The sequence below is a fragment of the Stenotrophomonas sp. G106K1 genome (assembly GCF_037969685.1).
Taxonomy (GTDB): Bacteria; Pseudomonadota; Gammaproteobacteria; order Xanthomonadales; family Xanthomonadaceae; genus Stenotrophomonas; species Stenotrophomonas lactitubi.
This window is the reverse complement of the sequence record NZ_JBBPFR010000001.1, coordinates 172,170-229,472: the sequence shown is the minus strand read 5'-3', so window position 1 is coordinate 229,472 and position 57,303 is coordinate 172,170. Positions and strand designations below refer to the sequence as shown.

General features: G+C 66.4%; 53 protein-coding genes (2 of these 53 running past the window's edge). 30 read left to right on the top strand and 23 right to left on the bottom strand.

Annotated elements, in window-relative coordinates; translation table 11 throughout:
- The 5 genes from WKB25_RS01040 to WKB25_RS01020 all read right to left on the bottom strand — a co-directional run.
- On the bottom strand, positions 1-251 hold the 5' end (the start) of the coding sequence (locus tag WKB25_RS01040; protein ID WP_099820023.1) for a cytochrome c1. It extends 499 nt beyond the left edge of the window; only the first 251 of its 750 coding nucleotides appear in the window; it begins with the start codon at positions 249-251; the stop codon falls past the left edge of the window.
- Entirely contained in the window at positions 244-1,503 is a 1,260-nt protein-coding gene (locus WKB25_RS01035) for a cytochrome bc complex cytochrome b subunit (RefSeq protein ID WP_025875284.1), read from the bottom strand. Before WKB25_RS01035 ends, WKB25_RS01040 begins: the two co-directional genes overlap by 8 nt.
- Entirely contained in the window at positions 1,503-2,123 is a 621-nt protein-coding gene (gene petA, locus WKB25_RS01030) for a ubiquinol-cytochrome c reductase iron-sulfur subunit (protein WP_340568206.1), read from the bottom strand. Before petA ends, WKB25_RS01035 begins: the two co-directional genes overlap by 1 nt.
- Before the next feature lie 159 nt (positions 2,124-2,282).
- Positions 2,283-3,206 (bottom strand): lytic transglycosylase domain-containing protein, encoded by a 924-nt coding sequence (locus WKB25_RS01025; protein WP_340568205.1) that lies wholly within the window; start codon positions 3,204-3,206, stop codon positions 2,283-2,285.
- Between the two features lie 46 nt (positions 3,207-3,252).
- Complete coding sequence (locus WKB25_RS01020) at positions 3,253-4,221, bottom strand: WYL domain-containing protein (protein WP_340568204.1); 969 nt, start codon at positions 4,219-4,221, stop codon at positions 3,253-3,255.
- Between the two features lie 81 nt (positions 4,222-4,302).
- Here WKB25_RS01020 and WKB25_RS01015 point away from each other — a divergent pair, with 81 nt between their 5' ends.
- Together WKB25_RS01015 and miaB are read left to right on the top strand one after the other, a co-directional pair.
- Positions 4,303-4,923 carry a glutathione S-transferase family protein gene (locus WKB25_RS01015; RefSeq protein ID WP_340568203.1) on the top strand — a complete coding sequence of 207 codons (621 nt, stop codon included), beginning with the start codon at positions 4,303-4,305 and terminating at the stop codon, positions 4,921-4,923.
- Positions 4,924-5,056: 133 nt separating this feature from the next.
- On the top strand, positions 5,057-6,475 hold the full coding sequence (gene miaB, locus WKB25_RS01010; RefSeq protein ID WP_340568202.1) for a tRNA (N6-isopentenyl adenosine(37)-C2)-methylthiotransferase MiaB: 1,419 nt from the start codon (positions 5,057-5,059) through the stop codon (positions 6,473-6,475).
- A 60-nt stretch (positions 6,476-6,535) separates the two neighbouring features.
- Here the strand turns inward: miaB and WKB25_RS01005 are convergent, their stop codons facing one another.
- Genes WKB25_RS01005 through WKB25_RS00995 form a run of 3 tightly spaced genes read right to left on the bottom strand, consistent with a single transcriptional unit; the run spans position 6,536 to position 9,545 of the window.
- Complete coding sequence (locus WKB25_RS01005) at positions 6,536-7,648, bottom strand: ABC transporter permease (protein ID WP_340568200.1); 1,113 nt, start codon at positions 7,646-7,648, stop codon at positions 6,536-6,538.
- The gene (locus tag WKB25_RS01000; protein ID WP_340568197.1) at positions 7,645-8,568 is read right to left on the bottom strand and encodes an ABC transporter ATP-binding protein; all 924 of its coding nucleotides are present in this window, start codon (positions 8,566-8,568) and stop codon (positions 7,645-7,647) included. The genes WKB25_RS01005 and WKB25_RS01000 overlap by 4 nt, the downstream gene beginning before the upstream one ends.
- Positions 8,569-8,588: 20 nt before the next feature.
- Positions 8,589-9,545, bottom strand: coding sequence for an HlyD family efflux transporter periplasmic adaptor subunit (locus WKB25_RS00995; RefSeq protein ID WP_340568196.1), 957 nt, complete (start codon positions 9,543-9,545; stop codon positions 8,589-8,591).
- Between the two features lie 364 nt (positions 9,546-9,909).
- On the opposite strand from WKB25_RS00995, the gene WKB25_RS00990 reads away from it, so the two are divergent.
- The 6 genes from WKB25_RS00990 (at position 9,910) to WKB25_RS00965 (ending at position 15,266) form a co-directional block, all read left to right on the top strand.
- Complete coding sequence (locus tag WKB25_RS00990; RefSeq protein WP_180164269.1) at positions 9,910-10,896, top strand: PhoH family protein; 987 nt, start codon at positions 9,910-9,912, stop codon at positions 10,894-10,896.
- A complete protein-coding gene (gene ybeY, locus WKB25_RS00985; RefSeq protein WP_100552066.1) occupies positions 10,893-11,378 on the top strand; it encodes an rRNA maturation RNase YbeY in 486 nt (161 codons plus the stop codon). Before WKB25_RS00990 ends, ybeY begins: the two co-directional genes overlap by 4 nt.
- A gap of 120 nt (positions 11,379-11,498) precedes the next feature.
- On the top strand, positions 11,499-12,047 hold the full coding sequence (locus WKB25_RS00980; protein WP_340568493.1) for a hypothetical protein: 549 nt from the start codon (positions 11,499-11,501) through the stop codon (positions 12,045-12,047).
- Positions 12,048-12,111: 64 nt separating this feature from the next.
- Entirely contained in the window at positions 12,112-12,993 is an 882-nt protein-coding gene (locus WKB25_RS00975) for a transporter associated domain-containing protein (protein ID WP_265952102.1), read from the top strand.
- Positions 12,990-14,225, top strand: coding sequence for a DUF4105 domain-containing protein (locus tag WKB25_RS00970; RefSeq protein WP_340568191.1), 1,236 nt, complete (start codon positions 12,990-12,992; stop codon positions 14,223-14,225). Before WKB25_RS00975 ends, WKB25_RS00970 begins: the two co-directional genes overlap by 4 nt.
- Positions 14,226-14,231: 6 nt before the next feature.
- Entirely contained in the window at positions 14,232-15,266 is a 1,035-nt protein-coding gene (locus tag WKB25_RS00965) for a magnesium and cobalt transport protein CorA (protein WP_340568190.1), read from the top strand.
- An 88-nt stretch (positions 15,267-15,354) separates the two neighbouring features.
- On the opposite strand, the gene WKB25_RS00960 is transcribed toward WKB25_RS00965, so the two are convergent.
- From WKB25_RS00960 to potA, 4 genes are all read right to left on the bottom strand, one after another.
- Entirely contained in the window at positions 15,355-16,719 is a 1,365-nt protein-coding gene (locus WKB25_RS00960) for an NAD-dependent succinate-semialdehyde dehydrogenase (RefSeq protein ID WP_340568188.1), read from the bottom strand.
- A 63-nt stretch (positions 16,720-16,782) separates the two neighbouring features.
- Positions 16,783-17,625 carry an ABC transporter permease subunit gene (locus tag WKB25_RS00955; protein ID WP_100464457.1) on the bottom strand — a complete coding sequence of 281 codons (843 nt, stop codon included), beginning with the start codon at positions 17,623-17,625 and terminating at the stop codon, positions 16,783-16,785.
- A complete protein-coding gene (locus WKB25_RS00950; RefSeq protein ID WP_340568185.1) occupies positions 17,622-18,554 on the bottom strand; it encodes an ABC transporter permease subunit in 933 nt (310 codons plus the stop codon). The genes WKB25_RS00955 and WKB25_RS00950 overlap by 4 nt, the downstream gene beginning before the upstream one ends.
- Entirely contained in the window at positions 18,551-19,687 is a 1,137-nt protein-coding gene (potA, locus tag WKB25_RS00945) for a polyamine ABC transporter ATP-binding protein (RefSeq protein WP_340568183.1), read from the bottom strand. Before potA ends, WKB25_RS00950 begins: the two co-directional genes overlap by 4 nt.
- A gap of 271 nt (positions 19,688-19,958) precedes the next feature.
- Here potA and WKB25_RS00940 point away from each other — a divergent pair, with 271 nt between their 5' ends.
- Positions 19,959-21,362 carry an NAD(P)-binding domain-containing protein gene (locus WKB25_RS00940; protein WP_340568492.1) on the top strand — a complete coding sequence of 468 codons (1,404 nt, stop codon included), beginning with the start codon at positions 19,959-19,961 and terminating at the stop codon, positions 21,360-21,362.
- 38 nt (positions 21,363-21,400) lie between these two features.
- Here WKB25_RS00940 and WKB25_RS00935 read toward each other — a convergent pair whose 3' ends face one another.
- The 3 genes from WKB25_RS00935 to WKB25_RS00925 form a co-directional block, all read right to left on the bottom strand.
- On the bottom strand, positions 21,401-22,510 hold the full coding sequence (locus tag WKB25_RS00935; protein WP_049466929.1) for a polyamine ABC transporter substrate-binding protein: 1,110 nt from the start codon (positions 22,508-22,510) through the stop codon (positions 21,401-21,403).
- A gap of 92 nt (positions 22,511-22,602) precedes the next feature.
- Positions 22,603-23,997 carry a glutamine synthetase family protein gene (locus WKB25_RS00930; RefSeq protein ID WP_089239973.1) on the bottom strand — a complete coding sequence of 465 codons (1,395 nt, stop codon included), beginning with the start codon at positions 23,995-23,997 and terminating at the stop codon, positions 22,603-22,605.
- On the bottom strand, positions 23,994-24,755 hold the full coding sequence (locus WKB25_RS00925) for a gamma-glutamyl-gamma-aminobutyrate hydrolase family protein (protein ID WP_340568181.1): 762 nt from the start codon (positions 24,753-24,755) through the stop codon (positions 23,994-23,996). Before WKB25_RS00925 ends, WKB25_RS00930 begins: the two co-directional genes overlap by 4 nt.
- 200 nt (positions 24,756-24,955) lie before the next feature.
- Between WKB25_RS00925 and WKB25_RS00920 the strand changes: the two genes are divergently transcribed.
- From WKB25_RS00920 to WKB25_RS00910, 3 genes are all read left to right on the top strand, one after another.
- Positions 24,956-26,194 (top strand): FAD-binding oxidoreductase, encoded by a 1,239-nt coding sequence (locus WKB25_RS00920; protein WP_340568491.1) that lies wholly within the window; start codon positions 24,956-24,958, stop codon positions 26,192-26,194.
- 81 nt (positions 26,195-26,275) lie between these two features.
- Complete coding sequence (locus tag WKB25_RS00915) at positions 26,276-27,895, top strand: MASE1 domain-containing protein (RefSeq protein ID WP_340568180.1); 1,620 nt, start codon at positions 26,276-26,278, stop codon at positions 27,893-27,895.
- 192 nt (positions 27,896-28,087) lie between these two features.
- Positions 28,088-29,677 carry an MASE1 domain-containing protein gene (locus WKB25_RS00910; protein WP_340568179.1) on the top strand — a complete coding sequence of 530 codons (1,590 nt, stop codon included), beginning with the start codon at positions 28,088-28,090 and terminating at the stop codon, positions 29,675-29,677.
- Between the two features lie 74 nt (positions 29,678-29,751).
- Here the strand turns inward: WKB25_RS00910 and WKB25_RS00905 are convergent, their stop codons facing one another.
- On the bottom strand, positions 29,752-30,276 hold the full coding sequence (locus WKB25_RS00905) for a hypothetical protein (RefSeq protein WP_340568178.1): 525 nt from the start codon (positions 30,274-30,276) through the stop codon (positions 29,752-29,754).
- A gap of 271 nt (positions 30,277-30,547) precedes the next feature.
- Between WKB25_RS00905 and WKB25_RS00900 the strand changes: the two genes are divergently transcribed.
- Positions 30,548-31,891, top strand: coding sequence for a diguanylate cyclase (locus WKB25_RS00900; protein ID WP_340568489.1), 1,344 nt, complete (start codon positions 30,548-30,550; stop codon positions 31,889-31,891).
- A gap of 85 nt (positions 31,892-31,976) precedes the next feature.
- Positions 31,977-32,438, top strand: coding sequence for a bacteriohemerythrin (locus WKB25_RS00895; RefSeq protein ID WP_340568177.1), 462 nt, complete (start codon positions 31,977-31,979; stop codon positions 32,436-32,438).
- Here WKB25_RS00895 and WKB25_RS00890 read toward each other — a convergent pair whose 3' ends face one another.
- Positions 32,439-33,719, bottom strand: coding sequence for an MFS transporter (locus WKB25_RS00890; RefSeq protein ID WP_080149309.1), 1,281 nt, complete (start codon positions 33,717-33,719; stop codon positions 32,439-32,441). It abuts the gene before it with no gap.
- Between WKB25_RS00890 and WKB25_RS00885 the strand changes: the two genes are divergently transcribed.
- Positions 33,706-33,828 (top strand): hypothetical protein, encoded by a 123-nt coding sequence (locus tag WKB25_RS00885; RefSeq protein ID WP_340568505.1) that lies wholly within the window; start codon positions 33,706-33,708, stop codon positions 33,826-33,828. The two genes, WKB25_RS00890 and WKB25_RS00885, sit on opposite strands and share 14 nt — an antisense overlap.
- A 106-nt stretch (positions 33,829-33,934) precedes the next feature.
- Here WKB25_RS00885 and WKB25_RS00880 read toward each other — a convergent pair whose 3' ends face one another.
- On the bottom strand, positions 33,935-35,431 hold the full coding sequence (locus WKB25_RS00880; RefSeq protein ID WP_340568176.1) for an aldehyde dehydrogenase: 1,497 nt from the start codon (positions 35,429-35,431) through the stop codon (positions 33,935-33,937).
- A 160-nt stretch (positions 35,432-35,591) separates the two neighbouring features.
- Between WKB25_RS00880 and WKB25_RS00875 the strand changes: the two genes are divergently transcribed.
- The 7 genes from WKB25_RS00875 (at position 35,592) to WKB25_RS00845 (ending at position 44,215) form a co-directional block, all read left to right on the top strand.
- Entirely contained in the window at positions 35,592-36,944 is a 1,353-nt protein-coding gene (locus WKB25_RS00875; RefSeq protein ID WP_340568173.1) for an aspartate aminotransferase family protein, read from the top strand.
- A gap of 63 nt (positions 36,945-37,007) precedes the next feature.
- Positions 37,008-37,892 (top strand): plasmid replication/partition related protein, encoded by an 885-nt coding sequence (locus tag WKB25_RS00870; RefSeq protein WP_340568171.1) that lies wholly within the window; start codon positions 37,008-37,010, stop codon positions 37,890-37,892.
- Positions 37,893-38,016: 124 nt separating this feature from the next.
- On the top strand, positions 38,017-39,303 hold the full coding sequence (locus tag WKB25_RS00865; RefSeq protein WP_340568170.1) for a DUF445 family protein: 1,287 nt from the start codon (positions 38,017-38,019) through the stop codon (positions 39,301-39,303).
- A 305-nt stretch (positions 39,304-39,608) separates the two neighbouring features.
- Positions 39,609-41,837 (top strand): TonB-dependent siderophore receptor, encoded by a 2,229-nt coding sequence (locus tag WKB25_RS00860; protein WP_340568169.1) that lies wholly within the window; start codon positions 39,609-39,611, stop codon positions 41,835-41,837.
- A 106-nt stretch (positions 41,838-41,943) separates the two neighbouring features.
- Entirely contained in the window at positions 41,944-42,264 is a 321-nt protein-coding gene (locus WKB25_RS00855) for a DUF3649 domain-containing protein (protein WP_025875358.1), read from the top strand.
- Complete coding sequence (locus WKB25_RS00850; protein WP_340568168.1) at positions 42,261-43,889, top strand: PepSY-associated TM helix domain-containing protein; 1,629 nt, start codon at positions 42,261-42,263, stop codon at positions 43,887-43,889. The genes WKB25_RS00855 and WKB25_RS00850 overlap by 4 nt, the downstream gene beginning before the upstream one ends.
- On the top strand, positions 43,886-44,215 hold the full coding sequence (locus WKB25_RS00845; protein WP_340568167.1) for a DUF3325 domain-containing protein: 330 nt from the start codon (positions 43,886-43,888) through the stop codon (positions 44,213-44,215). Before WKB25_RS00850 ends, WKB25_RS00845 begins: the two co-directional genes overlap by 4 nt.
- A gap of 121 nt (positions 44,216-44,336) precedes the next feature.
- Here WKB25_RS00845 and rlmKL read toward each other — a convergent pair whose 3' ends face one another.
- Entirely contained in the window at positions 44,337-46,475 is a 2,139-nt protein-coding gene (gene rlmKL / locus WKB25_RS00840) for a bifunctional 23S rRNA (guanine(2069)-N(7))-methyltransferase RlmK/23S rRNA (guanine(2445)-N(2))-methyltransferase RlmL (protein ID WP_340568166.1), read from the bottom strand.
- A gap of 144 nt (positions 46,476-46,619) precedes the next feature.
- Positions 46,620-47,147, bottom strand: a complete 528-nt coding sequence (locus tag WKB25_RS00835; protein WP_340568165.1) for a hypothetical protein — start codon at positions 47,145-47,147, stop codon at positions 46,620-46,622.
- Positions 47,148-47,219: 72 nt separating this feature from the next.
- Here WKB25_RS00835 and WKB25_RS00830 point away from each other — a divergent pair, with 72 nt between their 5' ends.
- Positions 47,220-47,786 (top strand): N-acetylmuramoyl-L-alanine amidase, encoded by a 567-nt coding sequence (locus WKB25_RS00830; protein WP_340568164.1) that lies wholly within the window; start codon positions 47,220-47,222, stop codon positions 47,784-47,786.
- A 171-nt stretch (positions 47,787-47,957) separates the two neighbouring features.
- Here WKB25_RS00830 and WKB25_RS00825 read toward each other — a convergent pair whose 3' ends face one another.
- The 3 genes from WKB25_RS00825 to WKB25_RS00815 form a co-directional block, all read right to left on the bottom strand.
- Entirely contained in the window at positions 47,958-48,860 is a 903-nt protein-coding gene (locus WKB25_RS00825; protein ID WP_340568162.1) for a sulfurtransferase, read from the bottom strand.
- Entirely contained in the window at positions 48,857-49,660 is an 804-nt protein-coding gene (locus WKB25_RS00820) for a CoA pyrophosphatase (protein WP_340568161.1), read from the bottom strand. The genes WKB25_RS00825 and WKB25_RS00820 overlap by 4 nt, the downstream gene beginning before the upstream one ends.
- Positions 49,661-49,788: 128 nt before the next feature.
- A complete protein-coding gene (locus WKB25_RS00815) occupies positions 49,789-50,490 on the bottom strand; it encodes an FKBP-type peptidyl-prolyl cis-trans isomerase N-terminal domain-containing protein (protein WP_025875366.1) in 702 nt (233 codons plus the stop codon).
- Between the two features lie 166 nt (positions 50,491-50,656).
- Between WKB25_RS00815 and WKB25_RS00810 the strand changes: the two genes are divergently transcribed.
- From WKB25_RS00810 to pstS (WKB25_RS00780), 7 genes are all read left to right on the top strand, one after another.
- On the top strand, positions 50,657-51,451 hold the full coding sequence (locus WKB25_RS00810; protein ID WP_340568160.1) for an enoyl-CoA hydratase-related protein: 795 nt from the start codon (positions 50,657-50,659) through the stop codon (positions 51,449-51,451).
- A gap of 5 nt (positions 51,452-51,456) precedes the next feature.
- A complete protein-coding gene (locus tag WKB25_RS00805; protein ID WP_049466535.1) occupies positions 51,457-51,810 on the top strand; it encodes a hypothetical protein in 354 nt (117 codons plus the stop codon).
- Positions 51,810-52,499, top strand: coding sequence for an endonuclease III (nth, locus tag WKB25_RS00800; protein ID WP_340568159.1), 690 nt, complete (start codon positions 51,810-51,812; stop codon positions 52,497-52,499). Before WKB25_RS00805 ends, nth begins: the two co-directional genes overlap by 1 nt.
- A 227-nt stretch (positions 52,500-52,726) precedes the next feature.
- Positions 52,727-53,938 carry an OprO/OprP family phosphate-selective porin gene (locus WKB25_RS00795; RefSeq protein ID WP_340568158.1) on the top strand — a complete coding sequence of 404 codons (1,212 nt, stop codon included), beginning with the start codon at positions 52,727-52,729 and terminating at the stop codon, positions 53,936-53,938.
- 123 nt (positions 53,939-54,061) lie between these two features.
- Positions 54,062-54,841, top strand: a complete 780-nt coding sequence (locus WKB25_RS00790; RefSeq protein WP_340568157.1) for a hypothetical protein — start codon at positions 54,062-54,064, stop codon at positions 54,839-54,841.
- A 136-nt stretch (positions 54,842-54,977) separates the two neighbouring features.
- Complete coding sequence (gene pstS, locus WKB25_RS00785; protein WP_180164222.1) at positions 54,978-55,997, top strand: phosphate ABC transporter substrate-binding protein PstS; 1,020 nt, start codon at positions 54,978-54,980, stop codon at positions 55,995-55,997.
- 352 nt (positions 55,998-56,349) lie between these two features.
- On the top strand, positions 56,350-57,303 hold the 5' portion of the coding sequence (pstS, locus tag WKB25_RS00780) for a phosphate ABC transporter substrate-binding protein PstS (RefSeq protein WP_025875376.1). Its footprint extends 135 nt past the window's final position; only the first 954 of its 1,089 coding nucleotides appear in the window; its start codon is at positions 56,350-56,352; the stop codon falls past the right edge of the window.

Below are 57,303 nucleotides of genomic sequence, written 5' to 3'. Positions count from 1 at the left end.
AGGTTGTTCATCACCTCTTCCTCGCTCAGCCCCAGGTCTTCGCCCATCCGCGAATAGCGCAGGTACTTCAATGCGTGGCAGCCGCTGCAGTAGTTCATGTACAGCTGGGCGCCGCGCTGCAGCGACGCCCGGTCACCCAGGTCGTTGCCGGCCTGCAGCAGCTTGGTGCCGCCCTCGGCGGCCATGGCCAGGGTACTGCCCAGCATCAGGGCGGCCGCCAGGGCCAGCCGGACCATCCAGCGCTCAGTCATGCGTGGTCACCCTTTCCGGTACCGGCTTGGTCTTGTCCAGCCTTGTCCATATCGGCATGGTGATGAAGAAGGCGAAGTACAGGAAGGTCAGCACCCGCCCGACATAGGTCTCGTGTGCATCGGTACCAGGACCGGAACCGATCACCATCAGCCACGCGAAGCACACCACGAACATGCCCAGCAGGCCGCGCGACAGCCAGCCGCGGTAGCGGTAGGACTTGACCTTGGCGCGGTCGAGCCAGGGCACCAGGAACAGGATGGCGATGGCCGAGAACATCACGATCACGCCACCCAGCTTGTTCGGCACCACCCGCAACATCGCGTAGTACGGCGTGTAGTACCAGACCGGCTTGATGTGCTCGGGGGTGACCAGGCGATTGGCTTCGGTGAAGTTGTCGTGTTCCAGGAACAGGCCACCGAAGGCCGGTGCGAAGAAGATGATGAAGGCCGCGATGATCAGCAGGAAGCCCGCGCCTACGCCATCCTTGAGCGTGTAATAGGGATGGAACGGAATGCCGTCGGTCGGCGCGTTCGGTGACCAGCGGTTGCCCTTCGGCCCCTTCTTGATCTCCACGCCATCGGGGTTGTTCGATCCCACTTCATGCAGCGCACCCAGGTGCAGCACCACCAGCAGCAGCAGCACCAGCGGCAGCGCGATCACGTGCAGTGCGAAGAAGCGGTTGAGCGTGGCGTCGCTGGGCAGGTAATCGCCCATGATCCATTCGGTCAGGCCGTTGCCGATCACTGGAATGGCGCCGAACAGCGAGATGATCACCTTGGCACCCCAGAACGACATCTGGCCCCACGGCAGCACGTAGCCCATGAAGGCTTCGGCCATCAATACCAGGTAGATCAGCATGCCCAGGATCCACACCAGTTCGCGCGGCTTCTGGTAGCTGCCATACAGCAGCCCGCGGAACATGTGCAGGTAGACCACGATGAAGAACAGCGAGGCACCGGTGGAGTGCATGTAGCGGATCAGCCAGCCCCACTCCACGTCACGCATGATGTATTCGATGGAGGCGAATGCTTCGGCGGCATTCGTCTTGTAGTGCATGGTCAGGAAGATGCCGGTGACGATCTGGTTGACCAGCACCAGCAGCGCCAGCGAGCCGAAGTAGTACCAGATGTTGAAGTTCTTCGGCGCGTAGTACTCGCTGACATGCTTGCGGTAGATCGGCATCAACCCCGGCGCGCGGGCATTGACCCAGTCGGCCACGCCGGTGGCGGTACGGCTGAGGATGTTGGACATCAGGCAGCCCCCTGCGGATCGACACCGATGATGATGGTGTTGTCGTCCTGGTAATGGTGCGCGGGCACCTTCAGGTTGATGGGTGCGGGCACGTCCTTGAAGACGCGGCCGGACATGTCGAAGCGCGACTTGTGGCAGGGGCAGAAATAGCCGCCCTTCCATTGTGGGTCGTAGGGCTCGGGGCGGATTTCACCCACCATTTCCGGCGAGCAGCCCAGGTGCGTGCAGAGACCGACCAGCACCGAGATTTCGGGCTTGATCGAGCGCAGCTCCGGGTTCTGCTTGAGCACGTACTCCGGCTGCTGGTCCTTCTCGCCGGACTCGGGGTCCTTCAGACGGCCATCCAGCCCATGCAGCGCATCGAGGATCGCCTTGGACCGTTTGACGATCCAGATCGGCTGGCCACGCCATTCCACGATCAGGCGTTGACCTTCCTGCAGGGCGCTGATGTCGGCCACCACCGGTGCGCCGGCAAGTTTGGCGCGGGCACTGGGGTTCCAGGATTTGATGAAAGGAACTGCGGTAAATCCGACGCCGACGGCGCCCACCACGGCTGTGGTGGCAGTAAGAAAACGCCGACGTCCGGTGTTGACTGGATCGAATACCCCATCGTTGGCCATCCGGCACTCCGATATTGATTAGGTAGCTTTAAGGCTGCCAGCGGTTCCGGTGGGGGCCAGAGCCGCATTGAATCTCGGTCGAGTGTAGCGGAACCGTCGCGCGCCACACAACGCATTGCAACAACATTGGTTTGAGGGGTTGCCGGGCATGGCCCGGCACTACTGTTTGCTCAGCACCGTGCGATATCGCTCGGCCAGCTGGCCGACCCGGCGCACGTAATACTGGGTCTCGCTGTAGGGAGGCACGCCGCGATGGCGATCCACCGCCCCCTCGCCCGCGTTGTAGCCGGCAGCGGCCAGGGTCAGATCACCGTTGAACCGCTTCAACAACCACGCCAGATATTGCACACCGCCACGGATGTTCTGCCCGGCGTCGTAGGAATCACTGACGCCGAAACGTGCGGCGGTGGGCGGCATCAGCTGCATCAGGCCCTGGGCACCGGCACGGCTGAGCGCGGTCGGGTTGTAGGCCGACTCGGCATGGATGATCGCGCGCACCACCGCCTCTTCCACCCCGAATTCGCGTGCGGCCGAGGTGATCTCGCTCTGGAAGGCCGTGGTGTTCAGGCGCACGCTGCCGAAATCAACGCGGGGATTGACGCCGCAGGCGTAGCAGCGCTCCATGAAACTGTAGCGGATGGTCCGCACCGGGCCGAGATTGGCGACCTGGGTCGGGCGTGCGCTGGTGTAGTGGCGCACCCCGTCCTGCATGTACGAATAGACTTGTCCGCTGACCATCTTGCCGCCGCGTGGACCGGCCGGCGCGGACGCTGCCGCAGGAGCCGGCGCGACAGCGGGACTGGCAGCGCTGGCGGCAACGGCAACCGGGTTGCGCTCGGCGCTGGCCACCACTGCAGCAGGCGCGGGCACGGGCGTCGGAGCCGAGCTGATGATCGGGGCGCGCACCGCCCTGCCCGCGCTGCGGGTGTAGCTGATGGTGCTGCATTGGGCACCGGCCACCCGCTTGCTGACATAGCTGGTGACCCCATCGGCGCCAAGGCACTTGTACAGGGTGCCGGCGCTGGCCGGCGCAGCGGTCAGCGCAGCGATGATGATCGCCGTTATCCCCAGTCTCCCCTTCATGGCCGCGAGTGTCCCAGCTTCGCTGCGGCTTGCCAAGAGCGCCTGCTCAGACCGTGACCGCGGGCACGGCCAGGACCTGGCCGAGTCCGGCCAGACGCTCGGCCAACTCCTCGCGCAGTTCGGTCGGCGTGGTCCACAACGCCACCGGCAGGCGGTCCAGGCTGAGGATCTGCGCCAGCATCATGCCGCGGCTTTCCGCGCCCATCCGTAACAGGCAATGGTCTGGCCCATCGGCCTCCAGCACGCCACACCAGGGCGGAATGCGCCCGGCCAGCTCCACCTCGCTGCCGGCCAGGCGCAGGATGGCCTGCAGCGCGAACGGCGCCTGGCTGACCGCCTGCCGCACCATCACATCCGGCGGCGCCGGGGTTCGCCGGTGCAGGCCAGGCTCGGGCAGATGCCGCACCGCGCCCATCCGGTCCACGCGCAGCGTGCGCCAGTCCTGCCGGCCCAGGTCCCAGGCCAGCAGATACCAGCGCCGCCCGTAGTTGACCAGGTGCTGGGCCTCGACTTGCCGTTGCGTCACCGCGTCCTGCGCGCTGCGGTACTCGAAGGCCAGCCGCGCGGCCTGCCGGCAGTGCTGGGCCAACCGCCCGAGCAGGCGCGCATCGGTGGATGGCAGATCGGACAGGGTCGCAGTGGCGGCATGCACTTCGCCGGCCTGCTGGCGGCGACGCGCCGGCACCAGCGGGTCGAGCTTGGACAGCAGGCCCCGTGCGGTGTCGTCAATGCCGGAGACCGTGGCAGAGGCCGCACGCAGGGCAATCGCCAGTGTGGTGGCCTCTTCCTCGTCCAGCAGCATCGGCAGCACCGGTGCGCCCGCGCCCAGCCGGTAGCCGCCGCCGACGCCGGCCGACGCCTGCACTGGGTACCCCAACTCGCGCAGACGCTCGACATCGCGGCGGATGCTGCGCCGGTCCACGCCCATGCGATCGGCCAGCTCGGCACCGGACCAGTGGCGACGGGCCTGCAGCAGGGAGATCAGGCGAAGCAGGCGATGGGCGGTATGGCGCATGACGGATCGAGGACAGAAGTCGTCCGCAATTGTGCCCCAGCATGGACCCCACTTCACCACCCACCTGCAAGGAGCAATGCCATGACGTCACGCCAGATCACCCTCTACCACGCCGCCCGTTCACGCTCGAGCGGCGCGGTGGCCCTGCTTGAAGCACTGGGCGCCGACTACCGCATGCAGGTGCTGGACCTGAAGGCTGGCGCCAACCTGGCCCCGGCCTATCTGGCGATCAATCCGATGGGCAAGGTGCCGGCCATCGTCCACAACGGTGCCCTGGTGACCGAGCAGGTGGCGATCTACCTGTACCTGGCCGACCTGTACCCGGAAGCCGGGCTGGCACCGCCGATCGGCGACGCCCTGCGCGGCCCCTATCTGCGCTGGATGGCCTTCTATGGCGCCTGCTTCGAGCCGGCGATGATCGACCGGGCAATGCGTCGCGACCCGCCGCCGCATGCGATGTCGCCCTACAACGACGCCGATACGGTGCTGCAGGTGATCGAAGCACAGCTGGCGCAGGGACCGTACCTGCTGGGCGAGGTGATGAGTGCGGCCGACGTGCTGTGGGGCAATGCACTGGCATGGACCAGTGCGTTCGGCCTGGTGCAGCCAGCACCGGCGACGGCCGCCTACATCGAACGGATGAGCGCGATGACCGCCTTCGACCGCTCCCGGCAGATCGACGCGGAGCTGGTGGCGGCGTAAGGCACCCGCCGGGCACGGTCCGGCGCTACCGAACGGGGCGGGATGCAGGTAGCGCGGGGCCATGCGCCGGGCGGGCGGTACGGGATGCGGGTAGAATCGCCCCCTTTCCCGCCACCCGAATGGATTAAGCGCCATGACCGGGACGCCAGACGTCTTTCCGCCCGCCACGCCGGGCGGTACCCCGCTCGTTGCCCTGCCCGCTGGTCCGCGCAAGCCCGACCAGGTGAAAGGCAAGCTGTACATCAAGACCCACGGTTGCCAGATGAACGAGTACGACTCGGCCAAGATGGCCGACGTGCTCGCCGCCAGCGATGGACTGGAACTGACCGATCGTCCCGAGGACGCCGACGTCATCCTGGTCAATACCTGCTCGATCCGCGAAAAGGCGCAGGAGAAGGTGTTCAGCCAGCTGGGCATCTGGAAGAGCCTGAAGAACCAGGGCCGCGAGGTCATCATCGGCGTCGGTGGCTGCGTGGCGTCGCAGGAAGGCGAGGCGATCATCAAGCGTGCGCCGTTCGTCGACCTGGTGTTCGGCCCGCAGACGCTGCATCGCCTGCCGGAGCTGATCCGCGCCCGTCGCGAACAGCAGCGCCCGCAGGTGGACATCAGCTTCCCGGAAATCGAGAAGTTCGATCGCATGCCCGAACCACGTGCCGATGGCGCGTCGGCGTTCGTGTCGATCATGGAAGGCTGCTCCAAGTACTGCTCGTTCTGCGTGGTGCCCTACACGCGCGGCACCGAAGTCAGCCGCCCGTTCGAGGACGTGGTGGTGGAAGTGGCACAGCTCGCCGCGCAGGGCGTGCGCGAGATCAACCTGCTCGGCCAGAACGTCAACGCCTACCGCGGCCCGTATGGCGACGGCGAGTTCGCCGACCTCGGCCTGCTGATCCGCACCATCGCCGAGATCGATGGCGTCGGTCGCATCCGCTTCACCACCTCGCACCCGCTGGAGTTCAGCGATTCGCTGATCGATGCGTTCCGCGATGTGCCGCAGCTGGCCAACTTCCTGCACCTGCCGGTGCAGGCTGGCAGCGACCGCGTGCTGTCGGCGATGAAGCGCGGTTACACCGCGCTGGAATTCAAGTCGAAGATCCGCAAGCTGCGTGCGGTACGCCCGGATATCTCGATCAGTTCGGACTTCATCGTCGGTTTCCCCGGCGAGACCGATGCGGATTTCGAGAAGACCATGAAACTGATCGAGGACATCGGCTTCGACCACAGCTTCTCCTTCATCTATTCGCGTCGCCCGGGCACCCCGGCAGCGGACCTGGAAGACACGATCAGCGATGCGGAAAAACATGCTCGCCTGTCGCGCCTGCAGGAACGCATCAATGCGCATGCTGCAGGCATCTCCGAGAAGATGGTTGGCAGCGTGCAGACCGTGCTGGTGGAAGGCCCCTCACGCAAGAACCCGAACGAGCTGACCGGCAAGACCGAGAACATGCGTTCGGTAAACTTCCCGGCGCATCCGCGCCTGATCGGCCAGTTCGTGGACGTGGTGATCACTGAAGCGCTGACCAATTCGCTGCGCGGCCGAGTGGTGGCGGAATAAGGTGTGCCGGCCAACGGTCGGCACCTACAGGGGTGGATGCCGACCGTTGGTCGGCATGCCCTAATCCAGCCGTTTGCGAAAGCGCAGGATGGCCAGGGTCATCATCGCCACGATGAACACCAGCAGTGCCAGTGCGTCCGGCCACAGCTCCCACAGAGAGGCCCCGCGCAGCATGATGCCGCGCACCAGGCGCAGGAAATGGGTGAGCGGCAGTACTTCCGCCAGCCACTGCACCGGCCTGGGCATGCCGGCGAACGGGAACATGAAACCCGACAGCAGGATAGAAGGCAGGAACAGGAACAGGGTCATCTGCATGGCCTGGAACTGCGAGCGCGCGCGCGTGGAAATCAACAGGCCCAGTGCGAGGTTGGCCAGCACCAGCAGCACCGCGGCGAGATAGACATCCAGCAGGCTGCCGCGGATCGGAACCTCGAACAGCCAGGTCCCCAGCAGCAGCACCAGCGTGGTCTGCACCAGGCCGATCGCCGCATAGGGCAACACCTTGCCGACCATCAGTTCGCTGCGCGATACCGGCGTTGCGATCAGCAGTTCCATGTTGCCGCGCTCGCGTTCGCGTACCACTGCCACTGCGGTGAACATCACCAGGGTCATGGTCAGGATCACCCCGATCAGGCCGGGCACGATGTTCACCGCCGAGCGCCGCTGCGGGTTGTAGAAGCTGATGACGCTCACCTGCCCGCTGGCGATGCTGCCTTCACGCAGCGGCCGCTCGTTGCTGGCCGGGCGCGTGTCCAGCGGTACCTGCGCCAGCTGGATCGCCGCACTCTGCACCACCGTGTCGCTGCCGTCGACCAGCACCTGCACGGCTTCGCGGCCTTCGTAGCGGCGTCGTTCGAAATCGGCGGGAATCACGATACCCACGCTGATGCGGCCACGTCGCAGCGCCTCCATCAGTTGATCGGGCGTATAGGCCTGCGCGCGCGGCGTGATCACGCCAGTGGCGACCATGTCCTGTACCAGCGCGCGCGACGCCGCACTATTGGCCTGATCGGCAATTCCGGCATCCAGGTGCCGCAGGTTGAGGTTGATCGCATAGCCGAACAGCAGCAGCTGCATCACCGGGATGCCGACGATCATCGCCAGGGTGATGCGGTCGCGGCGCAGTTGCCGCAGCTCCTTGAGCATGATCGCCCACAGGCGTCGCACGCTCATGCGGCCGGCTCCCGTCCACGGCCACGGGTGGCGGCAACGAATACGTCTTCCAGGTTGGGCGCCACCGCTTCGATACTGGCCTGTGGATCGGCGGCGGCAAGTGCCTGCGCCAACACGGCGGTATCGCCCGCGCCCTCGCTGCACAGCACACGCAGTTCGGTGCCGATCTGGGCCACGCTGAGCACACCCGGCAACCTCGCCAGCGCGCGGCTGGCCTGCCGGGGCTGCGAGGCGGTTACTTTCAGGGTGCGGCCCTGCAGCTGCGCACACAACTCGGCCGGGGTGCCATCAGCCACCAGGGCACCGCGATCGAGGATCGCCAGCCGGTGGCAGCGTTCGGCCTCGTCCATGTAGTGGGTGGACACCAGCACCGTGGTGCCGGCATCGGCGAGTTCGAACAGCGCCTCCCAGAAGTCGCGACGCGACTCAGGATCGACCGCACTGGTCGGCTCATCCAGGAACAGCAGTTCTGGCGCATGGATCACTGCACCAGCCAGTGCCAGCCGCTGCTTCTGCCCGCCACTGAGAGTGCCGGCCAACTGCACCTGGCGGTCCTGCAGACGGTACTGCTGCAGCAGCGCATCGACCCGTTGCCGTGCATGCGCCCTCGGTAGATCCTGGATGGCGGCCAGGAACTCCAGGTTTTCCCGCACCGACAGGTCTTCGTACAACGAAAAGCGCTGGGTCATGTAGCCAATGCGGCGGCGCAACGCTTCGGCCTGCGCGGGGATCGCCAGGCCCAGCACATCGATCTCGCCCGCGCTCGGTTCAAGCAGCCCGCACAGCATGCGGATGGTGGTCGACTTGCCCGAGCCGTTCGGGCCGAGGAAGCCGTATACCTGTCCGCGCGGCACCTGCAGATCGACGTTGTCCACCGTCAGCAGATCGCCGAAACGGCGGCTCAGGCCCTGCGCGCGCACGGCAATGCCATCGACGGGATTCAGAAGCGCACCTGCACCGGCAGCCCGGCGGGCAGCGCCTGCATGTCGGCACTGTCGTCCAGCTCGATCTCGGCCAGGTAGCTCAGCCGCGAGACGTCATCACCGGTCAGCGCGTAATACGGCGTAAAGGAAGGCTCGCTGCGGATCGACCGCACGTGCCCTTTCAATACGGTGGTCGCACCGTCCAGCTGAACCTGCGCCGCCTGCCCCACCTTCACCTGCAGGCGCAATGGCTGCGGCAGGTACACGCGCGCATACGGGCGTTCGCCCACCAGCATCACCACCAACGGCGCACCGATCGGTGCCTGGTCGCCCTGCCGATAGGGCAACGCATCGACCACGCCGTCGCGCGGCGCGCGCAGCTGCAGCTTCTGCAGGTTGACGGCCTGCACGACCTCCTGTGCCTGTGTCGCCCGCGAGGTGGCCTCGCCCTGGGCGATGTCCTCACGACGGTTGCCGCGCTGCAGCTCCAGCCACGCCTGTTCGGCTGCGCGTACGCTGGCCACGGCGTTGTCGGCGGCTGCGCGGGCCCGGTCCAGGTCGGCGGCAGCGACCAGCCGCTGACGGGCCAGCGGTTGCACCCGGCGGTAGTACGCGGTGGCTTCCGCCGCCTGCGCGCGCAGCGCCGTGAGCTGTGCCTGCGCCTGGGCGATCTGCTCCGGACGCGGGCCCACCTGCAGTTCCTCGAGCTGTGCCTGCGCGCGGGCGGTTTCGGCCTGTGCCGCGTCGAGCTGGGCGGCGCCACGGGCAGGGTCCAGGCGCATCAGCAGCGCGCCCGCCTTGACCGCCTGCCCTTCGCGCACGTCAACGGCACTGATCACTTCCGCCGCCGGTGCGGGCACGCTGATCCGGTCCCATTCAAGCGTGCCCAGTGCCGCCGGCGGTGCTTCGCCGCAGCCCGCCAGCAGGCAGCTGCCCAGCAGCCCGATCCTGCGCATCCACGTGCCCACGGCCATGCGCCACCTCCTCCGATGGCGCCACGGTGCCACGCTCCCTGTGCACCCGCAATGATCCAGAACAGGGCTGATCAATAATTGATCACCCGCCGGCAACGCCAATGCCGCAAGGCTCGCTGCCACCTATCCACAGGTTCACGGCAACACCGTCCACACCGCATGTGGAGAACCCTGCTGGCACTGGCACAATTTTCACCACCGCATCATCTTCCTTGTGGCACAAGCGCTGCGAAGGACTATCCACAGGTTTCTTCGACGCCGGTCCACACCCGGTGTGGAGAACTGTCGTCCTGCCGCCTCGCGCGTTACCCTTGTCGTCCCTGACGCCATCGCGGTGGACGGCGACCCCGCCCCACCCCAAGCAATGAAAAGCATCGAGCATCGAGACTTCACCCTGTCGCCGGAAGACAACGCGCAGCTGGCCAACCTGTGCGGCCCGTTCGACGGCCACCTTCGCCAGATCGAACTGAAGCTTGGCGTGGAAATCGCCAACCGCGGCTTCGTGTTCCGCATCAGCGGACCGGCCGAGGCCAGCGCCGAGGCGCAGAAGCTGATCGAGGCGCTGTATGAAGAAGCCGCCGAGACCACCTTCGACAGCCACGGCATCCACCTGCGCCTGAACGCGGCCAACATCGAACAGATTGCCGATCGCTCCTACGAAGCGCAGGACGTGGCGATCAAGGTCAAGCGCGGTACCGTGCGCGGGCGCGGTTCCAACCAGAGCCGCTACCTGCACCAGATCGTCAGCCACGACATCAACTTCGGCATCGGCCCAGCCGGTACCGGCAAGACCTTCCTGGCCGTGGCCAGCGCGGTGGAAGCACTGAACGAATCGCGCGTGCAGCGCCTGATCCTGGTGCGTCCGGCGGTCGAAGCCGGCGAGAAGCTGGGCTTCCTGCCCGGCGACCTGAGCCAGAAGGTAGACCCGTACCTGCGACCGCTGTACGACGCCCTGTACGAAATGCTGGGTGTGGAAAAGGTGCTCAAGCTGCTGGAAAAGAACGTCATCGAGATCGCACCGCTGGCCTACATGCGCGGCCGCACGCTCAACGATGCGTTCGTGATCCTGGACGAAGCGCAGAACACCACCATCGAACAGATGAAGATGTTCCTGACCCGCTTGGGCTTCGGTTCCACCGCAGTGGTCACCGGCGATCTCACCCAGACCGACCTGCCCAAGCACGTGAAGTCCGGCCTGCGCGATGCGATCGACGTACTGCGCGATGTGGAGGGCGTCAGCTTCACCTTCTTCGAAGCCCGCGACGTGGTCCGCCACCCGCTGGTGGCACGCATCGTCAGCGCCTACGACCGCCGCGACCTGCATCAGATCCAACCTGGAGCGACTCCATGACCCGTGGTCCCGTGCGACTGGATGTCGCCGTCAGCTATGCCCTGCCGCGTGCAGGCCTGCCCTCGGCCGTCAGCTTCCGCAAGTGGGTGGCTGCGGCCCTCAAGGGCCGTATCCGCGAGGCCGACCTGGCCATCCGCGTGGTCGACAGCAAGGAAGGCCAATCCCTGAACCGGCATTACCGGGGCAAGGACTACGCCACCAATGTGCTCAGCTTCCCGGCCGACGTGCCGGAGGGCCTGCCCAAGGGCGTCAAGTTCCCGCTGCTGGGCGACCTGGTGATCTGCGCGCCGGTGGTGGCGCGTGAAGCCGACGAGCAGAGCAAGGCGCTCAATGCCCACTACGCGCATCTGACCGTGCACGGCGTGCTGCACCTGCTCGGCTGGGACCACGAGGACGACAAGGAAGCCGAGGCGATGGAACAGCTGGAGCGCGAGATCCTGGCCGAGCTCGGCATCGACGACCCGTACGCGGGCGAGCGCTGACGCCGGGCCAGGCCTTGCGTGACCGAGCCCATGCTCGGCCATGGTGCGCCACGCGCCCCGCAGACCCGACCCAAAAGCAGCCGAGCGTGGGCTCGGCTCTACCACGGAACCTCGCTTGTGCTGCTGCGTACCTTCCTGCCCCTGCCGTTGCTGTTTGCCGCCACCGCTTCCGCCGCGCCGCTGGACCTGCCTGCCCTGATCGAATGCCGCCAGGGCGTGGCCGAGCATGCCGCGCTGGCACCCCTGTTGGCCGATCCGCTGAAGGCCGTCGCGCATGGCCTGCAGCCGCTGCCGCAGGGCAACCAGTTCATGAGCGAGTACCGGCTGGCCAGCCCGATCACCGTGTTCGGCGAGCAGACCGAGCGTGTAGCCGTGGCCGGCGCCAGCGTCATGGCCGTGCTCGACCAGGCCGACCCGCGGCCGCTGGCCAGGCAGCTGGCCCTGGAGATCGGCTACGACCAGGACGGCAAGTTCATGGCCGGGCGCGAGCTGGTCAGCCGCGATGTGACCGACCCGAAGACCGGGGAGGCGCAGATCGAGTCGATCATCCTCAGCGTATCCACCGTCGCCAGCCACCCGGGCAAGACCCTGGCCGGCTGTACCTACAGCCTGGACCTGCCGGCCGAGGACGAGGGCCCGGCCGCCGCCCCGGCTGGCGAGGGTCACTGACAGGCCCCCACATCCTGCTAGACTTGGGTCATCGCCCGGCCTGCCGGGTGCCTTTTTTCCAGAGATGTCAGAAGACGACAGTAGTAGCTCCTCCGTGGAGCACAGTGAAAAGAAGCGCGGCTGGCTTGAACGCCTGACGTCCGCTTTCTCCGGCGAACCCCACACCCGCGACGAGCTGGTCGCTGTCCTGCACACCGCGCAGGAAGAAGGATTGATCGCCGCCGATACCCTGAAGATGATGGAAGGTGCCATTTCGGTAGCCGAGCTGACCGTGGGCGACGTGATGATCTCGCGTTCGCAGATGGTCTCGCTGCCGGTGGAGGCGCCCTTCCTGGAGCTGATGAAGCAGGTGGTCGAGTCCGGCCATTCGCGCTTCCCGGTGCACGGCGAAAACAAGGACGACATCCTCGGCGTGCTGCTGGCGAAGGACCTGCTGCGCGGCGTGGTTGCCGACAATGGTCCGGGCAACGTACGTGAACTGCTGCGCCCGGCGGTGCTGATTCCGGAAGCGAAGAAGCTCAACGTGCTGTTGAAGGAATTCCGCCTGTCGCGCAACCACATGGCGATCGTGGTGGACGAGTACGGCGGTGTCGCCGGCCTGGTCACCATCGAAGACGTGCTGGAGCAGATCGTCGGCGACATCGACGACGAGCACGACGAGGCCGAGGATTTCTCGGCGCAGATCGCCATTCAGGCCGATGGCCAGTACGTGGTCGATGCCCTCACGCCGATTGGCGATTTCAACGAGCGCTTCGGTGCCTCCTTCTCCGATGAGGACTACGACACCATCGGCGGCCTGGTGACCGAAGCCGTCGGCCATCTGCCGGAAGTCGGCGATGAACTGGCGCTGGACCGTTTCATGTTCCGTGTGGCCCGCGCCGATGCGCGCCGGGTCCAGGCTTTCCATGTAACGGTGCTGGCACCGGACGCGCAGGACGACGCTTGAAACACCGTGGCCTGATCCTGACCCTGTGGCTGGCGTTGTGCCTGCTGGCCACGGCCCTGCCACTGGCTGCGTTCGCGCAGGCGGCGGCCGTTTCGACGGCCAGCGATGCCCCTGCCCCGCGTGTCGGTGTGGTCACCATGCAGCCGGGCACCGTGTTCTTCGAACGCTTCGGCCACGATGCCATCGTCGTGCTGGACCCGGTGAGCGGCGAGGCGATCTCGTACAACTTCGGCTACTTCGATCCGTCCGAGCAGGATTTCATCGGCCGCTTCGTACGTGGCGACATGATGTATTACCTGGTGGCCCTGCCACTGCAGCAGGACCTGTCGTACTACGACGAGACCGGCCGCGGTGCCAGCGTACAGTGGCTGGATATCACCCCTGCGCAGGCACGCTCGCTGGCCGCCGACCTGGCCGAACGGGCCAAGCCGGAAAACGCGCGCTACCACTACGATTACTACACCGCCAACTGCGCGACGATGGTGCGCGACACGCTGGACAAGGCACTGGGCGGCGGGCTGCATTCGCAGCTGTCGGGTCGTTCGCGTGGCAACACCTACCGCAGCGAGTCGGTACGGCTGGCGTCCCCAGCCCCGTGGATGTGGCTGGGCTTCGATATCGGCCTGGGCCCGTTTGCCGACCAGCCGCTGTCGCGCTGGCAGGAGGCCTTTGTACCGATGCGCCTGGCCGACGCCCTGCGCCAAGCCCGCAACAGTGATGGCCGCCCGCTGGTGCAGTCCGAGCAGGAACTGCTGCCGCACCGCATCGACCCCGAGCCCAAGGAGTTCGCGCGCCACTGGTGGCCGTGGCTGCTGTGTGGCCTGGTGATTGCGGCGGGCGTGCTGGTGCTGCGCAACCGTCCGCGCCTGCTGGCCGGCTTGGCGTTGCCGCTGTGGCTGCTGTGCACGATCGCCGGTGGCCTGCTGGTGTTCCTGTGGGGCTTCAGCACGCACTACGCCGCCTGGGCCAACCGCAACCTGCTGCTGCTCTCGCCGCTGTGCCTGCTGTTGCTGCCGGGGGCGATCAGCCTGCTGCGGCGGCGCGTGCCCGGCCGCATGTTCAGGATCGTACTGTGGCTGGTGGCGGTACAGGCCGTGGCGGCCCTGGTGCTGCATTGGCTGAGCCTGCAGGCGCAGTACAACGTGCAGTGGATCGTGCTGCTGCTGCCGGTCCACGCTGCCTTGGCCTGGGTGCTGGGGCGCCGTCCTCACTTGTCGGAAACGCAGCACTGACGCACGATGGCGGGCATGTCATTGCCCGCCTCACTGCCCGCCCCTGCTGCCGCCTCCACCGCAGCCAATCCCACCTGCGTCATCAACTGCGTCCACTACGATGACGACGGCAAACGCCACGACATCAGCCTGGATGCCATCAGCGATGTCATTGCCAGCAACAACGGTTTCGTCTGGGTTGGCCTGTACGATCCGAACGAAGATGTACTGCTGAAGCTGCAGGAAGAATTCTGCCTGCACGACCTGGCGGTCGAGGATGCGCGCAACGCGCACCAGCGCCCCAAGGTGGAGGCCTACGGCAACTCGTTGTTCGTGGTGGTGACCACCGCGCAGATGGTTGACGAGCGCATCCAGTACGGCGAGACCCATGCCTTCCTCGGCCCACGGTTCCTGGTGACCGTGCGCCATGGCGCCTCGCTGTCGTACGCGCCGGTGCGTGCGCGCGTCGAGCGCGAGCCGCAACTGCTGAAGATGGGGCCGTCGTACTGCCTGTACGCCGTGGCCGACTTCGTAGTGGACAACTACCTGCCCATCACCAACCGTTTCCGCGACACCCTGGAGCTGCTGGAGAAGGACATCTTCGCCGACAGCTACAAGCGCAGCACGGTGGTGCGCCTGTACGAGCTCAAACGCGAGTTGAACAAGATGCGGATGGCGGTGGCGCCACTGCAGGATGTACTGGCGCAGCTGCGCCGCTACCAGGGCGAACTGTTCCCGGACGAAGTGAAGCTGTATATCCGCGACGTGCACGACCATGCAGTACGCATCAGCGATGTGATCGACACCCTGCGCGAGATGCTGGGCACGGCCTTGAGCGTGAACCTGTCACTGGTGACGCTGGCCCAGGGCGAGACGGTGAAACGGCTGGGCGCATGGGCCGCGCTGCTGGCCGCGCCGACGTTGATCACCAGCTGGTATGGCATGAATTTCAGCCACATGCCGGAATTGAACCAGCCGTGGGCCTACCCGCTGATGATCGTCGGCGTCGGCGGCATCTGCGTCGGCCTGTACCGGCTGTTCAAGCGAGTGAAGTGGTTGTAACCCGCTTTTTTGTAGAGCCGAGCCCACGCTCGGCTGTTCCCGGCAAAGAGCAGCCGAGCATGGGCTCGGCTCTACACAGGCAGGTGCATCAAGCCACGTAGATGGTCTTGATGTTCATGAACTCGTGGATGCCGTGGTCGGCCAGTTCGCGGCCGAAACCTGATTCCTTGCTGCCACCGAACGGCAACCGCGCATCGCTCTTGACGATGGCGTTGACGAACGCGGCACCGCATTCCATGCGCTGGGCGAAGGACTCACCGCGCACCGGGTCACGTGTCCACACGCTGCCGCCGAGGCCGAAGCGGGTGTCGTTGGCCACGCGCAGTGCCTCAGCCTCGTCCTTGACCCGGATGACGGCGGCGACCGGCCCGAACAGTTCTTCGTCGTAGGCCGGCATGCCCGGCCCCACCTGGTCGAGCACGCTGGCCGGATAGCCGGCGTGGCTGCCAGCAACCGGTTCGCCGCCGATCAGCACGCGCGCGCCCTTGGCGACGCTGGCCTGCACCTGCTTGTGCAGTTCGTCGCGCAGGTCGGCACGGGCCATCGGCGCCAGCGTGGTGCCGCGCTCGTTCGGGTCGCCGTACTGGCGCTCGCCTGCGGCTTCGACGAAGCGCCGGGTGAATTCATCGGCCACCGCTTCGACCACGATGAACCGCTTGGCGGCAATGCAGGTCTGGCCACTGTTGTCGAAGCGCGACTTCACCGCGGCGGCAACCGCCTTGTCCAGGTCGGCATCATCGAGCACCACGAAGGCGTCGCTGCCGCCCAGTTCCATCACCGACTTCTTCAACTGGCTGCCAGCGTTGGACGCAATCGATCGCCCTGCCCGCTCGCTGCCGGTCAGGGTCACGGCTTTCACCCGTGCATCGCGCAGCACCTCGGCCGCCTGGTCGTTGTCGATGTGCAGCACGTCGAACACACCGCCCGGCAGGCCACCATCGCGGCATACGGCCAGGATCAGGTCGGCGCACTGCGGCACGTTGCTTGCGTGCTTGAGCAGCGCCACGTTGCCGGCCATGAACGCCGGAGCAAGGAAGCGGAACACCTGCCAGATCGGGAAATTCCACGGCATCACCGCGAACACGCAGCCGATCGGCTCATAGCGCACGTAGCTGCGCTGTGCCTCGGTATCGATCAGTTGCGGCTTCAGGTAGTCGGCGGCGTGGTCGGCATAGAACTCGCAGGTGCTCGCGCACTTTTCCACCTCAGCCAGCGCCTCGGCCTTCAGCTTGCCCATTTCGCTGGTCATGGCCTGCTGCAGGTCGTCGCGGCGCGCACGCAGCTGGCCAGCGATCTGCTTGAGGATCGCGCCACGTTCCTGCAGCGAGCGCTCGGCCCAGCGTGGGAACGCCTCGGCTGCGGCCTGCAGGCGCTGCTCGATGGCAGCGCTGTCCATCAGCTCATGGCAGTAGGTCACCTGGCCGGTGGCCGGGTTGATGATCTCGACGGTCATGGGGGGTCTCCATCAGGTAGACCCCCATTGTGCGCCGGCGGCCGTGAGCCGGATGTTGCCGGCTCAGCCGTTGTCCTGGCGTGCCAGCTGCAGGTCGCGCTGGCGTCGCTTCTCGGCACGCGCATTGATGTACCAGCCGATCACCGCAGCAATCGAAACCGCCGACACCAGCAGGGTGGCCAGCGCATTGATCTTCGGGCTGATGCCCATGCGCACCGAGGCGAACACCTTCATCGGCAGCGTGGTCGAGCCCGGCGTGGCGACGAAGCTGGCCACCACCACGTCGTCCAGCGACAGGGTGAAGGCGAGCAGCCAGCCGGCCACCAGCGCCGGCGCGATGATCGGCAGGGTGATGCGGCCGAAAACGGTCAGCCGGCTCGCGCCCAGATCCATCGCCGCTTCTTCCAGCGACAGGTCCATTTCCTGCAGGCGCGAGGACACCACCACGGTGACGAAGCACAGGGTGAAGGTGACGTGGGCGATCCAGATGGTGGCCAGGCCACGCGCCGGGAAGCCCGGAATCGCGCCCATCGAGGCCAGCAGTGCCATCAGCGAGAAGCCGAGGATCACATCCGGCATCACCAGCGGCGCGGTCACCAGCGCACCGAAGAACGGCTTGCCGCGGAAGCGCTTGAAGCGGGTCATCACCATCGCCGCCAGCGTGCCGAGCACGGTGGCGGTACAGGCGGTCCAGAACGCGACCACCAGGCTGGTCCACATCGCATCCATCAGCGCGCGGTCGGCAAACAGGTCGCTGTAGGCGCGGGTGGAGAACCCGGCCCAGACCATGGCCAACCGCGAACTGTTGAACGAGTAGAACATCAACAGCAGGATCGGCAGGTACAGGAAGGCGAAGCCGAGCAGCAGCACGCCCAGCCCAAGGCCCTTGGCAGAACGCGGGCTCATGCCTGCTTCCCTTCCAGCAGGCGCTGCTGGGATCGGTTGAACAACAGGATCGGCACCAGCAGCAGCAGGATCATCGCCACCGCCATCGCCGAGGCCCCGGGCCAGTTGCGGTTGTTGAAGAACTCGTTCCACAGCTGGCGGCCAACCATCAGCGTTTCCGAGCCACCGAGCATTTCCGGGATCACGAATTCGCCGATCGCCGGGATCATCACCAGCATGCAGCCGGCGATGATGCCCGCCTTGGACAGCGGCAGGGTGATGCGCAGGAACGCCTGCCACGGCTTGGCACCGAGGTCGTACGCCGCTTCCAGCAGGCGGTGGTCATGCTTGACCAGGTTGGCGTACAGCGGCAGCACCATGAACGGCAGATAGCAGTACACGATGCCGATGTAGGCCGCGGTCGGGGTATCGATCAGCTGCAGCTTGGGCAGGCCCATGCTGGTCATCAGCGTCTGCAGGCCGGTGTACTGCAGGAACTGGTCGAGCAGGCCGTTGCGGTCCAGGATCGCTTTCCAGGCATAGACGCGGATCAGGAACGAAGTCCACGACGGCAGCACCACCAGCATCATCGCCACGTTGCGCGCGGCTGGCGACAGGCGGGCGATGGCATAGGCCATCGGGTAGCCGATCAGCAACGTGAGGAAGGTCGAGATCGCGGCGATCTTGATCGAGCTCAGGAACGCCTGGGCATAGATCGAATCGCGGAACAGCGCCAGGTAGTTCTCGAGGTTGAGCTTGAGCGAGAACCCGCCGTCGGCGTACTGCAGCAGCCAGGTGTACGGCGGCGAGCCGACCCGGCTGTGCGAGAAACTGATCATCAGCACAATCAGGAACGGCACGGCAAAGAACAGCAGCAGCCACAGGTACGGAATGCCGATGACCGTGGCACGCAGCCCCGGCAGCCAGCGCTTCAGGCCGGTGGCGCTCATGAGGTCAGCACCACGCCGTCGTTGTCGCGCCAGTGCACCCACACCTGATCGCCCCAGGTCAGGCCATCACTGGCCCAGCGCTGCGAGTTGGCGAAGTTGGCCAGCACCTTGGCACCACTGGGCAGGCGCACGTGGTAGACCGAATGACTGCCGAAGTAGGCAATGTCCTCGATCACGCCCTGCGCCTTGTTGGTGTGCCCTTCCGGCTCGTCCTTGCCGATCATCACCTTCTCAGGGCGCAGCGCGAATGCGACCGGCTGCCCTTCATAGCAGGTGATGCCGTGGGCGATGTAGACCGGCGCCGGGAACAGCGGCGAGCGCACGGTCACGTATTCGGGCAGGTCCTCGTCGATCACCCCGTCAAACAGGTTCACCGAACCGATGAACTCGGCAACGAAGCGGTTGGCCGGCTGCTCGTAGACCTCGTCGGGCTTGCCGACCTGCTGGATCCAGCCGGCGTCCATCACCGCGATGCGGGTGGCCATGGTCATCGCCTCTTCCTGGTCGTGGGTGACCATCACGCAGGTCACGCCCGAGGATTCGATGATGCTGACCAGTTCCAGCTGCATCTGCGAGCGCAGCTTCTTGTCCAGCGCGCCCATCGGTTCGTCCAGCAGCAGCAGCTTGGGCCCCTTGGCCAGCGACCGTGCCAGCGCCACCCGCTGCTGCTGGCCACCGGACAGCTGGTGCGGCTTGCGCTTGCCCAGATGGCCCATCTGCACCAGGTCCAGCATCTCGCCGACACGCTTGCTGATCGCGTCCTTGCCCAGCCCATCCTGCTTCAGGCCGAAGGCGATGTTCTGCTCGACCGTCATGTGCGGGAACAACGCGTAGGACTGGAACATCATGTTGACCGGCCGCTGGTACGGCGGCAGCGCATCCATCCGCTGGCCATCGACGGTGATGCTGCCCTTGGTGGGCGTCTCGAAGCCACCCAGGCAGCGCAGCAGGGTCGATTTACCGCTGCCCGAGCCGCCGAGCAGGGCGAATATCTCGCCCTTGCGGACGTCCAGGTTGACGTCATCGACGGCGACGAAGCCATCGAATTCCTTGCGCAGATCACGAATGGAGAGATAGCCGGGCACACCGGTCGCTTCGACGACGGCGGCTTCCGGCTGGGCTTCAACGGGCATGGGGGCTCCGGGAGCGGGCGGTGGACAGCGGCCGTCATTCTAACGGCCGGGGGCCGATGGGGATATGACGGCGGCAGGTGGCAGCGGCTACGGCCGGGCCGGCCCCGCGTCCGCTGTCGGATTCCGACCGGAATTGGCGCGCTTCCGTCCATAACCCGTCTCCCTGCCCCGCTGCTGCCGGCCGTCCCCGCCAAGCGCCACCGGCACCACCCGGAATCTGCAACGATTTTCAGAACCGGAAGCATTGATCGCCCGCAGCACCCCAGGCGCAATTTGCTGGACCGAAGCCCACCATGGACGAACACGCGTGATATCCCCAGCTGACTGCTTCCCTCCCGCCCCTCCCGAACGCCTGGCGCCGCCAGCCCACGGGCTGGAGCTGGTCATCGTCGGCGCCGGCCAGGCCGGGCTTTCACTCAGCGCCGTCCTGCAGGAGGCCAACGTCGACCATCGCGTGCTGGAAGCCGAAACCGTGGGCGCCAGCTGGCGGCGGCGCTGGGACTCCTTCCAGACCAACACCGCCAACGCGACGATGGCCCTGCAAGGCCACGCCTATGCCGGCGACGATCCGGAGGGCTTCATGGCCGCAGCGGAAGTGATCCAGCGGCTCCGCGACTACGCCAGCGAGCGGTCATTGCCCATCGATGAAGGCTGTGCGGCACATCGGGTCACGCCGCAGGCCGGCGGTTATGCCATCGAAACCAATCAGGGGTTGATCCACGCACGCGCGGTGGTGGTTGCCACCGGTGAATACCGGCGCGCCCGGATGCCACGGGTTCCGTTTGCGCCGCGGCCGGACCTGGCGGTGCTGCACTCCGCCGATTACCGCAATGCCCGGCAGCTTCCCGATGGCGCAGTACTGGTCATCGGCGGCGGCCAGTCCGGCGCGCAGATCGCCCAGGACCTGCGCACCAGCGGGCGCAGCGTGTACTGGTCGCTGGCCGACCGCCACTCGCATACGCGCCGGCTGCGTGGCAAGGACTCGATGACCTGGTGGGACATGGCCGGACGCATCCACCAGCATGTGCGCGAATCGGCCGGTGTGCTGGCGGGAGAGCCCGATGCCCTGCGCAAGGCCCGCACTGCGGAGTTCCCGCTGATTTCCGGCAAGGGCACCGCCGGCAGGGGCAGCTCGATCAGCCTGCTGACGATGCACCGCGAAGGCATCACCCTGCTGGGCCGCCTGCAGAGCGTCGCCGGGGGCATCGCCCGTTTCGCCGATGCGCGGCCGCAACTGCACAGCGCGATGGAAGCGACGCGGGCCGAGTACGCCTACCTCGACTCACTGGCCAGCGCGTACTACGCAACGCAGCCCGAACCGCGCACGGACGACGCGCGCTACATCCCCGAGGAGGTCTACCTGCATTGGGAGCCGGAGCCTTCGCCGCGCGAGCTGGATCTGCAGGCGGCAGGCATCCATTCGGTGGTGCTGGCCACCGGATTCGTCAGCGAATGGCCATGGCTGGATGTGGACGGCGTGCTGGACGAACGAGGCTACCCGCTCGGCGAGTTCGGTGTCTCCCCGCAGCCCGGGCTGTTCTTCATCGGCATGCACAACCTGCAGCGGATGAGCTCGTCGTTCCTGTGCAACGGCGGTCGCGATGCACGGGACCTGCTGCCCGCCATCCTGCAGCACCTTGGCCGGAGCGGCAGTACCGGCTCCGGCGCAGGGTAAGGCAGCCGCCGGGCATGGCCCGGCGCCACCAGGACCGCTCAGCGGCCGGTCTTCACCTCGGTCCACAGCCGGGTGTAGAGCTTGTCGGTCTCCGGCGTGTTGATCGAATAGGTGAACATCTTCGCGGCCACGTCGGCCGGCGGGTAGATGGTCGGGTCGGTGCGGATCGCTTCGTCCACCAGCGGGGTCGCGGTCGGCACCGGGTTGCCGTAGTGGATGAAGTTGGTGTTGGCCGCGGCCACCTTCGGTTCCAGCAGGTAGTTGATGAACGTGTAGGCCGCTTCCGGGTGCTTGGCATCCTTCGGGATGGCCAGCATGTCGAACCACTGCGGCGCACCTTCCTTCGGGATCGAGTAGGCCACGTGCACGCCATTGCTGGCCTCGGCCGCACGGTCGCGGGCCTGGATGATGTCACCCGACCAGCCCACCACCAGGCAGGTGCCGCCGTTGGCCAGCGAGCCCACGTACTGCGAGGAGTGGAAGTTCTGCACGTACGGGCGGATCGACTTCAGCAGGTCCGCCGCCTTCTGCAGGTCGGCCGGATCGCCGCTGTGCGGGTCCAGGCCCAGGTAGTGCAGCGCGATCGGAATCATGTCCGCCGGCGTGTCCAGGATGGTCACGCCGCAGTCCTTCATCTTGCTGATGTTCTCCGGCTTGAACACCAGGTCCCAGCTGTTGGCGATGTCGGTGCTACCACCAAAACGCTCCTTCAGCATGTCCACGTTGTAGCCGATGCCGGTGGTGCCGATCATGTACGGCACGCCGTACTGGTTGCCCGGATCCTGGGTGGCGATGCGCTTCATCACCGCCGGGTCGAGGTTGGCCAGGTTCGGGATCTTCGACTTGTCCAGCGGCAGGAACACACCGGCCTGGATCTGTCGGCCGAAGAAGTTCAGCGTCGGCACCACCACGTCGTAGCCACTGTTGCCGGCCAGCAGCTTGGTCTCGACCATCTCGTCACTGTCGAACACATCGTAGGTGACCTTGATCCCGCTCTGCTTCTCGAAGTTCGGGATGGTGTCTTCGGCGATGTAGTCGCTGTAGTTGTAGACGTTCAGGACCTGGCTGTCCTGTCCGCCGCCGTTGCCGCCGCCACAGGCGGAAAGCATGGCGGAGGCCAGGCCGAGCGTGAGGATACGCAGCTTCATCGGGTGCTCCAGAATGCGGGAAGGGGGGGCCGGCCGGGCCGGCGACGGGTGCCAGCCTACCCCCCGGCGACGGATTTTTCTATTCGCGGCCTTCACACGTTCAGCAGCAGGAACTCGCGCTCCCACGAACTGATCACACGGAAGAAGGTCTCGTATTCCTTGCGCTTGACCGAGATGTAGGCGCGGCAGAAGCGCTCGCCCAGCAATGCCTGCAGCTCGCTGCACTGCTCCAGCCCGTCCAGTGCTTCACCCAGCGAACGCGGCAGGTCGTAGCCCAGCTCCTTGGCGCTGCCGGTCACCGGTGCATCCGGCGCCAGGCGCTCGCGGATGCCGAGCAGGCCACAGGCCAGGGTCGCGGCCATCGCCAGGTAAGGGTTGGCATCGGAGCCGGCAAAGCGACTTTCCACCCGCATGTTCTCCGGCGTATCCAGCGGTACCCGCAGGCCGCAGGTGCGGTTGTCGAAGCCCCAGTGCACGTTGCTCGGCGAGACCTCGCCGAACACCAGGCGCCGGTAGGAATTCACGTTCGGCGCGAAGAACGCCATGGCCATCGGCACATACTTCTGCAGGCCAGCCAGGTAGTGGGCGAACAGCGGGCTGAAATCCTCACCGCCGTGCTCGCCGGTGAACACGTTCTGGCCATCGCTGATGCGCAGCAGGCTCTGGTGGATGTGCATCGCACTGCCCGGCTCGTTCTCCATCGGCTTGGCCAGGAAGGTGGCATACACACCATGGCGCATCGCCGATTCGCGCATGGTGCGCTTGAACAGGAACACCTGGTCGGCCAGATCCATCGCATTGGCGTGGGTGAAGTTGACCTCCAGCTGCGCCGCGCCGGATTCGTGGATCAGCGTATCCACGTCCAGCTTCATCGCATCGCAGTAGTCGTACATCAGGTCGAGGATCGGATCGAACTCGTTGACCGCGTCGATCGAGTACGACTGCCGCGCCGTTTCCGGGCGGCCGGAGCGGCCCGCCGGGGGCAGCAGCGGGAAATCCGGATCGGTGTTCTTCTGCACCAGGAAGAACTCCAGCTCGGGCGCAACCACCGGTCGCAGGCCGAGCTCGGTGTAGGCATCCAGCACCCGGCGCAGCACGTTGCGCGGCGCCAGCTCATGCGGTTCGCCGTTCTTGGTGTAGCAGTCGTGGATGACCTGCGCGGTCGGATCGGTCGCCCACGGCACCATACGCACCGTGTCCGGGTCGGGGCGCAGGATCATGTCCGAGTCCGACGGTGAGGTCAGGTCGTAGTAATCGTCCGGGAATTCGCCGGTGACCGTGGTCGCGAAGATGCCCTCCGGCAGGCGCGTGCCGTAATCGTGCGAGAACTTGTCGGCAGGGATGATCTTGCCGCGCGCATTGCCGGTGATGTCCGGAACCAGGCATTCGACCTCGGTGATGCGCCGCTCCTTCAGCCAGCGCAGCAGGCTGCTTTCCTGCGGGGGCGTGGGCGTAGCCGTCTTGCGCGGGCGCGTTCGCGAACTCATGGGGATTCCAGTCGATTCTGTTGGTGCTGCCGGCAAGCTTGGCCGAACGCACGGAAAATAGCGTGATAGAACGGCGTCTGCATGACACGCCACTCCGGATGCCACTGTACGCCGAGCACGAATCGATGGCGCGGGCTGCGTGCCGCTTCGACCAGGCCATCATCGGCCCAGCCCTCGATCTGCAGGTCGTCGGCCAACCTCGCGATGCCCTGCCCGTGCACCGAATTGACCTGCACCCGATCGCCGGCAGACCACTGTGCCAGCCAACCACCATCGGCCAGGGTGATTCCATGCGCCGGCCCATACTGGACCTCCACCGGCGCCTGCGGGTCTTCGCGATGGTCGCTCAGGCCAGGCACAGCATGCACCTGCGGATGAAGCGTGCCGCCAAGCGCCACGTTCAATTCCTGGAAGCCGCGGCAGATCGCCAGCACCGGTAGATCCATCGCCAGCGCCTCGTGCAGCAGAGCGAACGCCGTGGCATCGCGGGCCGGGTCGTGCGGGTCGCCTTCCCAGCTGCGGCCCCCTTCGTAGTGCTGCGGCTCGATGTTGCTGACCGCGCCGGTCAACAGCAGGCCATCCAGGCCCCGCAACCAGTCGCGTGCCGGCAGCGGCGGCTGCAGGCTCGGCAGCAGCAGTGGCGTTGCCTGCGCAGCGTCCACCAATGCACGTACATATTTTTCCCCGACCACCGCGAAACGATGGTGGCCGAGCACGGTGCTGTCGGTGGGCAGGCCCACCCAGGGCAGGCGGCGCATGGGAAAACTCCTTGGCGTGCAATCACGTTACCCGCCCAGCATCGGCAACGGCAAGCCGCTGCCGTCACACCACGGGCGCCCGGCTTGGGCCAAACTATCGGCGTGAAGCCCGACCGTCCTCCCCCGCTCCGACGCCCTTTCCCGCTTCTGCGAGGCCGCCGGTGAGCGCCGCCTTCCCGCCCAGCTGGTACGCCAGCAGCCTGCCCGAACCGGCCGCGCTGCCGCCGCTGCGCGGTGAACTGCAGGCCGATGTCGCGATACTGGGCGCCGGTTACACCGGCCTCACCGCCGCACTGGAACTGGCCCTGCGCGGCCAGCGGGTGGTGGTGCTGGAGGCGCAGCGGATCGGCTGGGGAGCCTCGGGCCGCAATGGTGGCCAGGCGCTGGTCGGCTACGGCTGTGAAGTCGACGAGCTGGAACGCCAGCTCGGCCGCGAGGATGCGCGCCACCTGTTCGACTGGTCGCGCGAAGCGGTACAGGCGATGCGCGCGCGCATCGACCGGCATCGCATCGATTGCCATTGGGTGCAGGGCCACGCCAGCGTCGCCATCCGCGCACGCCACGAGCAGGACCTGCGCGCCAACTGCGAACAGCTGCAGCGACATTACAACTACCCGATGCAGTGGTGGGAGCGCGACACCCTGCGCGCGCAGCTGGACAGCCCGCGCTACCGCGCCGCGATGTTCGACCCGCTCAGCGCGCACCTGCATCCGCTGGCCTACGCCCGCGGGCTGGCCGATGCCGCGCGCGCGGCCGGAGCGGTCATCCACGAGCAGTCGCCGGTAACGCGCATTCAACGTGGTGCACACGCGGTGCTGCATACCGACCATGGCAGCGTGCGCGCGCCGCATCTGGTGGTGGCCGGCAACGCCCTGCTGCAGGGGCTGGTGCCTGAGCTGGAACGGCGCATCATGCCGGTCGGCACCTATATCGGCGCCAGCGCGCCGCTGGGTGCCGAGCGCGCCCGCGCCCTGATCGGCAACAACATGGCGGTCTCCGATACCGCCTGGGCGCTGGACTATTTCCGCCTCAGCCATGACCACCGCCTGTTGTTCGGCGGCCGTGCCAGCTATTCCGCGCTGCCGCCGCCGGGCCTGCAGCGGGTGATGCAGCGGCGCATGCACCAGGTGTTCCCGCAGTTGGCCGACATCCCGCTGCAGCAGGTCTGGGGCGGTTATGTGGACATCACCCGCAACCGTGCCCCGCACTGGGGGCGGCTGGATGGGAACCTGTACTTCGCGCAGGGGTTCTCCGGCCACGGTGTGGCAGCGGCCGGGCTGGCCGGCGAGGTCATCGCCGCAGCGATTGCGGGCCAGAGCGAGCGTCTGGACGTGTTCCAGCGCCTGCAGCACGCGCCCTTCCCCGGCGGACGCCTGCTGCGCATGCCGCTGCTGGTGGCGGCGATGTCCTGGTACAAGCTGCGCGATGCGTTGTGGTAGCCAACCCGTTGTCAACCCTGTGACTTGATCCGCCGCTGCACTTTGTTTGCATAATTGGTCCAGGAACAAAGGGGCGCGTGGATGCAGTGGTGGAAAGATGGACTGCTGGTGAGAATCCGGGTCAGCCCCGAGGGAGTGGCGCTGGCGCTGCTCTATGCACTCGCCTGCTGGGCGGCGCGCAAGATGTCCCTGGACCAGTTCTATCTGCCCGCCGGCGTCCGTGTGGCCGCTCTGCTGCTGTGCCCGCCACGCTTGTGGCCCTACCTGCTGCTGGGTGAGTACGCTTACTTCGCGCAGTTGCGCATCCCCCTTCTCGAAAAATATGGCCTCAGCTGGGTGATCTTCGCCTCGGCATTCCTAATGCCAGCCGTGATGCTGATCGTGCGCCTGCACCGGAAGCTGCTGGAGCGCACCACGATCGTCGGCATCATCTCCATCGCGATGTGCGCTGCCGTGGTCGTAAGCCTGCTCAATCTGGGCATTTCCCACCTGCTGTGGCCACCGCTGCGCGAAACCGCCTTCCTGACCAGCGCCCTGCGCTACGCGCTGGGTGATTTCATCGGCATCCTGGTTCTTGCACCATTGGCGCTGCTGTGGATCCGGCGCAGCGAAGAATCGTGGTCCAAGCGGTCCGTCGCAGCTGTGGCTGCGTCGCTGGTTGCCACGCTTGTCATCGGCTTGCACGCAACGCCGGTAGCACCCGCCACGGTTGCTGCCACCGGCTCCCTGCAGTTGCTGCTGCTGCTGCCCATTCCTGCCATCGCCTTGACGTGTCTACTGGGCTGGCGCGGCGCTGCGATCGGCGTAGCGACCGTGAACCTCATCATCGGATTGACCACACCAAAGATCGAACCCGAAGCCTTCGATGCTGCGACGTTCGCCACCCAGCAGGCCATGGCCATCGCCAGTGTCGCCCTGTTGCTGCTGGGTGCCCGCATCACCCACTTCCAGAACCAGCACCGGCTGCGTGAAGAAGATGGAAGGAACACCCTCCTTCTCGCCCGGCGAACGCATACGTCCAGCGAGATGGACCTGCGCGAACGCGCCGCCCACCTGCGCCGCCTGGGCGACGGGCTGGACCTGTCTCTCAATGAGATGGTGAACTGGCTCCACGCCCAAGGCCACCACGCAGTGGCAGACAGCCTCAAACACACGTCTGAAGTGCATTCGCGGCTGTTCCGTGCACAGGCGAGCATGATTTACCCAGCGGCGCTGGAAAGGCTGGGGCTGTACGTGGCCCTGCAGGCAGGCGGAGTGCGCGAAAACTGGAACAGCACTCACCGTGTCTGCCAGCCTCGACTGAGTGGCGATCCGTGCAGACTCAGTTCCAACCTCCAACTGGCGGCCTACCGCTCCATCGTCGAGGCGGTTTCAATCCTGCTTGGAGGCGAAACCGGCCAGCTCATCGTGCGCGGCCGTTGCGGCGTCCAAGGCGACCGCCGTGGCATTGTCCTGTTTGCTTCGATGATCGACCGCAGGCATGCTCTGGCACGATCGACCATGGACCAAGCGGCCGAGCAGCTGGCCGGACGCATACTGGCCTACGGCGGCTCACTGCACTGCGGTCGTAATCGGATAAGAATCCTGCTGGAGGAATCGATCGATACCCCGCCCGGGGGTGTGATCTCCGTTCGTGAAGAATGGCGCGAGAGCGGAATCGATCCATTCCAGCAACCGCCTCCAGCCGCGCAGCGCGAGTAGAGAATTGCGATGCGCGTCACAAACCAGTCGTGACTCTGATTGTCCCGCATTTCGTCTGTGCGTCCCTTGCGGTGCATCACCAGCTGAAGCGGAGATTGCGCCTTTCCATATCTCCCGATACTGTCCGGTCAGGGAGTGGTTCATGTATCGACAGGATCGCGATAGCGTGCGACGAGCAAGGGAGGCTTGCGCTTGAACTGGTTGAAGAGTGGGTTTGAACTGAGCTTCCGCATCCGACCGGTCGGTATTGCGCTCGCCGCCCTGTACGCGATCACCTGCTGGACCACATGGCGGCTGTCGGTTGATCAGTTCTTCCTGCCAGCCGGCGTTCGCGTCGCAGCGCTGCTGCTGTGTCCACCCCGCCTCTGGCCTTACCTCATCCTGGGCGAGTACGCCTACTTCGCGCAGATGCGTTATCCGATGATCGAAGCCTATGGCGTGGGCTGGGTGATTCTCGCTTCCGCCTGCCTGATGCCGGCCGTTGCACTGATCATCCACCTCCATCGCAAGGCGATGGAAGCCACAACTGAAGGATGGTTGCTGTCGGTGGCAGCATCGGCCGCATTGGTGGCCAGCGCCTTGAAGCTGGGCCTGTCCCACCTGCTGTGGCCCGCCCCGCCCACCATGCCGTTCTATTCCAATGCGGCGCTGTTCGTGCTCGGCGACTACATCGCTATTCTCACGGTCGCGCCGCTGGCACTGCTGTGGATGCGCCGCCACAGCGGCTATGGCTGGAGCGCCTGGAGGCTTCCGCCAACGCTGGCCGCGCTGTGTTCCCTCTGTGTACTGGGTGCCCTCATCGCACTGGTCGGTGCCCACGATCCCATGGCGCGCGCCCTTCTGCAGTTGCTGCTGGTGCTACCTGTGATCGCCCTCACCTGCATGCACGGCTGGCGCGGCGCGGCAGTGGGTGTCCCGCTCATGAACTTGATGCTGAGCGCGACCATGCCAACCACCGGTCTTCCAAGCTCGTTCGACCAGACCACGTTCTTCACCCAGCAGATCATTGCCATCACCAGTACCGCACTGCTCGCACTGGGCTCGCGCATCACCCATCACTACCACCAGCAGACCCGTCCTGCGATGGAGATCTCCCAGGCGATTGCGTTTTCACGCTCGGCGCATCTTGCCAACGAACGGGATCTTCGTGAGCGGGCACTGGGGCTGCGCCGGATCGCCGACGATATCGAAGCGGTGCTCGGAGAAACGGCGCACCTGCTCAGGACCAACGGCCACGAAGGCCCCGCTACCGATCTGTTGCGAACGTTCTCATCACGTTCCCGACAGTTCCGCGAATTGACCAGCAGGGTGTATCCCACCGAACTCGAGCAAGCGGGACTCTATGTCGCATTGCAGGCCGGCGGCCTGCGCGAGGCATGGGACTCCAGCCATCGGCTGGTCCGCCCGATGCTTGCGGGCGATCCCTGCAAGCTGAGCATGGGGCTGCAGTTGGCCGCCTATCGTCTGCTTGCCGAAGCGGTGTTGTTGCTGCTGGAGGAAGAAAAAGGCCAGATTCTGATCCGCGCCCGTTGCGGGCGATCCGGGGGCCAGCAGGGAATCGTGTTCACCGTGGCTCTGCTTGATCGGCACAGTACTTTGGCGCCTGCCACGCAGGGGTTGGCCATCGAGCGGCTCTCGGCCAGGGCAAATGCCTACTCCGGCGCTGTGCAATGCCGGATCAACCGGATCAGGATCATGATGCGGGACACGCCTCTCGACAGCCCCCAGCTTGTTCCGTCTCGAAATGTGAGCTATCCCAGCGAAACAGCCACCAGGCACTGAGCTTGGCATGTGCCCCGGCCAGCCCCTCAGCGGACAACCGCTGCGGGGCTGGCCCAATCCAGTTCCAGCGCCGATTACTTGCTGCTGTTGGCGGACTCGACGGCCCAGATTGCATCGCGGCCTTCGCCGTGGACGACAAGCGAGAAGTCAGGTCCATGGAAAACAGTGCGTCGGCGGGCATTCTGCGGCAAGGGCAGTTGTCTTGAGGGCAGCGAGGTGCGAACTGGTGCCTTTCCGGCCGGGAGTGTCCAGAATGTCGAATCGATGTTGGCGATGATCAGCACCACCTGGCCGGCAAGATCATTGACCTGGTAATACGCGACTCCATCACGCTCGAATGCGTACACGGACCAAGCCGGATCAGCACTGAGGTTGACGGCAGCAGGCTGAGCCTCGCCCAATCCGGCCTGCGCCATCTGGACACCATTGCCTCCACTCGGACAGCAGGCCAGAGCAAGTCCGGGCGCAGCAAGCAAGGCAGCGGCAGAAGCCACGATCGAAAATCGGGAAAATCTCACAGGCATCTCCATGGTTGAAATAATGGGCAGCGTCCAGGCAACTGAAGCCTGACCACGATCAGATAATGCGATGCCCCGCATGACCGGATGAAATAGTCCACCCCGCAATGGACGGAAGGGGCACTGCCAGCATACCCATGCGCCGCAAGGGGCGCCATGCAAGGCCATTTACGACGACAAACTCAGCAGCGCGACATCAGATACCCCTTTTCGATGGGGCGACATTCCCCATCGCAAAGGCGCCGAGGTCTCGTGAAACATTGGCCGACAGAAGGTTCGCCTCCTTGCGCTAAAGTTGCACTCGAAACCGCCGCTATCCGTGCCAAGACTTTCCCACATGAGCCACCGCATCATGCCCGTCCTGTCGCAGGCCGCTCTGGAAGGCGACCTGACCGATCCCCTGCCTCAGCGGATCCTGCTGGTGGAAAACTCGCGCGCGTTCACCGGCATGCTGCGCGAGGCAATCGAGCAACGCCTGGAGCTGCCGGTGGTGGTGGCCAGCTCGCTGGCCGAGGCCGACCGCCTGCTCACTGCCGAGGACGGCTGGTTTCTGGTCCTGACCGGGCTGGTGCTGGCCGATGGTGACCGCGACGCGGTGGTCGAGTTCTTCCTCAAGCGCAACCTGCCCACCGTGGTGGTCAGCGGTGTGTATGACGAGGACCTGCGCAAGCGTGTGCTGCAGCAGCAGATCATCGACTACGTGCTGAAGAATACCCCGGGCAGCATCGACTACCTGGTGTGGCTGGTGCAGCGCCTGGAGCGCAACCGGCGCATTGCCGCGCTTGTTGTGGACGACTCGCCGTCCGCGCGCGGCTATGCCGCCGCCCTGCTGCGCATGTACGGCCACGAGGTGTACGAAGCGGCCGATGGCAGCGAAGGCCTGGCGGCGATCGAGGCGCATCCGGCGATCCGCCTGGCCGTGGTCGACCAGGAAATGCCGGGCATGCAGGGCGTGGAGTTCACCCGCCGCCTGCGCACCCTGCGTTCGCGCGACAAGGTGGCGGTGATCGGCATTTCCGGCAATACCGATGCGTCGTTGATCCCGCGCTTCCTGAAGAACGGCGCCAATGACTTCCTGCGCAAGCCCTTCTCGCGCGAAGAGTTCTTCTGCCGTGTGTCGCAGAATGTGGACCAGCTGGAGCTGATCGGCACGCTGCAGGACCTGGCCACCCGCGATTTCCTCACCGGCCTGCCCAACCGCCGCTGCTTCCTGGAACAGAGCCAGCGCCAGCTGCCGCAACTGCAGCTGCACGGCCAGTGCGTGGCGGTGGCGATGATCGACATTGACCATTTCAAGCACATCAACGACACCCACGGCCACGAAGCCGGTGACGATGCGCTGCGTGCGGTCGCCCGTGCCGTCGGCGACCACGCGCGCAGCCAGGACCTGATCGCGCGCTTCGGCGGCGAGGAATTCTGCCTGCTGGTGCCGGACATGGAACAGGACGAAGCGCTGCTCTATTTCGAGGAGCTGCGCCAGCGCATCGCCGCGCTGGAAGTGGACATCGGCAGCGCCACCCTGCGCATGACGGTCAGCATCGGCCTGTGCTGCCTGCGGCCGCAACGCGATGCGCTGCACCGGCTGATTTCCGAGGCCGATCGCCAGCTGTACCTGGCCAAGGCCGGCGGCCGCAACCGGGTCAGCTGCACCACCGTTGCCAGCCCGTTGCGTCCGCGCGAGGCTGTGCTGTCCTGACCGGCATGCTTTGATCCAGATCAACGCCGCCCCGGCGCGGCGACTCTACAGTCGGCCCCGACATACGCATGAAGGGGAGCCGGGGATGGCACTACTGGTCTGGCAGGACGATCTGAACATCGGCATCGATGTGATCGATCAGCAACACCGTCGCATCATCGAGATGCTCAACCACCTGCACGTGGCGCAGACCAGCCTGCAGCGCGCGGCGATAGGCGAAGTGATCGACGAGGTGGTGGACTACACCATGTCGCACTTCGCATTCGAAGAAGAGCTGATGGAAGAAGCGGGCTATCCGTTCTGCGCCGCGCACAAGCGTGTGCATGAAGTCTTCATCAAGCGCGTGGCCGAGTATCGCCTGCGCTTCCAGGCCGGCGAGGACATCAGTGACGAGCTGCGCACCATGCTCTCACGCTGGTTGTTCAACCACATCCGCGGTGACGACCAGGCCTATGCCGAACAGGTCAAGCAGCACCTGAACCAGTTCGCCCGCGAGCACCAGAGCGGCGGCTGGCTGGGCCGCACGCTCAAGCGCTTCTTCGGCTGATCAGCGCTGGCGGCGCTGCAATGCGAGCAGCGCGCACAGGGTGATCACCGCGGTCAGGCACAGGTAGTAGCCGACCGCGACCAGCCCGTAGCGCTCGGCCAGCCAGGTGGCCAGGTACGGCGCCGGGGCGGCACCAAGAATGCCCGCCAGGTTGAACGACAGCGAGGCACCGGTGTAGCGCACCTCCACCGGGTAGATCTCGGCCAGGAAGGTGCCGCAGGGGCCGTAGGTCAGCCCCATCAGGAACAGGCCCAGGCACAGGAACGTCAGCACCAGCCACGGGCTGCCGGCCTGGAACAACGGCGCGAACAGCACGCCGAAGCCGATGATCAGCAGACTGGCGATAGCCATCGTGCGGCGGGTGCCCCAGCGGTCGCCATAACGTGCCGACAGCGGGATGCCGGCGGCGAAGAACAGCATCGCCACCATCTGCATCAGCAGGAACTGCTCGCGGCTGTAGCCAAGCACGGCGGTGCCGTGGCCGAGGCTGAACACCGTCATCAGGTAGAACAGCACGAAGGTGGCGAATGCACCCAGCGTGCCCAGCAGCATCGGCAGCGGATGGTCGCGCAGCACCGTCCACATCGGCAGACGCACCGGCGCCTTGCGCTCCAGCGCGCGCTTGAAATCCGGTGTCTCGTGGATGTTCAAGCGCACCCACAGGCCCAGGCCGACCAGCAACGCGCTGGCCACGAACGGAATGCGCCAGCCCCATTGCAGGAAATCGTCCTGGCCCAGGCAGCGACCGAGCAGCAGGAAGATGCCCGCTGACAGCAGGAAGCCGATCGGTGCACCCAGCTGCGGGAACATGCCGTACCAGGCGCGCTTGCCCGGCGGTGCGTTTTCGGTGGCCAGCAGCACCGCCCCACCCCACTCGCCTCCCAGACCCAGACCCTGGCCGAAGCGGCACAGTGCCAGCAGCGCCGGCGCCCACAGGCCGATCTGCGCGTGGGTCGGCAGCAGGCCGATGGCGACCGTGGACAGGCCCATGGTCAGCAGCGCGGCCACCAGGGTGGCCTTGCGGCCGATACGGTCACCGAAGTGGCCGAACACCGCCGAGCCCACCGGGCGTGCGATGAACGCCACCGCGAAGGTCGCCAGGGACTGCAGCAATGCGGCCTGGTCGCTGCTTTCCGGGAAGAACAGGTGCGGGAACACCAGTACCGCGGCGGTGGCGTAGATGTAGAAGTCGAAGAACTCGATGGTGGTGCCGATCAGGCTGGCCAGCAGGACACGGCGGGGAGAATTCACGGGTGGCGCGGCTGCGGTGATCGTCGACATCGGCAAGGCGGGTAACGGCGGATCGACCGATTCTGCCACGCTTGGCGACCCCGCCGGGGCAATGGTTTCAGGCGACACCGACGCCAACGATTTCCTTCTGCGTGGATGAATCCCACCCTGCCGCCTCTACAGTAGATCCACGCCATGCGTGGATGAATCTGCCCGGCGCCAACCAAGGTTGGCGTCTACCAAAGGCAGCCGGGCGCGGCTCGGCGCTACAACTGGATCCAGGTGGCCTTCATCTCGCTGTACTTGTCGAAGGCATGCAGCGATTTGTCGCGGCCGTTGCCGGACTGCTTATAGCCACCGAATGGCGCCGTCATGTCACCGCCGTCCCACCCGTTCACCCACACGCTGCCCGCACGCAGCTGGCGCGCCACGCGATGGGCGCGACCGAGATCCCGCGTCCACAGGCCGGCGGCCAGCCCGTAGCGGCTGTCGTTGGCCACGCGCACGGCCTCGGCTTCGTCGTCGAAGCCAAGCACCGCCAGCACCGGGCCGAACACTTCCTCGCGGGCCAGCGCCTGCTCCGGCCGCACCTGGTCGAACACCGTCGGCTGCACATAGCAACCGCCCGCCTCCACCTCGGCACGCTGGCCGCCCAGCAGCAGCCGCGCGCCATCGGCTTCGGCGCGGGCGATGTCGGCCAGTACCTTGTCCACATGCGCGGCATCGACCAGCGCCCCCATCGGTGCATCCGCCTCCAGCGGATGGCGGGGCTGCATGCGCTGGCCGTAGGCGATCACCTGGTGCACGAAGTCATCGCGGATCGAACGCTGCACCAGCAACCGCGAACCGGCCGTGCAGACCTCCCCCTGGTTGAAGAAGATGCCCTGCGCTACGCCCTTGGCCGCCGCATCCAGGTCCGGCGCATCGGCGAACACCACGTGCGGGCTCTTGCCACCGCATTCCAGCCAGACCCGCTTGAGGTTGGAACGACCGGCGTACTCCAGCAACTTCGCGCCGGTCGCGGTGGAGCCGGTGAAGGCCAGCACGTCCACGTCCATGTGCAGGGCCAGCGGCTCACCCACGCGTGAACCGTGGCCCGGCAGCACGTTCAGTACGCCCTCGGGCAATCCCGCTTCGGCCGCCAGTGCGGCCAGCCGCAACGCACTCAGCGGCGAGCGCTCGGAGGGCTTGAGTACCACCGAATTTCCCATCGCCAAGGCCGGCGCAATCTTCCAGCAGGCCATCAACAGCGGAAAATTCCACGGCACGATGGCCGCCACCACGCCTGCGGCCTCGCGTGTCACCAGGCCCAGCTCGTGCGGGCCGGTGGGCGCGATTTCACCGTACAGCTTGTCCACCGCCTCGGCGGTCCAGGTCAGGCAGCGCACCACGCCGGGCAGGTCGATGCGGCGCGCATCGCGGATCGGCTTGCCCATGTCCAGCGTTTCCAGCAGGGCCAGTTCATCGGCATGCGTCTCCACCAGCGCGGCCAGTGCCAGCAGCACGCGCTTGCGATGGGCAGGGCTGGCCTGCGACCAGTGGCCTGCCTCGAACGCGCGGCGCGCCGAGGCCACTGCACGCTCCACGTCCTGCGCATCACAGTCGGCCACTGCGCCCAGTACGCGCCCGTCGATCGGGCTGATGCAATCAAAGCGCGCGCCGCTGGCGGCATCCACGAAGCGGCCATCGATGAACGCTTGGCCGGGAATCGCCACGCGGCTGGACAGGGCCTGCCAGTGGCTGCGGTCGGGGAAGTGGGTCATGGGGTCCTCCGCGTATCGACTGTCCGCGGTTATACCGACGCGGCCGCTACCGGGCCGTGACGTGCATATCCCATATCCCGGTAGCGCCGGGCCATGCCTGGCGACAGAACCGTGACGCGGCTGCGCTAGAGTCACAACCATCGGACCCGACGGAGCCGGCATGAAAGCCCCTGCAAGCGACCTGCACGACCTGGCCACCCAGCGCCCCGATTCACTGGACGCGTACTGGATGCCGTTCACTGCCAACCGCCAGTACAAGGGCGCGCCGCGCATGCTGGTACGCGCCGAGGGCATGCACTACGAAGACGTGGATGGGCGCGCCATCCTTGATGGCACGGCAGGCCTGTGGTGCTGCAATGCAGGGCACGCGCGCCGGCGCATCGTCGACGCGATTGCCGAGCAGGCCGCCACGCTCGATTACTCGCCCGCCTTCCAGATGGGTTCGCCGCCGGCCTTCGCCCTGGCGCAGCGACTGGCGGCGCTGGCCCCGGCGGGGCTCAACCACGTGTTCTTCACCAGCTCGGGCTCGGAGGCGGTGGATTCGGCGATGAAGATCGTGCTGGCCCATCACCGCCTGCGCGGCGAAGGCCAGCGCACGCGTTTCATCAGCCGCGAGAAGGCCTACCACGGGGTCGGCTTCGGCGGCATGGCCTTGGGCGGGCTGCCCAACAACCGCCGCCAGTTCGGTCTGCAGCTCGGCGGCGTGGATTACCTGCGGCACACGCTGGACCTGTCACGCAATGCCTTCAGCAAAGGGCTGCCGCGCCAGGGTGCCGAGCTGGCCGACGATCTGGAACGGCTGATCGCCCTGCACGATCCCTCCACCATTGCCGCCGTGTTCGTCGAGCCCATCGCCGGTTCGGCCGGTGTGATCCTGCCGGCACCGGGGTATCTGCAGCGCCTGCGCGAGATCTGCGACCAGCACGGCATCCTGCTGGTGTTCGATGAAGTCATCACCGGGTTCGGCCGGGTCGGGATGGCGTTCGCCGCACAGCGTTTCGGCGTCACCCCGGACCTGCTGACCTTCGCCAAGGGCGCCAGCAACGGCGCGGTGCCGCTGGGTGGCGTGCTGGTCGGCGACAGCGTGCATGCCAGCTTCATGCAGGGTCCGCCACAGGCCATCGAGCTGTTCCATGGCTATACCTATTCGGGCCATCCCTTGGCCTGCGCGGCGGCGCTGGCCACGCTGGACGTGTACGCCGAGGAACGCCTGTTCGAGCGCGCGATCGAACTGGGCGAGTACTGGCAGGAGCGCCTGCATGCACTGCAGGGGCTGCCGAACGTGATCGACATCCGCAACTTCGGCCTGGTCGGTGCGGTGGAGCTGGCGCCGCGCAAGGACGCCCCCGGCAGCCGTGGCTACGAGGTGTTCCGCCGCTGCTTTCATGACGGGCGCCTGCTGGTGCGCTGTACCGGCGACATCATTGCGTTGTCACCTCCATTGATCGTGGACAAGGCGCAGATCGACCAGATCACCGGCACCCTGGGCGAGATGATCCGGGCTACTGCCTGAGCCCGGGACGGTGGTGGCGAGCGGGTACAATGGGCGGTTCCGCTCCTGCCCGTTGCCGTGCCCATGAACATCGTCGTCAAAGAAGAACTCAAGGCCTACATCGATCCGCTCACCGCGGACGAACACGAGGCGCTGGAGCGCAGCATCCTCGCCGAAGGCTGCCGCGATGCGCTGGTGCTGTGGGGCGAGGTGCTGGTGGATGGACACAACCGCTTCGGCATCTGCCAGAAGCATGGCCTGCCGTTCAACACCGTGCAGAACACCCGCTTTCAGAGCATGGAAGACGTGCACCTGTGGATGATCGAGCAGCACCTCGGCCGGCGCAGCGTGTCCGATTTCCAGCGCGGCGTATTGGCCCTGCGCAAGCGCGACATCCTGTCCGCGCGCAAGCAGGTCGAACAGGCGCAGCTGCAGCGCGAAAGCGATGGCACCGCCGAGCCTGCCGATGAGGCCGGCGAAGACAGCCCGCCGTGGGAGCCGGCGCCGAAGATCAGCCGTGCCGAACTGGCCCGCGAAGCCAAGCTGAGCACCAGCCAGGTCGGCATGATCGAACGCATCCACGCCCAGGCTGCGCCCGAGGTGGTGGAAGCGGTGAAGGCCGGCATGATCTCGATCAGCGCCGCTGCTGCCGTGGCTGACCTGCCGGAAGAAGAGCAGCGCGCCGCTGCCGCCGGTGGCAAGGATGAACTGAAGCAGGCTGCAAAGCGTGTGCGTGAATCCAAGCGCAAGCCGCGCGCGCCGAAGCCGGAAACGGAGTCGGCAGAAATGGACTTCGAAGAGGCCAACGAGGACGAGATCGCCAGCCGCGATGCCGAGGTGCTGGCTGCGCTGGAGCAGCTGGGCGAGGATGCCCCCGCGCTGCGCCGTCGCGTCGTGAACCTGACCCGCGAGAACGACACCCTGCGCGCACAGCTGGCCCACCTGCGCAAGCAGCTGGAAGCGCTGTAACCGATCGCGTCACGCCGCTGTAGAGCCGAGCCCATGCTCGGCTGCCTTGCGCGCGGCAAAGAGCAGCCGAGCATGGGCTCGGCTCTACAGGTAGGCGTCACCGGCCTGCGGGTAGACTTCAGGCATGACGTCTGCCATCGATCCGCGCCGCGCTCAGCTGCGGCGCCTGAAAGCCCTTGCCCTTGGCCTGTTGCTGTTGATGCTGGCCGGCTTCGCGGTCAGCCACTGGCAGGGTGAGCGTGGCATCTGGGCCTGGGTCTCGGCCTTCTGCGAAGCCGCCGCAGTCGGCGCACTTGCGGACTGGTTCGCGGTGGTCGCCCTGTTCCGGCGGCCGATGGGCCTGCCGATTCCGCATACGGCGATCATCCCGCGCAGCAAGGAACGCATCGGCGACAGCCTGGCGCTGTTCGTGCGCGACCAGTTCCTGGAACCGACGGTGCTGCTGGCCAAGCTGCAGGTGTTCGACCCGGCCAGCCGGCTCGGCAGCTGGCTGGCCGATCCCGCGCGTTCCCGGATGCTGGCCGACATGGCCCGCGGCTGGGCACTGCAGGCGCTGGACTTCTTCGACGAGACCGCAGTCCGGCGGCAACTGCATGCCTTCGTGGTGCAGCAGCTGCGGCAGTGGAATGCAGCGGCCACCGCCGGCGAACTGCTGGGCCTGCTGACCGCCGATGGCCGCCACCAGCGGGTGCTGGACGAAGGACTGCAACGGCTCGGGCGCTGGCTGGAGCAGCCGGAAGTGAAGGAACGCGCTTCGCAGCTGATCGTGCGCTACATCCAGCGCGAATGGCCGACGCTGTCGAGCACGGTGAACTGGATCAAGCCGATCGATGAGATCGGTGACAACCTTGCCGAACGCCTGGCCCGGGCGGTGCTGGAAGAACTGCAGCAGGTGCTGGCCGAGCCGCAGCATCCGCTGCGCCAGGATTATGAGCAGTGGCTCGGCAACTACGTGCAGCGCCTGCGCGAAGACCCGGCACTGGCCGAGCGCATCGAGCAGCTCAAGCAGGAAATGATCGACCACCCTGCCCTGCAGGAGTACGTACAGGGCCTGTGGTCGCGCATCCATGCCAGCCTGCGCGGCGATCTGCAGCGTGAGGATTCGGCCCTGGTCGGTCATCTGCAGCGCAGCCTGGCCTCGCTGGGTGACAGCCTGCAATCGGACCCGGCGTTGCGCGAGGCATTGAACCAGCATCTGCTGGAAGGCGCACAGCGCCTCACCGGGCGCCTGCGCGAGGGCGTCACCACCCATATCGCGCAGACCGTGAAGAGCTGGGACGAGCGCCACCTGGTCGAGCAGCTGGAACTGAGCGTGGGCCGCGACCTGCAGTTCATCCGCTTCAATGGCACCCTGGTGGGCGGCCTGATCGGCCTGCTGCTGCATGCGGCGACGGTGTTGTTCCGTTTCTAGACTGAGATTCCGGAGCCTGGCCAGCAGATCCGCGGCATGCGTGGATGACCGAGGCTGTCACGCTTGCTTAACGAAATGCGAATGCCTATCATTTACTGATCGGTTGTACGCTTAGCCAAGCGGGGCACGGAAGCACGCGCCCACCCGCCCCTTCGCCCGTGTACATCCCCCGACCACTGGGTCGCCTGCCTGCCGCAGGTGGCGCACCGTCGATGGGAATCACGCTGGGTGACGTGCGCGGAGCGCATGGCTGCCATGGGTGCGTTTGCCATCGCCTGATTTTTGTCCTGCATGGAATCGCACCGATGGCATCGTCCCTGATCACTCCCCGCCCAACCCTGCTTGCCCTGGCCGTGACCGCACTGTTGAACGCACCGTTGGCACACGCTGAGGAAGGTTCTGCCGACCCGTCCGCGCGCACCCTGGACACCGTCCAGGTAACCGCCGATGGCGACATTGCCGACAGCTACACCGTCAAGCGGGCCAGCACCGCAACCAAGCTCGGCCTGTCACTGCGCCACACCCCGCAGTCGATGACCGTGGTGACCCGGCAGCGGCTGGACGACATGGGCCTGTTCTCCCTGTCCGATGTGATGGGCCAGGTAACCGGCGTGGCGGTGTCGGTCACCGACAGCGAACGCATCAACTACGTCTCGCGCGGGTACAACATCACCAATTTCCAGGTGGATGGCATGCTCAACACCTTCGGTGGCTACATCAAGACCAACACCGACAGCGTGATCTACGACCGCATCGAAGTGGTGCGTGGTGCCACCGGCCTGACCACCGGTGCGGGTGATCCATCGGGCACCATCAACTTCGTCCGCAAGCGCCCCACCGATACGTTCCAGATGAGCGCCAACCTGACGCTCGGCCGCTGGGGCAACCAGCGCCTGGAAGCCGACCTCGGCGGCCCCATCGCCCTGGATGGGCGCATCCGCGCCCGGGTGGTCGCCGCCAAGCAGCAGAGCGATTCGTTCCGCGATGTCTACAGGCTGGACAAGGACGTCTTCTACGGCATCGTGCAGGCCGACATCACCGACACCACCCTGCTGGAAGCCGGCTACGAGTACCAGTCGCCGCGCACCACCGGCGTGACCTGGGGCGTAGTGCCGTACTGGGGCGCCGATGGCAAGCCGGCCAACCTGCCGCGCTCGACCAACCTGTCGGCGCGCTGGAGCAGCTGGCCGATCATCGAAAAGAGCGCGTTCGCCCGCCTCGAACAGCAGCTGGGCCATGGCTGGGCCGCGAAATTCGCCTACACCCGCTCCAAGCGCGAGACCGACGGCGCGGTCTGGTATGGCGCGTCCGGTTACCCGCGTGCCGATGGCAGCGGCATCTCTGCCTTCGTCGGCAGCTTCGGTGAAAACGGCGACATGCAGGTGTTCGACTTCAACGTCGGCGGTCCGTTCCAGTTGTTCGGCCGCGAACACGAACTGGTATTCGGCTTCGGCCAGTCGGTGCGCAAGGGCGAAGTGCCTGCGAGTGAAACCGCAGACTACCCGGACAGCTACACCCGCGTGCCGGACTGGCGCAGCTGGAACGGCGACATCGCACCGCTGCAGGTCACCCGCCTGGGCTATCTCGCCTCGGAGGACGAACTGCGCCAGCGTGCCGCCTACCTGGCCGCGCGCCTGCAGCTGGCCGAGCCGCTGACCGCCGTGCTCGGCGCCCGTTACGGCAGTTGGGAGACGCGCAGCTGGAACTACACTCACGACGCCGCCGGGCGCCTGACTGGTACCACCCGCGGTGGCTACAAGCCCGACGACTCGCTCACACCGTACGCCGGCTTCATCTACGACTTCAACCGTTACTTCAGCGGCTACGTCAGCTACACCGACATCTTCCAGCCGCAGAACTACCGCGACAAGGCCAACAACTATCTCGAACCGGTCGTCGGTGACATGTGGGAAGCCGGGGTCAAGGCCGAGTTCTTCGATGGCCTGCTCAACACCTCGGTCGCGGTGTTCAAGGGCGAGAAGGACAACGTCGCCGAGCTCGATGATTCGGTGCCGGAAAACTCGTTGCCCGGTGGCATCAGTGCCTACCGCTCCACCGGCAAGGGCAACAAGGTGAAGGGCTGGGAAATCGAAGCACAGGGCAGCCTGGGCGAGCACTGGAACCTGTCGACCGGGTTCACCCATACCGTCAGCCGCAATGCGCTGGGCGTTCGCCAGAACACCACTGTTCCGGTCGATCTGTTCCGCCTCAACGCCAGCTGGCGCCCGGGTGGTGCCGAAGGCCGCTTCTGGATTGGTGGCGGCGCAACCTGGCAGAGCGGCATCTGGAGCCTGAGCAACAAGCCGCGCGAGGACTTCCTGGTCAGCGGCAAGCGCGACCGCGTGGCGATCGAACAGGGTGACATCTACCTGCTCAACCTGTCGGCCGGCTATCGCTTCAACGAGAACTTCAGCGCCCAGGTGAACGTGAACAACCTGCTGGACAAGAAGTACTACAACCGCGTCGGTTTCTACGACGGCGTGTACTGGGGCGAACCGCGCAACGTGATGATGACGCTGCGCTGGAAGCTCTGACGATCTGATGGATGGCGCCGGTTCTGCGACCGGCCCCGGCCACGGATGGCCACCCCCGGCGCGCTTCGGTGCGCCGGTCCTCTTTCATTCAACCTGCAGGACCATCGTGGACCGCTCGCCCGCAACCGCCAGCCCCCGCCTCAGCACCTTCTTCGCCAACCCGCGATGGGGCGTGCTGTCCCGATCGCTGGCCGCCATCTTCGGCGGCTACGCGCTTGCCTCGATGACCACCGTGTTCTGCGCGCTGGCGCTGCCGGGCGCGCGCGGCCAGGCCGTGCTGACCGGCATGCTGCTGGCGATCCTGGTCGCCGCCTGCGCGGCGCTGTGGGCGTTCGCCACCCGCAGTGCGCTGCGCGCCTGGGTCGGCATTCTCGCCCCCACCCTGCTGATGGCCGGCATTTCGCGCCTGCTGGGGGCGTGGGCATGAAGAATGGATTCCGCCAATCCATGGCCTGGCTGCACACCTGGACCGGCCTGCTGGTCGGATGGCTGCTGCTGCTGATCTTCATGGCCGGCACTGCCAGCTACTACCGCGAGGAAATCAGCCGCTGGATGCGCCCGGAACTGCCGCGCAGCACGGTCAGCACCGACCAAGCGGCGCAGCGCGCGGCCGACTACCTGCTGGCCAACGCCCCCCAGGCAGAGAGCTGGTTCGTCACCCTGCCGCAGCCGCGCAACCCGGCCATGCAGATGTTCTGGCGGTTGCCAGCCGAGCTGGCCGACCCCGCCAAGGGCCGACGCGGCGCCTTCGGTGATGCGACCCTGGACCCGAACACCGGCACCGAACTGAAGGCCCGCGAGACCCGTGGCGGCGACTTCTTCTACCGCCTGCATTTCGACCTGCACTACATTCCCGTGCTGTGGGCGCGCTACCTGGTGGGCTTCTGCGCGATGTTCATGCTGGTGGCCATCATCACCGGTGTGATCACCCACAAGAAGATCTTCAAGGACTTCTTCACCTTCCGGAAGGACAAGGGTCTGCGTTCGTGGCTGGACTTCCACAACGTCAGCGCGGTGATGGCCCTGCCCTACCACGCGATGATCACCTACACCGGCATCGTCACGTTGATGATCATGTACCTGCCGTGGGGAGTGAACGTGGCCTACGGCACCGACCAGGATGCGTTCTATTCGGAGGCCTTTGGTGGCCTGCCCGAGGTCACCGCGCCCGCCGAAGGCAAGGCAGCCCCGCTGCCGCTGCGGCAGCTGCTGGACAGTGCCCGCACGCATTGGCACGGCACCGAGGTCGCCGGTTTCAGCGTTGCCAATCCCGGTGCCGCCAATGCGGTGATCGACATCCGCCAGCGCGACGGCAAACGCTTGTCCATCGATACGCCGGCGCTGCGCTATGACATGGTTACTGGCGCGCTGCTGCAGGAAACGCCGCCTTCCGGTGGCGCCACCGCCACCCGTGGCGTGCTGTATGGCCTGCACCTGGCCCGCTTCGCCGACTGGGGTATGCGCGCGTTGTTCTTCCTGTCCGGCCTGACCGGCTGCCTGATGGTGGCCAGCGGCGTGGTGCTGTGGGCGGTGAAGGAGCGCCCGAAGCATGCCAAGAGCGGCCGCACCGGATTCGGCCTGCGCCTGGTCGATGCACTGAACATCGGCGCCGTGGCCGGCCTGCCGATCGCCTTCGCCGCCTATTTCTGGGGCAACCGGCTGCTGCCGCTGGGCCTGGCCGAGCGCTCCAACGCCGAGGCGAACCTGTTCTTCTACGCGTGGGGCGCCTCGTTGCTGGCGGCCTTCCTCTGGCCCAAGCGGATGATGTGGGCGTGGCAGCTGTACATCGGCGCGGCCGCGTTCGCGCTGATCCCGGTAGTGAACGCGCTGACCACCCACGCGCACCTGGGCGTGACCCTGCTCAACGGTGACTGGGCATTGGCCGGCTTCGACCTGTCGATGATCGCCTTCGGTGCGATGCTGGCGCTGTGCGGCTGGCGCATGCAGCGCTGGACGCCGCCGCTGACTGCCGCCGAGAAGAAGAAGCGCGCGGCGGCCGCTGCAGCGACCAAGGCACCAGCCGATGCAGTGGAAGCGGAGGCCAGCGCATGATGCTGCTGGTACTGGGGTTGTCGTTCACCGCGTTTACCGCGCTGTCGCTGGCGATGGAAAAGCACCAGCAGGAACTGCACGGCAAAGCGGCGGCATCACCGGTACGGCGCACGCAATGGCGGGTGCTGGGCTGGGTACTGCTGACGGTGGCGTTCGCGCTGTGCGTGGTCGACCACGGCTGGGCGATGGGCCCGGTGCTGTGGCTCGGCGCGCTCACCCTGGGTGGAATCGTGCTGGCGTTCGCGCTGTACCCGTACCGGCCGAAATGGATCGCACCGCTGGCGGTCGCGCTGCCGGTGATCGGGCTGGTGGTGGCGTTGTTGTAACCCGTGCGGCGGACCGCATCCACGCATGGCGTGGATCTACCGGACCCACGCTCGCCGGGCATGGCCCGGCGCTACCGTTCTGCGCGCACATGGGTAGCGCCGGGCCATGCCCGGCGACGCGTCACGCCAGGCGCTTCAGCTCCCACGCGCGATGGATGCGTGCGTTGCGCTCGAAATCCGGGCCGATGGTGCTGGCGCTGATCTCGCGGCACTGGGCGAATTCGGCGATGGCGTTCTCTTCCAGCTTGAAGCGGCGGAAGTTGTTGGAGAAGTACAGCACGCCACCCGGTGCCAGTCGGGCGACGGCCGCACGCAGCATCTTCACCTGTTCGCGCTGCACGTCGAAGTCCTCGGCGCGGGCCGAGTTGGAGAACGTCGGCGGGTCGCAGAAGATCACGTCGTACTGGCCGCGATCGCCTTCCAGCCATGCCATCGCATCGGCCTGCACCAGCAGGTGCTGGTTGCCGCCCTGCCCGTTCAAGGCCAGGTTGTCGTAGCACCACTGCAGGTAGGTGGCCGACAGGTCGACGCTGGTGGTGCTGGCGGCACCGGCCACCGCCGCCTGCACACTGGCCACGCCGGTGTAGCAGAACAGGTTGAGGAAACGCTTGCCGCGCGCCTGCTCGGCCATCAGGCGACGCAGCGGGCGATGGTCGAGGAACAGGCCGGTATCGAGGTAATCGAACAGGTTCACCTGCAGCAGCGCGTTGTTCTCGCGTACCACGAGGAACTCATCACGCTGCTCGAAACGGCCGTACTTGCTGCCACCCTTGCCACGTTCGCGCGACTTCATCGACACCTGTTCCGGCGGCACGGCGAAGACCTCGCGTGCGGCGGCCAGCAGTTCATTGCGGCGACGGCGCACGTCGTTCTCGGGAATCGCGGCCGGTGCGGCGTATTCCTGCACGTGCAGGAAGGTGCGGCGCTGGCCACCGTCTTCCTCGTACACATCGATGGCCGCCGCGTATTCCGGCAGGTCGGCATCGTAGGCGCGGAAACAGGTGATGCCTTCGCGCGCGCGCCAGCTCTTGAACTTCTTCAGGTTCTTGCGCAGGCGGTTGGCCACCATCTGCGCGCCTTCGCTCAGCTCGCGCACCTGTGCCGGGTCGCGGCCCGGCACCGCGATCGGATCACAGACGATCAGTGCGCATTCCAATGCACCATTGAACATCTGGTACTTCTTGCCCGCACGCAGGCCGGTAGCGAAGGCCAGTTCGTCATTGCCGCATAGCAGGCTGGCGCGCCACTGCGGCACCGTCTTCTGCAGGGCATTGCCGAGCTTGCGATACAGCGCAGGATCGGCCGCCAGGCGTTCGTCATACGGCGGGTTGCAGACCACCGCGCCGATCTCCTGCTCCGGGGTGGGCAGGTCAGCCACATCGGCACGGGTGAAGCGAATGGCATGCGCGACGCCGGCCACTTCCGCGTTCTCGCGCGCAGCCTGGATCGCCACCGGGTCGATGTCGCTGCCGTGGACGACCGGCTTCAGCGCAGCCAAGCCGGCCGCTTCGCGATCACGCGCTTCGCTCTGGATGGTTTTCCAGGTCGCCTTGTCGAAGCCCAGCCAGCGGCTCGGCGGCAGGCTGCCATGGCGCATCAGGCCGGGAGCGACGTCGGCGGCCATCAGCGCGCCTTCGATCAGCAGGGTGCCGCTGCCGCACATCGGATCCAGCAGGCCACCTCCGGCAGCGTGCAGGCGCGGCCACTGCGCGCGCATCAGCAGCGCGGCAGCCAGGTTTTCCTTCAACGGCGCGTCATGTGCGGCACCACGCCAGCCACGACGGTGCAGCGGGCCACCACCGAGGTCGATCGACAGTGAGGCACGGCCCTTGCGCAGCGACAGGTTGACGCGCACGTCCGGCAGATCGGTGTTGACCGAGGGGCGCTCGAGCCCTTCGTCACGCATGCGGTCGACGATGGCGTCCTTGATCCGCTGCGCGGCAAAACGGGCATGGGTGATCTTGTCGCCAGACACGTGCGCGTCCACCGCCAGGGTCATCTCCGGCTTGATGTGCTCGTGCCACGGCAGCGCGCGCACGCCGTCATACAGCGCCTGCTCGTCCGGGCATTCGAATTCGTCGATCGGCCACAGCACGCGGCTGGCCAGCCGCGACCACATGACGATCCGCAGCGCCTGCTCCAGTTCGCCATCGGCATTGACGCCGGCGATGGTGGCAGTGGCCTTTTCCAGGCCGAGGGCCGACAGCTCATCGGCAAGCAGGTATTCCAGGCCCTTGGCGCAGGAGACAAAAAATTTCACGGGATCGGTTCGCAGGTGGTCAGGCGCGGCAGGGAGCCGGGCCATTCGGAAGGGAGGGCCGTAGGCACGGCCGACAGGCCCGCGCCAGGGGCGGCGGGGCTGCCATTGTAGTCAATGCGGGCGGGCGCGCCGTGCGCCCGGGCTTCACAGCTGCCGCAGCAGGCGCTCGAAGGCCTGCGCGGAGGCCTCGACGTGGTTCTCCAGGCGATGGCCGTCGTCCACCAGCAGCAGCTGCGCCGAGCGCGCCTGCGCCCAGGCGATGACCCCGGCGGCCGGCACCACCTCGTCATGCCAGGCCTGCACCACCGTGGTCGGCACCGGTGCGGCGTCCAGCGCCGGCATCGGGCCCATGGTGGTCGGCGGCACCATCAGGAACAGGCCGGCCACCGGCACCTGCAGCGAGGCAATGGCGGAGATGTACGCGCCCAGGCTGGAGCCGGCCAGCACCACCGGCCCCTGCGTGGCGGCAGCGGCCGTGCGCTCGATCAGGCGCTGCAGGCGGGTGCGCACGTCACCAACGCGGCTGACCTCGCTCATCGCGTCCAGGTCCGTGTAATCGGGGCGTTCATGGGTCCAGCCCAGGCGCTCGGCGACCTCGGCCAGGGCGGTGACCTTGGTCGCCTCCGGGCCGCTCTCGAAGCCGTGCGACAGGATGCAGTGACCGCGGCTCATGCGTGCGCTCCCACGGAGCGGACCGACAGCAGAAGGGAAGGCAGTTTCATTCGGCAATGCTAGCATCGCCGCATGCCCAACCCGCTCCTGCCCGGCCTGCAGCTGCAGCCGCTGCCCTACCACGACCGCCTGCCCGTGCGCGATCCATCCAGCCTGGCGATGGTGGTGATCCACTGTACCGAACTGCCCGACCTGGCCACCGCCCGTGAGTACGGCGAGCGCGTGCTGTACGACAGCGGCGCCGGCAACAGCGGGCATTTCTACATCGACCGCGACGGCAGCGTGGTGCAGTACGTGGCGCCGGAGCGCATCGCCCACCACGTGCGCGGCATGAATGCCGACTCGGTGGGCATCGAGCTGGTCAACACGGGGCGCTACCCGCACTGGCTCGACAGCCGACACCAGGCGATGGACGAGCCCTACACCGAAGCGCAGCTGCTGGCGTTGGAGCGGTTGCTGCAGGCGCTGGTGCTGCAGTACCCGTCGCTGCGGCAGATCGCCGGCCACGACCAGCTGGATCTGGAGCAGGTGCCTGCCAGTGACGACCCGGCCGTGACCGTGGCCCGCAAGCGCGATCCCGGCCCGTTGTTTCCGTGGCAGCGGATCCTGGCCAAGGTGCCGCTGCAGCCGCTGGGGTGATCGGCAGGGCTGCGCCCTGCACCCGCAGAGGCAACAGCCGAAGCAACAGCAAAAGCTGGGTGTCCGTGGGATGGCGGGGGGGGCCCGCGGCTGTTGGTAGGTGTCGACCTTGGTCGACACGTAGATCCACGCCATGCGTGGATGAACGTCGAATCGATCTGCCCGCTTCGCTCAGGCGCCGGTAGCCACCGGACGGCTGCTGTCGCTGACCCAGCCACTCCAGGAATCGGCATAGATGCGCGCACCGGACAGGCCCGCACTTTCCATCGCCAGCAGCAGATGGCAGGCGGTCACGCCCGAACCGCACATCAGCACCACGCGCTCAGGATCCTGGTTGCCGATCACGCCCTGAAGTTCGGCGCGCAGTTCCTGTGTATCGCGCAGGCGGCCGTCCAGCACGTTCAACGCGAACGGTCGATTGACCGCACCCGGCACATGGCCGGCGACCGGGTCCAGCGGTTCCACCTCGCCACGAAAACGCTCACCTGCGCGGGCATCGACCAGCCAGCCCGGTGCGTGCTTGAGGCGTGATTCGATCTCGTCCGCGCTGGCAACCTGGCTGGTATCGAAACGTCCCGGATACGCCGGCAACGCCACGACTTCGCTGCTGCCGGTCGCCAGCGGTTGGCCGGCGGCCTGCCAGGCGGCGATGCCGCCATCGAGCACGGCCACCTTCGCATGCCCGATCAGGCGCAGCAGCCACCACAGTCGCGCGGCGGCCATGCTGCCATCGCTGCCGTCATACACCACCACCTGCGTATCGGCGCCGATGCCCCATTGCCCCAGCCGCGCGGCGAACGCATCGCTGTCCGGCAATGGGTGGCGCCCATGGCCGACCCGCGTCAGGTCGGACAGGTCGCGATTGAGATCGGCATGCACTGCACCGGGAATGTGTCCCTGCGCGTAGAGGCCGCTACCCGCCTGCGGGTCGGCCAGCGACGCACGTGCATCGACCACGCGTACGGCGGTGCTTGCGGTCGCGCGGGCATCGACCACGCGTACCCCATCGCCCAAGGCCGCAGCCAGGGTCGCAACATCGACGAGAGTGGTCCACGGCGGATCGATCGGCTTCATTGCACTTGCTCCAGGCGGCGACGCAGGTTGTACAGGATGGCCGCAGTGGCGCCCCAGATGCGCTGGCCGGGCCAGCCGTATTCGAGGACATGGCGGACGCGGCCGCGATGGTTGATTTCGACCTGGCGCAGGTTGTCGGCGACCATCAGGTAGTCCAGTGGCACTTCGAACACCTCGGCCACTTCGCTGGGCTGCGGTACCGCCACGAAATCCGGATCGATCACCGCCACCACCGGGGTAACCCGGTAGCCGGAGATGGTCACGAACGGATCGAGATAACCCAGTGCCTGCACCTGCGTCGGCGCCAATGCGATTTCTTCCTGGCTTTCGCGAAGTGCTGCAGCCAGTGCATCACGATCATCCGGCTCGGTACGGCCGCCAGGAAAACCGACCTGGCCACCATGTTGCCGCAGGGTTTCGGTACGCCGGGTCAGGATCACCTGCGCACCGTTGGCACGCGGCACGATGCCGGCCAGCACCGCCGCCTCGACCGGTGGGCCCGGGGGCAGCAGATCATCCAGTTCACTGCGGTTCCAGCCGTCACCTGCCGGCGGCTCGGCCAGCGGATGCAGCGCGCGCAGCAGGCGCTCATGATCGGCCAACGAACCTCGCAGCGACTGCTGCAGCTGTTGGCGCAGTGGCAGCACCCGCTGCAGGATGTGCGTGCGCTCGCTGTCGCTCATCGACGACCACCGTGCGATTTCGTCGATATGCCGCCCGCAGCCGGCGCACAGCCGGTTGCGATCCAGCTTGCACACGTTGATGCAGGGGCTTGCGACAGCACGCGCCGTTTCTTCCATTATTTGCACCGGTCAACAGTAGCGCGAATGGGCTGGATTTGGGATGGGCCCACACGACTGCTGCGTACCGCGAAAACAAAAACGCGCCGGTGTAACCACCGGCGCGTCGATGTTGACGCTGTTTCTTATTACTTGACGCTGATCAGCTTGATCTCGAACTGCACAGCCACGTTCGGCGGGAACGGGGTGCGCGGGTCGGCGCCATAGGCCTGATCCGGCGGCAGCGAGACTTCCCACTTCGAGCCAGCCGGCATCTGCAGCAGGGTCTCGCGCATGGCCTTCATTTCGACTTCGCTGACCTTGATCGACGGAATCTGCTGGGCCGGGCGGGCTTCGGTGGGGCGCTGGCCGTACGGGAACGGACCGGCCACTTCCAGCTGCACGGTGCTGGCCTGGGTCGGCTTGGCACCCTTGCCGGCTTCGATCACACGGTACTGAACGCCGCTCGGCAGGGTCTGCACGCCCGCCTTGGCCTTGTTCTGCGCCATGAACTGATCGCTCTTGGTCTTGTTTTCGGCAGCAGCCTTTTCGTACTCGGCCTTGGCGGCCTGGGCACGGCCCTGCTCGCGCTTCTGGAACGCTTCAACCGCCGGCTTCAGCTGCTCGGCGGTGATCGCCGGCTGCTTCTTGGCGTAGGCGTCCTGCAGACCCTTCACCACCGAGTTGATGTCCAGCTGCTCACCGCGACCGGTCAGCTCCGCCAGGTTGTTGCCGTAGTCGTAACCGAAGTAGTAGCTCAGCTTGCCCTTCTCGGACGCGATGTCCTGGGCGAAGGCATTGCCCGTCAGGGCCAGGGCCGCGACGGCGACCGCGATAGAACGCAACTTCATCAAACAGTTCTCCAGGGGTGGTAACTCAGGGACGTTCTGCGCCGCCCTGAGGCGACGGGTTAGGATAACGGCCACAACGTGTAACCGCTACTCACCACGCAGGCTATGACCTGTCTGCGTTTACAGAGTTCAATCTCACTTTTTTTTAACGTTCCAGGAGTTTCCCGTGGCCGAGGCCCCCGCTCCCCACCCGGTCGCCATCAGCGACGACGGCGCCATCCGCACCATTACCGTGCAACGCCCGGACAAGCTCAACGCCCTCAATGCCGCGACCCTGCAGGCTCTGGCCGAGGCGTTTGGCGACGCCGCCGCCGACCCGGCGGTACGGGTGGTGGTGCTGACCGGGGCTGGCCCCAAGGCGTTCGTGGCCGGGGCCGACATCGCGGAAATGAACGCCTTGAGCGCGGTTCAGGGTCGTGATTTCTCCCTGCTCGGCCAGGCCCTGATGCGCCGCATCGAACGCATGCCCAAGCCGGTAATCGCGCGAGTGAACGGTTTTGCGCTGGGCGGCGGGCTGGAACTGGCCATGGCCTGCCATCTGCGCATTGCGGCCGATTCGGCCAAGGTCGGCCAGCCGGAGATCAATCTCGGCCTGATTCCCGGCTTCGGCGGCAGCCAGCGCCTGCTGCGCTTGTGTGGCCGCGCGGCCACGCTCGAGCTGTGCCTGCTCGGCAACCCGATCGACGCCGCGCGCGCGCTGGCCCTGGGCATCGTCAACGAGGTGGTGCCCGGCGCCGAGCTGGACGCCCGGGTACAGGCCCTGGCCCGGCAGCTGGCACAGTCGGCGCCGCTGGCACTGCGTGGCCTGCTCGACGCGGTGCACGTGGGCGGCGAATGCAGCCTGGACGCCGGCCTGGAATACGAAAGTGCGCAGTTCGGCCTGCTGTTCGCCACCGAAGACATGCGCGAAGGCACCAGCGCCTTCCTGCAGCGCCGCCCCCCCGCCTTCCAGAACCGCTGATTGCCATGGCATCCCGACCCAACCCCGTGCTGCTGTTCGCCCGGGTCCAGGCAGACGATCCCGATGGCGCGCTGCAGGCTGGACTGATGGACTACGTCGTGCGCGCTGGCGATGACCGCCTGCTGCCCGATCATCCGGACCTGCCCGACCGCCTCTGCCAGATGCAGCTGCAGCTGCAGCGTGCATGGGCCGCGCGCGAACGTTTCCGCGCACGCGCCGTGCGCCTGGCCCGCCGTGAAGCCGAGCGTGATGCGCGGCGGACGCCCGCGCCGGCACCGGACGTCAAACCCGCCCTGCCTGCCGCCGCCGCCGCCATCCTCGCCCGGGCCAAGGCCCGCGCCGCCGGCAAGGAGCAGTAATGGCGACCGCGAAGAAGACCGCACGCGCACCTGCGCGCCGCGGCAGTACGATGCCGCGTGCCGACGTGGTGGAAATGTTCACCCGCCTGCGCGAACTCAACCCGCATCCGAAGACCGAGCTTGAATACAGTTCGCCGTTCGAACTGCTGGTGGCGGTCGCACTGTCGGCGCAGGCCACCGACGTCGGCGTCAACAAGGCCACACGTCGCCTGTTTCCGGTTGCCAATACGCCGGCGAAGATCCTCGCCCTGGGCGAAGAGGGACTGAAGAAGTACATCGCCACCATCGGCCTCTTCAACGCGAAGGCGAAGAACGTGATCGCCACCTGCGCACTGCTGCTGGAGAAGCACGGCGGCGAAGTGCCACGCGACCGCGATGCACTGGAAGCACTGCCCGGTGTCGGTCGCAAGACTGCCAACGTGGTGCTCAACACCGCCTTCGGCGAACCGGTGATGGCGGTGGATACGCATATCTTCCGTGTCGCCAACCGCACTGGGCTTGCGCCAGGAAAGAACGTGCGCGAGGTCGAAGACCGATTGGTCAAAACGATTCCCGCCGAGTTCCTGCTCGATGCGCATCACTGGCTGATCCTGCACGGGCGGTACGTGTGCAAAGCGCGCAAGCCGGATTGTCCGGGGTGCGTGATTGCCGATCTGTGCCGGTTCAAGGACAAGACCGCCGCCGAGTGATGGCGTATCCGCGCATGAAGTGGATGCACGGAAAAACCATCCACGCGTGGCGTGGATCTACTGCAACCGGGGCGCAATCCGGGCGTCATACGTAACCGGTTTCAATGGCAGGCCCAGCCGTGACGGGGCCTGCGGCGGATCGCGGCCGTGCGCGAACTGTCACATTTACGCAATCTTCACGTTTTAGCCTGCGCGCATCTTCCCACCTGCCTGCAAGGCTCCTCTCCATGAAACTGCATCACCAGCTCCTGACGATCGCCGTGGCTGCTGCGCTGTACGTGCCGGCCGCCCACGCCGAAGTCGCCATCGATGTGATCGGCGGTTCGGAAATCACCTTCGAAGGCCTGGTCCAGGCCGACGGCAACTGGTACGACAATGACGTCGTGGACCTCAACGGCGGTGACGCCGGCAACGGCAAGAACAGCGAATTCGAACTGCGTCGCGCCGAGCTGGTGTTGAAGGGCAAGGGCCCGGGCAACATGGAATGGGTCGTGGGCTACGACGCCAAGGCCGACAAGTTCCTCGACACCAACGTGAAGTACAAGCTGCTGGGCAACGCCAACCACTTCATCCAGGTCGGCCAGTTCAAGCAGCCCAACAGCCTGGAAGAGCTGTCCAGCACCAAGAACAACGACTTCATCTCCAAGGCTGCGGTCACCAACACCTATGCCGTCGCCCGTCGCCTCGGCGGTGCCTACAGCTACGGCCAGGACAACTGGTCGGTCACCGCCAGCGCCTTCGGCCGCGAGCTGACCCGCAACCTGGCCCACGGCAGCGGCTACGGCGCACGTGGTACCTGGGCCCCGATCAACGAGAAGGGCCAGGTCCTGCACTTCGGCCTGAGCTACGTGAACTACGACACCGATGCAGACACCCTGCGCGTGCGTGCCCGCCCGAACGCTGACCTGGCCACCGCGCGCCTGGTCGACAGCGGCAACCTGGTCGACACCGACCGCGTCAGCACCATCGGTGCCGAAGCGATGTACTTCCAGGGTCCGTTCAAGGCCCAGGCCGAGTACTACACCAGCAAGGCCAAGCGCATGGCCAACGACAACTACACCAGTGACGGCTACTACGTCAGCGGCGTGTGGAACGTCACCGGCGAGACCTGGAGCTACAAGGGCGGCACCCCGGGCACCGGCCTGCCGAACAACCCGGCCGGCGGCCAATGGCAGCTGGGCGTGCGCTATGACCACATGGATCTGAACGACGGCAACCTCGCCGCCAACCCGGTGGCCGGCCGTCCGCCGATCGTCGATGGCGTGCTCGGCGGCAAGATGGACATCTGGACCGTCGGCGCCAACTGGTACTGGCGCTCGAACTTCAAGCTGATGCTCAACTACGTGATGGTCGACAGCAAGAAGTACAGCTCGACCGCCCGTGGCTTCGTCAACGACGATCCGAACATTCTGGAAGCCCGCGCGCAGTTCTTCTGGTAAGACTGGAAGCACGCGTTGGAACGAAGGCACGGCTCCGGCCGTGCCTTCGTCGTTGAGGGCAGGCGATGGGCGCGCGATGATGCCCTACGATGATGCCCTGCCCTGTCGACATGGACCTTCGGGATGCCCATTTCCCTCCGCCTGCGCCACCTGCTGTGCGCTGCCCTGCTCGCCGCGCTGCCCGCCACCGCGCTCGCCTGTGACGATGCAGAAGCCGTGCGCAAGGCGGCGTATCGGCAGCTGCCGGCTGGCGCGTTGCCAGTGACGGCACGCTTTACCGATGCCGACAGCACCGCCTGCCGTGCGTGGGCTGCGCAGCCCGGCACGACCCTGCTGGCCGTCGCGCAATGGACAGAGCCCGCCTCGGAAGACGTGCGTGGCGGCGACCTGGACCTGCTGCTGATCGACACCGCCAGTGGCAGGCCGCTGGCCTGGACGCGCGTGGCCGATGCGGTCAGCAGCGATGCGCTGCGCTTCACCGGGCTCCACCTGGACACGGCACGCTGGCAGCTGGATCCGGCCACCCGCGCGTTTGGCGTGCGCATGGACTACAGCGGCAGCTCTGGACCCAACCCGTTCGCGCAGACCGAACTGCAGTTGTTCGTGCGCGATGGCCGGCAACTGCGCCGGGTGCTTGCGCCGCTGGCGGTCAGCGGCAGTCGCGGCGAATGGGATACGCGCTGCGCTGGCGAGTTCAGCCGCTTCGAGCGCACGCTGGAAATGGGCAGCAGCAATTCCCCTGGCCTGGCACCGATCCTGGTGCGCGAAAAGCGCATCGATACGATCAGCGTCGCTGCGGGCGACGACTGCCATGCAACCGACACGACGGCACCGACGCAGCGCTGGACACTGCTCCCAAGCGGCGGTCGCTATGCCGTTCCGGAGGCGCTGCGCGGGCTCTGAAAGGGAGGCGTCGGCAGCGTCATGACGGCTGTCACGTTCGCGTCATATGACAGACGCGGGCGTGTCATGGAACCGTTATGGAATGTGCACCGAAACGTCGGGCAGCCGCCCCTCGACCACCCCAGGAGTCTCTCCCGTGATCCACGCCTTCAAGTCGCGCGCCGCCGTCGCCATTCTGGCCGCGTCGTCCGTGTTCGCCGCCAACGCCGCCGATGTCACCGGCGCGGGCGCCTCGTTCATCTATCCGGTGATGTCCAAGTGGTCGGCCGACTACAGCACCGCCACCGGCAAGAAGGTCAACTACCAGTCGATCGGTTCCGGCGGTGGTATCGCCCAGATCAAGGCCGCGACCGTGGACTTCGGTTCGTCCGATGCGCCGCTGAAGCCGGAAGAGCTGGCGGCGGCGGGCCTGGCCCAGTTCCCGTCGGTGATCGGCGGCGTGGTGCCGGTGATCAACGTCGCGGGCGTCGCCCCGGGCGCGCTGAAGCTGGACGGTCCGACCCTGGCCAACATCTTCCTGGGCAAGATCACCACCTGGAACGACCCGGCCATTGCTGCCCTGAACAGCGGCCTGACCCTGCCCAGCGGCAAGATCACCATCGTCCATCGTTCGGACGGTTCGGGCACCACCTTCAACTTCGTCAACTATCTGTCCAAGGTCAGCCCGGAGTGGAAGAGCAAGGTCGGTGAAGGCACCTCGGTGCAGTGGCCGGCCGGCATCGGCGGCAAGGGCAACGAAGGCGTTGCTGCCTACGTGAAGCAGATCAAGGGCGGCATCGGCTACGTCGAACTGTCCTACGCGCTGCAGAACAAGATGTCCTACGCGGCGATGAAGAACGCGGCCGGCAAGATCGTGCAGCCGTCGGACGCCTCGTTCTCGGCCGCCGCGGCCAGCGCCGACTGGGCCAACGCCCGTGACTTCTACCTGGTGATGACCAACGCCCCGGGCGCTGATGCATGGCCGATCACCGCCACCAACTTCATCCTGGTGCGCAAGCAGCCGAAGAACGTGGCGGGCGCCAAGGCCACCCAGGAGTTCTTCCGCTGGGTCTACAGGAATGGCGATGCGCAGGCCAAGCAGCTGGACTACGTGCCGCTGCCGGACGCGCTGGTGCGCCAGATCGAGACCTACTGGACGCAGAACCTGAAGTACTGAGTTTCGTTGCAAGGCGTTCCCCCGCAGGAACGGGGTCGGCGGGTCCTCTCTCCCCCGCCGGCCCCACCGGGCGCTGGATCCTTCGGGGTCCGGCGCTCTTTTTTTTTGTAGGGTTGGTCGTGAAAGGCGCTGCGCTTCCGTTGATGTGTTGTTGCGGCGATGGGCCGGGGACCACGCAGCAGCGCAGTTGGCACCGTCAACCGGCCCGGCGGCCAACCGTGAATCCCCCGAAACCCTTGTCAGAACGTGATCCAGGACACCTCTGTCATGGACGTCATACGGCTGTAACAAAAACATCATTTCATAGCCGCATCCGCCGACGCCGTCGGCTCTACCCCGCTATGGAGTGACCATGAAACTGCACTCGGCCAGCCTTGCCGCCCTTTCCCTGGCCATCGCCCTGGGCCTGTCTGCCTGCGGTGGCGACAAGCAGGCCGCACAGCAGCCGGCCGCTGACGGCGCCGCTGCTCCGGCCGCTGCCGGCGACAAGGTGACCGCTGAGGTCTCCGGTGCCGGCGCCTCCTTCATCTTCCCGCTGGTGTCCAAGTGGTCGGCCGACTACAACACCGCCACCGGTGCGAAGATCAACTACCAGTCCATCGGTTCCGGTGGTGGCATCGCCCAGATCAAGGCCGGCACCGTTGATTTCGGCTCCTCCGACAAGCCGCTGAGCAGCGACGAGCTGGCCCAGGCCGGCCTGGCCCAGTTCCCGTCGGCCATTGGCGGCGTGGTGCCGGTGGTCAACATCGACGGCCTGGAAGCCGGCAAGCTGCGCCTCAGTGGCGCCCTGCTCGCCGACATCTTCCTGGGCAAGGTCAAGACCTGGAACGATCCGGCCATCGTCGCCGCCAACCCGGGCGTGACCCTGCCGGACGGCAAGATCACCATCGTCCACCGTTCGGATGGTTCGGGCACCACCTTCAACTTCTCCAACTACCTGTCCAAGGTCAGCCCGGAGTGGAAGAGCAAGGTCGGCGAAGGCACCTCGGTGCAGTGGCCGGACGGCGTGGGTGGCAAGGGCAATGAAGGCGTTGCTTCCTACGTGAAGCAGATCAAGGGCTCGATCGGCTACGTCGAACTGGCCTATGCCCTGCAGAACGCGATGCCGTACACCTCGCTGCAGAACGCGGCCGGCACCTGGGTGCAGCCGAACGCTGAAACCTTCGCCGCCGCTGCCGCCAGCGCCGACTGGGCCAGCGCCAAGGACTTCAACCTGGTCATCACCAACGCCCCGGGCGAGCAGGCGTGGCCGATCACCGCCACCAACTTCATGCTGATGCAGAAGAAGCCGAAGGATGCCAAGCGC

Bases quoted from the DNA above. Each gene is read 5' to 3' on its own strand.
- WKB25_RS01035 (WP_025875284.1), bottom strand. From the start codon at position 1,503: ATGTCCAACATCCTCAGCCGTACCGCCACCGGCGTGGCCGACTGGGTC.
- petA (WP_340568206.1), bottom strand. From the start codon at position 2,123: ATGGCCAACGATGGGGTATTCGATCCAGTCAACACCGGACGTCGGCGT.
- WKB25_RS01025 (WP_340568205.1), bottom strand. From the start codon at position 3,206: ATGAAGGGGAGACTGGGGATAACGGCGATCATCATCGCTGCGCTGACC.
- WKB25_RS01020 (WP_340568204.1), bottom strand. From the start codon at position 4,221: ATGCGCCATACCGCCCATCGCCTGCTTCGCCTGATCTCCCTGCTGCAG.
- WKB25_RS01015 (WP_340568203.1), top strand. From the start codon at position 4,303: ATGACGTCACGCCAGATCACCCTCTACCACGCCGCCCGTTCACGCTCG.
- miaB (WP_340568202.1), top strand. From the start codon at position 5,057: ATGACCGGGACGCCAGACGTCTTTCCGCCCGCCACGCCGGGCGGTACC.
- WKB25_RS01005 (WP_340568200.1), bottom strand. From the start codon at position 7,648: ATGAGCGTGCGACGCCTGTGGGCGATCATGCTCAAGGAGCTGCGGCAA.
- WKB25_RS00995 (WP_340568196.1), bottom strand. From the start codon at position 9,545: ATGGCCGTGGGCACGTGGATGCGCAGGATCGGGCTGCTGGGCAGCTGC.
- WKB25_RS00990 (WP_180164269.1), top strand. From the start codon at position 9,910: ATGAAAAGCATCGAGCATCGAGACTTCACCCTGTCGCCGGAAGACAAC.
- ybeY (WP_100552066.1), top strand. From the start codon at position 10,893: ATGACCCGTGGTCCCGTGCGACTGGATGTCGCCGTCAGCTATGCCCTG.
- WKB25_RS00975 (WP_265952102.1), top strand. From the start codon at position 12,112: ATGTCAGAAGACGACAGTAGTAGCTCCTCCGTGGAGCACAGTGAAAAG.
- WKB25_RS00965 (WP_340568190.1), top strand. From the start codon at position 14,232: ATGGCGGGCATGTCATTGCCCGCCTCACTGCCCGCCCCTGCTGCCGCC.
- WKB25_RS00960 (WP_340568188.1), bottom strand. From the start codon at position 16,719: ATGACCGTCGAGATCATCAACCCGGCCACCGGCCAGGTGACCTACTGC.
- WKB25_RS00955 (WP_100464457.1), bottom strand. From the start codon at position 17,625: ATGAGCCCGCGTTCTGCCAAGGGCCTTGGGCTGGGCGTGCTGCTGCTC.
- WKB25_RS00950 (WP_340568185.1), bottom strand. From the start codon at position 18,554: ATGAGCGCCACCGGCCTGAAGCGCTGGCTGCCGGGGCTGCGTGCCACG.
- potA (WP_340568183.1), bottom strand. From the start codon at position 19,687: ATGCCCGTTGAAGCCCAGCCGGAAGCCGCCGTCGTCGAAGCGACCGGT.
- WKB25_RS00935 (WP_049466929.1), bottom strand. From the start codon at position 22,510: ATGAAGCTGCGTATCCTCACGCTCGGCCTGGCCTCCGCCATGCTTTCC.
- WKB25_RS00930 (WP_089239973.1), bottom strand. From the start codon at position 23,997: ATGAGTTCGCGAACGCGCCCGCGCAAGACGGCTACGCCCACGCCCCCG.
- WKB25_RS00925 (WP_340568181.1), bottom strand. From the start codon at position 24,755: ATGCGCCGCCTGCCCTGGGTGGGCCTGCCCACCGACAGCACCGTGCTC.
- WKB25_RS00915 (WP_340568180.1), top strand. From the start codon at position 26,276: ATGCAGTGGTGGAAAGATGGACTGCTGGTGAGAATCCGGGTCAGCCCC.
- WKB25_RS00905 (WP_340568178.1), bottom strand. From the start codon at position 30,276: ATGCGGGGCATCGCATTATCTGATCGTGGTCAGGCTTCAGTTGCCTGG.
- WKB25_RS00900 (WP_340568489.1), top strand. From the start codon at position 30,548: ATGCCCGTCCTGTCGCAGGCCGCTCTGGAAGGCGACCTGACCGATCCC.
- WKB25_RS00895 (WP_340568177.1), top strand. From the start codon at position 31,977: ATGGCACTACTGGTCTGGCAGGACGATCTGAACATCGGCATCGATGTG.
- WKB25_RS00890 (WP_080149309.1), bottom strand. From the start codon at position 33,719: ATGTCGACGATCACCGCAGCCGCGCCACCCGTGAATTCTCCCCGCCGT.
- WKB25_RS00880 (WP_340568176.1), bottom strand. From the start codon at position 35,431: ATGACCCACTTCCCCGACCGCAGCCACTGGCAGGCCCTGTCCAGCCGC.
- WKB25_RS00875 (WP_340568173.1), top strand. From the start codon at position 35,592: ATGAAAGCCCCTGCAAGCGACCTGCACGACCTGGCCACCCAGCGCCCC.
- WKB25_RS00870 (WP_340568171.1), top strand. From the start codon at position 37,008: ATGAACATCGTCGTCAAAGAAGAACTCAAGGCCTACATCGATCCGCTC.
- WKB25_RS00865 (WP_340568170.1), top strand. From the start codon at position 38,017: ATGACGTCTGCCATCGATCCGCGCCGCGCTCAGCTGCGGCGCCTGAAA.
- WKB25_RS00860 (WP_340568169.1), top strand. From the start codon at position 39,609: ATGGCATCGTCCCTGATCACTCCCCGCCCAACCCTGCTTGCCCTGGCC.
- WKB25_RS00850 (WP_340568168.1), top strand. From the start codon at position 42,261: ATGAAGAATGGATTCCGCCAATCCATGGCCTGGCTGCACACCTGGACC.
- WKB25_RS00845 (WP_340568167.1), top strand. From the start codon at position 43,886: ATGATGCTGCTGGTACTGGGGTTGTCGTTCACCGCGTTTACCGCGCTG.
- WKB25_RS00835 (WP_340568165.1), bottom strand. From the start codon at position 47,147: ATGAGCCGCGGTCACTGCATCCTGTCGCACGGCTTCGAGAGCGGCCCG.
- WKB25_RS00830 (WP_340568164.1), top strand. From the start codon at position 47,220: ATGCCCAACCCGCTCCTGCCCGGCCTGCAGCTGCAGCCGCTGCCCTAC.
- WKB25_RS00825 (WP_340568162.1), bottom strand. From the start codon at position 48,860: ATGAAGCCGATCGATCCGCCGTGGACCACTCTCGTCGATGTTGCGACC.
- WKB25_RS00820 (WP_340568161.1), bottom strand. From the start codon at position 49,660: ATGGAAGAAACGGCGCGTGCTGTCGCAAGCCCCTGCATCAACGTGTGC.
- WKB25_RS00815 (WP_025875366.1), bottom strand. From the start codon at position 50,490: ATGAAGTTGCGTTCTATCGCGGTCGCCGTCGCGGCCCTGGCCCTGACG.
- WKB25_RS00805 (WP_049466535.1), top strand. From the start codon at position 51,457: ATGGCATCCCGACCCAACCCCGTGCTGCTGTTCGCCCGGGTCCAGGCA.
- nth (WP_340568159.1), top strand. From the start codon at position 51,810: ATGGCGACCGCGAAGAAGACCGCACGCGCACCTGCGCGCCGCGGCAGT.
- WKB25_RS00795 (WP_340568158.1), top strand. From the start codon at position 52,727: ATGAAACTGCATCACCAGCTCCTGACGATCGCCGTGGCTGCTGCGCTG.
- WKB25_RS00790 (WP_340568157.1), top strand. From the start codon at position 54,062: ATGCCCATTTCCCTCCGCCTGCGCCACCTGCTGTGCGCTGCCCTGCTC.